The 48358-nt window shown below is 65.6% G+C and carries 40 protein-coding genes and 1 tRNA gene; 14 read left to right on the top strand and 27 right to left on the bottom strand.

The window, feature by feature from the left end:
• The 6 genes from NZU74_18320 to NZU74_18295 form a co-directional block, all read right to left on the bottom strand.
• The coding region (locus tag NZU74_18320; protein MCS6883292.1) for a cadherin domain-containing protein at nt 1–1647 on the bottom strand (1647 nt) is incomplete at its 3' end.
• Nucleotides 1648–2113: 466 nt separating this feature from the next.
• The gene (locus tag NZU74_18315; protein MCS6883291.1) at nt 2114–4108 is read right to left on the bottom strand and encodes a protein kinase; all 1995 of its coding nucleotides are present in this window, start codon (nt 4106–4108) and stop codon (nt 2114–2116) included.
• A 166-nt stretch (nt 4109–4274) separates the two neighbouring features.
• Nucleotides 4275–5273 (bottom strand): UDP-glucose 4-epimerase GalE, encoded by a 999-nt coding sequence (galE, locus tag NZU74_18310; GenBank protein ID MCS6883290.1) that lies wholly within the window; start codon nt 5271–5273, stop codon nt 4275–4277.
• A gap of 137 nt (nt 5274–5410) precedes the next feature.
• Nucleotides 5411–6016, bottom strand: a complete 606-nt coding sequence (locus tag NZU74_18305; protein MCS6883289.1) for a hypothetical protein — start codon at nt 6014–6016, stop codon at nt 5411–5413.
• Nucleotides 6013–7311, bottom strand: a complete 1299-nt coding sequence (aroA, locus tag NZU74_18300; protein MCS6883288.1) for a 3-phosphoshikimate 1-carboxyvinyltransferase — start codon at nt 7309–7311, stop codon at nt 6013–6015. Before aroA ends, NZU74_18305 begins: the two co-directional genes overlap by 4 nt.
• A 3-nt stretch (nt 7312–7314) precedes the next feature.
• Complete coding sequence (locus NZU74_18295) at nt 7315–7968, bottom strand: winged helix-turn-helix domain-containing protein (GenBank protein ID MCS6883287.1); 654 nt, start codon at nt 7966–7968, stop codon at nt 7315–7317.
• 260 nt (nt 7969–8228) lie between these two features.
• Here NZU74_18295 and NZU74_18290 point away from each other — a divergent pair, with 260 nt between their 5' ends.
• Nucleotides 8229–9851: a serine/threonine protein kinase gene (locus tag NZU74_18290; GenBank protein ID MCS6883286.1), complete on the top strand. Its 1623-nt coding sequence runs from the start codon at nt 8229–8231 to the stop codon at nt 9849–9851.
• A gap of 84 nt (nt 9852–9935) precedes the next feature.
• Entirely contained in the window at nt 9936–11393 is a 1458-nt protein-coding gene (locus NZU74_18285) for a DUF1957 domain-containing protein (protein MCS6883285.1), read from the top strand.
• A gap of 32 nt (nt 11394–11425) precedes the next feature.
• Here NZU74_18285 and trxA read toward each other — a convergent pair whose 3' ends face one another.
• The 7 genes from trxA to NZU74_18250 form a co-directional block, all read right to left on the bottom strand.
• Complete coding sequence (trxA, locus tag NZU74_18280; GenBank protein ID MCS6883284.1) at nt 11426–12280, bottom strand: thioredoxin; 855 nt, start codon at nt 12278–12280, stop codon at nt 11426–11428.
• Between the two features lie 193 nt (nt 12281–12473).
• On the bottom strand, nt 12474–13223 hold the full coding sequence (locus NZU74_18275; protein ID MCS6883283.1) for an SURF1 family protein: 750 nt from the start codon (nt 13221–13223) through the stop codon (nt 12474–12476).
• Between the two features lie 113 nt (nt 13224–13336).
• Nucleotides 13337–14392 (bottom strand): MaoC family dehydratase, encoded by a 1056-nt coding sequence (locus NZU74_18270; GenBank protein MCS6883282.1) that lies wholly within the window; start codon nt 14390–14392, stop codon nt 13337–13339.
• Between the two features lie 142 nt (nt 14393–14534).
• Nucleotides 14535–15578, bottom strand: coding sequence for a CoA ester lyase (locus tag NZU74_18265; protein ID MCS6883281.1), 1044 nt, complete (start codon nt 15576–15578; stop codon nt 14535–14537).
• A gap of 14 nt (nt 15579–15592) precedes the next feature.
• The gene (locus tag NZU74_18260; GenBank protein ID MCS6883280.1) at nt 15593–16816 is read right to left on the bottom strand and encodes a 2-methylfumaryl-CoA isomerase; all 1224 of its coding nucleotides are present in this window, start codon (nt 16814–16816) and stop codon (nt 15593–15595) included.
• On the bottom strand, nt 16816–18039 hold the full coding sequence (locus tag NZU74_18255; protein ID MCS6883279.1) for a CoA transferase: 1224 nt from the start codon (nt 18037–18039) through the stop codon (nt 16816–16818). The genes NZU74_18260 and NZU74_18255 overlap by 1 nt, the downstream gene beginning before the upstream one ends.
• Nucleotides 18040–18111: 72 nt before the next feature.
• The gene (locus NZU74_18250; protein ID MCS6883278.1) at nt 18112–19350 is read right to left on the bottom strand and encodes a CoA transferase; all 1239 of its coding nucleotides are present in this window, start codon (nt 19348–19350) and stop codon (nt 18112–18114) included.
• A gap of 390 nt (nt 19351–19740) precedes the next feature.
• On the opposite strand from NZU74_18250, the gene NZU74_18245 reads away from it, so the two are divergent.
• Both NZU74_18245 and NZU74_18240 read left to right on the top strand, forming a co-directional pair.
• Complete coding sequence (locus NZU74_18245) at nt 19741–20589, top strand: acyl-CoA dehydrogenase (GenBank protein MCS6883277.1); 849 nt, start codon at nt 19741–19743, stop codon at nt 20587–20589.
• 328 nt (nt 20590–20917) lie between these two features.
• Entirely contained in the window at nt 20918–21496 is a 579-nt protein-coding gene (locus NZU74_18240) for a DJ-1/PfpI family protein (GenBank protein ID MCS6883276.1), read from the top strand.
• A 74-nt stretch (nt 21497–21570) separates the two neighbouring features.
• Here the strand turns inward: NZU74_18240 and NZU74_18235 are convergent, their stop codons facing one another.
• Complete coding sequence (locus NZU74_18235; protein ID MCS6883275.1) at nt 21571–22578, bottom strand: sodium:calcium antiporter; 1008 nt, start codon at nt 22576–22578, stop codon at nt 21571–21573.
• Between the two features lie 419 nt (nt 22579–22997).
• Between NZU74_18235 and NZU74_18230 the strand changes: the two genes are divergently transcribed.
• From NZU74_18230 to NZU74_18220, 3 genes are all read left to right on the top strand, one after another.
• Nucleotides 22998–23963: a CAP domain-containing protein gene (locus NZU74_18230; GenBank protein ID MCS6883274.1), complete on the top strand. Its 966-nt coding sequence runs from the start codon at nt 22998–23000 to the stop codon at nt 23961–23963.
• 108 nt (nt 23964–24071) lie between these two features.
• Entirely contained in the window at nt 24072–24434 is a 363-nt protein-coding gene (locus NZU74_18225) for a Rieske (2Fe-2S) protein (protein ID MCS6883273.1), read from the top strand.
• Between the two features lie 324 nt (nt 24435–24758).
• Nucleotides 24759–25142, top strand: coding sequence for a NifB/NifX family molybdenum-iron cluster-binding protein (locus NZU74_18220; GenBank protein MCS6883272.1), 384 nt, complete (start codon nt 24759–24761; stop codon nt 25140–25142).
• Between the two features lie 52 nt (nt 25143–25194).
• On the opposite strand, the gene NZU74_18215 is transcribed toward NZU74_18220, so the two are convergent.
• Nucleotides 25195–26403: a hypothetical protein gene (locus NZU74_18215; protein ID MCS6883271.1), complete on the bottom strand. Its 1209-nt coding sequence runs from the start codon at nt 26401–26403 to the stop codon at nt 25195–25197.
• 777 nt (nt 26404–27180) lie between these two features.
• On the opposite strand from NZU74_18215, the gene NZU74_18210 reads away from it, so the two are divergent.
• The 3 genes from NZU74_18210 (at nt 27181) to NZU74_18200 (ending at nt 29880) form a co-directional block, all read left to right on the top strand.
• Nucleotides 27181–27684 (top strand): hypothetical protein, encoded by a 504-nt coding sequence (locus NZU74_18210; GenBank protein ID MCS6883270.1) that lies wholly within the window; start codon nt 27181–27183, stop codon nt 27682–27684.
• A gap of 90 nt (nt 27685–27774) precedes the next feature.
• Nucleotides 27775–28752, top strand: a complete 978-nt coding sequence (locus tag NZU74_18205) for an STAS domain-containing protein (GenBank protein MCS6883269.1) — start codon at nt 27775–27777, stop codon at nt 28750–28752.
• Between the two features lie 192 nt (nt 28753–28944).
• Nucleotides 28945–29880 carry an STAS domain-containing protein gene (locus NZU74_18200; GenBank protein ID MCS6883268.1) on the top strand — a complete coding sequence of 312 codons (936 nt, stop codon included), beginning with the start codon at nt 28945–28947 and terminating at the stop codon, nt 29878–29880.
• Nucleotides 29881–29986: 106 nt separating this feature from the next.
• Here the strand turns inward: NZU74_18200 and NZU74_18195 are convergent, their stop codons facing one another.
• The 8 genes from NZU74_18195 to NZU74_18160 all read right to left on the bottom strand — a co-directional run bounded on the left by NZU74_18195 (nt 29987) and on the right by NZU74_18160 (nt 40027).
• On the bottom strand, nt 29987–31297 hold the full coding sequence (locus tag NZU74_18195; protein ID MCS6883267.1) for an NAD(P)H-dependent oxidoreductase: 1311 nt from the start codon (nt 31295–31297) through the stop codon (nt 29987–29989).
• Nucleotides 31298–31626: 329 nt separating this feature from the next.
• Complete coding sequence (locus tag NZU74_18190; protein MCS6883266.1) at nt 31627–33723, bottom strand: MASE1 domain-containing protein; 2097 nt, start codon at nt 33721–33723, stop codon at nt 31627–31629.
• Nucleotides 33724–34064: 341 nt separating this feature from the next.
• The gene (locus NZU74_18185) at nt 34065–36122 is read right to left on the bottom strand and encodes a biotin/lipoyl-binding protein (protein ID MCS6883265.1); all 2058 of its coding nucleotides are present in this window, start codon (nt 36120–36122) and stop codon (nt 34065–34067) included.
• A gap of 8 nt (nt 36123–36130) precedes the next feature.
• Entirely contained in the window at nt 36131–37585 is a 1455-nt protein-coding gene (locus NZU74_18180) for an ATP-grasp domain-containing protein (GenBank protein ID MCS6883264.1), read from the bottom strand.
• A gap of 410 nt (nt 37586–37995) precedes the next feature.
• Nucleotides 37996–38229 (bottom strand): hypothetical protein, encoded by a 234-nt coding sequence (locus NZU74_18175; GenBank protein ID MCS6883263.1) that lies wholly within the window; start codon nt 38227–38229, stop codon nt 37996–37998.
• Between the two features lie 126 nt (nt 38230–38355).
• On the bottom strand, nt 38356–39027 hold the full coding sequence (locus tag NZU74_18170) for a TMEM175 family protein (GenBank protein MCS6883262.1): 672 nt from the start codon (nt 39025–39027) through the stop codon (nt 38356–38358).
• A complete protein-coding gene (locus NZU74_18165; protein ID MCS6883261.1) occupies nt 39027–39794 on the bottom strand; it encodes a CPBP family intramembrane metalloprotease in 768 nt (255 codons plus the stop codon). The genes NZU74_18170 and NZU74_18165 overlap by 1 nt, the downstream gene beginning before the upstream one ends.
• Nucleotides 39791–40027: a hypothetical protein gene (locus NZU74_18160; GenBank protein ID MCS6883260.1), complete on the bottom strand. Its 237-nt coding sequence runs from the start codon at nt 40025–40027 to the stop codon at nt 39791–39793. Before NZU74_18160 ends, NZU74_18165 begins: the two co-directional genes overlap by 4 nt.
• A 711-nt stretch (nt 40028–40738) precedes the next feature.
• Here NZU74_18160 and NZU74_18155 point away from each other — a divergent pair.
• Genes NZU74_18155 through NZU74_18140 form a run of 4 tightly spaced genes read left to right on the top strand, consistent with a single transcriptional unit; the run spans nt 40739 to nt 44481 of the window.
• On the top strand, nt 40739–43528 hold the full coding sequence (locus NZU74_18155; GenBank protein ID MCS6883259.1) for a LuxR C-terminal-related transcriptional regulator: 2790 nt from the start codon (nt 40739–40741) through the stop codon (nt 43526–43528).
• A 14-nt stretch (nt 43529–43542) separates the two neighbouring features.
• Entirely contained in the window at nt 43543–44055 is a 513-nt protein-coding gene (locus NZU74_18150) for an ASCH domain-containing protein (protein MCS6883258.1), read from the top strand.
• 43 nt (nt 44056–44098) lie between these two features.
• Entirely contained in the window at nt 44099–44359 is a 261-nt protein-coding gene (locus NZU74_18145; protein ID MCS6883257.1) for a YihY/virulence factor BrkB family protein, read from the top strand.
• Nucleotides 44359–44481, top strand: a complete 123-nt coding sequence (locus tag NZU74_18140) for a hypothetical protein (GenBank protein MCS6883256.1) — start codon at nt 44359–44361, stop codon at nt 44479–44481. The genes NZU74_18145 and NZU74_18140 overlap by 1 nt, the downstream gene beginning before the upstream one ends.
• Before the next feature lie 275 nt (nt 44482–44756).
• Here NZU74_18140 and NZU74_18135 read toward each other — a convergent pair whose 3' ends face one another.
• The 4 genes from NZU74_18135 to gatB all read right to left on the bottom strand — a co-directional run bounded on the left by NZU74_18135 (nt 44757) and on the right by gatB (nt 48138).
• On the bottom strand, nt 44757–45071 hold the full coding sequence (locus NZU74_18135; GenBank protein MCS6883255.1) for a hypothetical protein: 315 nt from the start codon (nt 45069–45071) through the stop codon (nt 44757–44759).
• A gap of 147 nt (nt 45072–45218) precedes the next feature.
• Nucleotides 45219–45304, bottom strand: a tRNA-Leu gene (locus tag NZU74_18130).
• Between the two features lie 170 nt (nt 45305–45474).
• Entirely contained in the window at nt 45475–46599 is a 1125-nt protein-coding gene (locus NZU74_18125) for a ligand-binding protein SH3 (protein MCS6883254.1), read from the bottom strand.
• A 78-nt stretch (nt 46600–46677) separates the two neighbouring features.
• Nucleotides 46678–48138 (bottom strand): Asp-tRNA(Asn)/Glu-tRNA(Gln) amidotransferase subunit GatB, encoded by a 1461-nt coding sequence (gene gatB, locus NZU74_18120; GenBank protein ID MCS6883253.1) that lies wholly within the window; start codon nt 48136–48138, stop codon nt 46678–46680.
• Nucleotides 48139–48358 lie beyond the last annotated feature (220 nt).

Here is a 48358-nt window from a genome sequence, read left to right as displayed (position 1 = left end):
GGTGATGCTGTAGGTCAGCGTCTGCGGCGGCAGGTCCGGGTCGGTCGCCGTCACCGTTCCCACCGCCGTGCCCGCCGGGCTGTTCTCCGCGATGCTGAAGGTCGCTCCCGTCACCGTCGGCGCCTCGTTCACGTCGGTCACGTTGATCGTCACCGTGCCCGTGCCGCACTGGCTGGGCGTGCCAGTATCACAGACCTGCACCGTCAGGGCGTAGCTGGGCGTCGTTTCGAAATCCAGCGCCCCGGCCACCGTGATCTGCCCCGTGCCGGCGTTGATGGCGAAGGCGCCCCCCGTGTTCCCCGCGGTGATGCTGTAGGTCAGCGTCTGCGGCGGCAGGTCCGGGTCGGTCGCCGTCACCGTTCCCACCGCCGTGCCCGCCGGGCTGTTCTCGGCGATGCTGAAGGTCGCTCCCGTCACCGTCGGCGGGTCGTTCACATCATTGATATTGATCGTCACCGTTCCGCTTGCGCAACGGTTGGGCGTACCGCCATCGCAGACCTGCACCGTCAGAGTATAGCTGGTGGGCGGGGTCTCAAAGTTGAAGACCTGGTTCGTAGAAATGGCCCCGGTTGCGGCATTTACGTTGAACAGGCCCTGGCCGGTGCCGCCGGTCACCGTGAAGGTGGTTCCGGGACCGTCGGGGTCATTGACCGTAATCTGGCCCGGCGCCGGATTGACCACCGTGCCAACCGGACTGTTCTCATTCACATTGAAGGTCTGCCCGGCGGGTATCGCCGGCGCCGCGTTCGAGTCCTGGATCGTACCGGTGGCGGTAGTCTGCTGGAAGGGAAGATTCACGCTAAAGGAATTCAGCGGATCCAGCACGAGGGTCATCGTCTCGGTGCCAGGAGGCTCCGGGATCGCATCATCGCAGACCTGGATGGCGATCGTGCCCGTCTGCTGGCCCGCGGGGATCACCAGCGTTCCATTCGCGACGCCGACATAATCCTGAGTTGCGTCACCAACGGCAGGACAAGCAGTGGTCGCTGTCGCCGTATCACCGCCGGCGCCGGTCGAATAGGCGATCACGACATTCTCGATTGGCACGGCGCTCAGGGTCACCACAAAGTTCAGCGGGCCGGCATGCTCCAGCGCCGTAGGTGCGCTGATGCTCTGGACAGTCGGATTATCATCATCAGTAATAATTGCAACAACCTGGGTGGATTGGCCCACTGGCGGCTGGACCGTGCCCACGGTCGAACTCTGCACGGTAACGCGCACAATGAACGACTCGTTGAGCTCGTCAACGGTATCGCCACAGATAGTCACCGCGAAGGTCTGGGAAACATCGCCGGGATTGAAGGTCAGGGTAGCCAAGTTGCTCACATAATCAACCCCGGGGCCGCAACTGGCGCCCGCCGTGGCCTGGTTGGAGGGACCGGCATCGGTCGTCACTCCCAGGACAATCTGCTGTCCGGAGCCAAGGGCCTGGGAGAGGTTCACGGTGAAGGTGGCAGTCGAGGTCCCGCTGTTCCCCTCCGGGATACTTGCGCCCTGCAACTGCACCGTCACGATGGGGTTGGCGAGAAGCGCGCTGGCCCCTGCGATCCCCAGGAGTAACGCTACGAGGGCCAGCAGGCCCCCGAACAGCCTCGGTCTTCGCGTCAAGACATGCAGGTGGCGTGATTGTCCGTGTGCGTGGTCCATGCCCTACGCTCCTTGCTGATAGCTTCGCCTGCCAGGCCCTGTGGGGCTTCGCGGCCCAACCATGGAATGAAAAAGAGCTATGCTGGGAGGGCTGCGCCCTTCCAGACTTTCCCGATAATTCAGAGCGACGCGTCGCGGGAACTTTTCCAGGCATCGGTAATATGTAGCCTGGCGCTGAGAGATACGATATACTGTCGGGATTACCAGGATGTTTCCAGTAAAAGGACTCTTTCAAGCCCGATCTGGTGATCTTCAGAGAGGTTTTTTTCCAGAGGAGCTATGGCTGCTCAAAGCGCCCAAGAAAAAGGCCCTTCGAGGGCGCAGGCGCGGGGAACCCGCGGTCGCTCGGCGAAGCAGGGAGGCGAGGAAAGCCGGTTTGCGCCTCCCCCGTCTCGCTGCGCTCGACGCCCCCTCTCTCTGCCGCAGGTGGAGGGAGAGGAGACCGGGGGGAGGGTGAAGACCACAGCTAGGTTACCGCAAACACACCCAGGATCAGCGCCACTACCACGAGAAACACAATGATCCAGACAAAGATCACCCGTTCCCAGTTGAGGAAGCGCCAGTCGGGGGGAATACGATTGTCGAAGCCGTAGATGGTCAGACGGTACAACCCGGCGTCACCGGGCTGGCCGAGGTCGAAGACCACATCCGTGACGGGCACGAAGCTCACAGTAACCTCGGCGAGTGCGATGCGCGTCTCATCGTTCTCGGCGGCGCGAGCTTCGGCGAGCAGGGCGGCGAGGGGCGGCACGAGCGACCATTCGGGGCGCGGAGCGCCAGCCTGCGCCTGGCAGTAGACCACCTCGGGGGCGCAGGTGCGCAGCAACCACTGCACATCGAGGGCCGGATGCTCGTCCTGGCCCTCGAAGGCGCGCGCCTGACGGCTCCAGCGGAAGGCCTGGCGCTGGACGAGGCGCCCCGTGCCGGCGCAGCGGTTACAGGCGTTGCCGCCACGCCCATCACAGGCCGGGCAGGGCACGAGGATCGCTCCCGCCGCGCCGCCAGCCGACAAGGGCACGGGCGGGCGCCGGTCAGCCGCTGGCGGTTCCGGCCGCGTATCGCTCCCGCCCGCAGACCCGACGGCCAGTGAGGCGGCGGGGCGGGACGCGTACACCCGTCGCCGGCCCTCACACTGCGCGCAGACGATCACCCCCGCGCCGGCGCACGTGTCGCATGTCACCACCCTGGCAGAACCGGGGACAAACACCCGCCCGCCGGCCTGATCGGCAAACTCGCGCACCGGCGGCAATGGTACAGCCCAGCGCTCCATCGGCGCCTTAAGGGGGTAATCAGCCGCCTTGCGATCCGGCTCTTCGTCGGTTTCAAGCTGGCTCCGGCGCTCGTAGAGCACGCGCAGCCGGTAAAAAAACACGTTGCGGCTGGCCACCTTGTGGAAGCGGGCCAGCCGTCCGAGCCACTTCCGGCGCAGACCAAAACGCCCCTCGGCGGCATATGCATTCAGAATGTCGCAGAGGGTCGCCGGATCGCGCAGCCGGGCAGCTCGCTGCGCGGCGCGGCGCAGTGGCTCAGGGGCCAGCTCGGGCCCCAGCACCACCTCGACCGGGGCCGGTTCCGCGTCCGCGGTTTCCAGTTCGACCGGGCGGGCAGAGGCCTGGACGCCGGTGTCGAGCACCTGGGTAGGCTGGTCATGGCGCTGAAAGAGCAGATCGAGGGCCTCGACCGCCGCCCCGGCGGAAGGGAAGCGATGCGCGGGGTCAAGGGCGAGCAGGCGGGTGAACACGCCATCAATCGTGGCCGGCACACCGGCCACTCTGTGGGAACTGAGCGGCGCGGGCGGGCCAAAGGGCGGCCCATCTGGCAGGCCGGGCGGTTCGGGCCAGGGCAGCGCGCCGGCGAGCATATGGTAGAACACCACCCCCAGGCAGTAGATGTCGGACAGATGGGTGACACTGGCAGCCGGGTTGGTATGCTCTGGAGAGAGATAGCCTGGCGTGCCCATCACTACGAGCTGCCCGGCCACGGGCGCGTCGCCGTCGCGGGCGACGCCGAAATCGGTCAGTACTGCCCGGTTGCCCTGGCGGGTGATAAGAATGTTCGCCGGTGAGACATCACAGTGAACGATATTGAGGCTATGGGCATAGTCGAGGGCCTGCGCGATTTGCCGGAAGATTGCCAGCGCCTCGGGCAACGGCAGGCGCCCCTGCCGCGCGAGACGTTCGCGCAGCGATACGCCGTCAATGTATTCCAGAACGGCGTAGTGAAACGGCGGAAGGGACCCGTAATCGTAGATCTGGACGATGTGGGGATGCCGCAGCCGCGCGGCGATGGCCGCCTCGCGCTGAAAGCGTCGCACTGCCTCCGGAGCCTGGTTCATCAGCACCTTGACGGCCGCCACATGGTCGCGGAGTTCGTGATGGCGCGCCAGCCAGACCTGGCTGGACGCGCCGCGACCCAGCGGATGCTCCAGCATGTAGTTGCCGATCCGGCGCGGAACGTTCATAGAGGTCAAGCGGCTTCGCCGCACCAATGAAGGCACGATCAGGGGAAACCGGGTTTGTCCGCGCCCCTGCCTGCGGGAGCAAGCCAGGCGCAACCCGTTGGGTTGCGCCCGGGGCCTTTGCCGTGAGAGGAGACAGGCGCAACGGACCCTCATTGTACCAGATTCGTCACCTCCCCGCGCCCTTCCGCGGATAGCCGTGGGGATAATTGCGGTGCCACTCCCAGGCGCTGGCAACGATAGTTTCGATGTCCGGGAAGCGTGGCCGCCAGCCCAGCTCGGCGCGGATGGCCTCAGAGGAGGCGATCAGCACCGCCGGATCGCCGGGGCGCCGCGGGCCAATCACGTGGGGAATGGGGTGGCCGGTCACTTTGCGGGCGGCCTCAATCACCTCGAGCACGCTGAAGCCATTCCCATTGCCCAGGTTGTACTTGCGCGAGCCGAGACGGTCCAGGGCCTCCATCGCCAGGATGTGCGCCTGGGCGAGATCCACCACGTGAATGTAGTCCCGAATGCAGGTGCCGTCGGGGGTGGGATAATCATCGCCAAAGACAGTAATGTGAGGGCGATGGCCGAGGGCCACCTGGAGCACCAGGGGGATCAGGTGGGTCTCAGGATCGTGATCCTCGCCACGGTGCGGGGTATCGCCAGCGGCGTTAAAGTAGCGCAGACACGCGTACTTCAGACCATAAATGCGCTCGCACCAGTGCAGCATGCGCTCAATGAAAAACTTTGACTCGCCATATGGTGAACCGGGGACAATTTTGTTATCGGCTTTGATCGGCATCTTCTCCGGCTCATCGAAGAGATTAGCAGTAGAAGAGAGAATGAAGCGCCGCACCCCGGCTTCAAGCGCCACTTCGAGCAGATTGCCCGCGGTGACGATGTTGTCGCGCAGGTAGCGCAGCGGTTTCTCCATACTCTCGCCAACCAGCGTATAGGACGCGAAGTGCATGATCCCGTCAATGTCGGGATGGGCGGCGAAGACGGCGCGCACGCTGGCGATATCGGACAGGTCGCCCTCGATCAATTCCGCTTCCGGCGGAACGGCGGCGGCGTGGCCCTGGTAGAAGTTGTCGAAGACGATGGCCCGATGTCCGGCGGCGATCAGTTCGGCAGTGGTAATGGAGCCAATATATCCAGCTCCACCGGTGACAAGGATTTTCATTGGTAAGGCTCCTTGGAACAAACGGCGGCAAGAAGGGCCTGCCACCCTCACTGTACCAGCGGAGTCATACCAGACATGGATGAAGATTGACTAAACAAATCTCCAGGAGGGGCAACCTTCCAGCTTGCCCCCGGCAATCAACCCTGAGGCGGCTCAGCTGCGGCGGGAGAGGGAGGGGTCGGAACGACGGGAGGCGCGAATGCTTCGGGGTTCGGCGCGGGCAGGGGACCATGGGCAATCTCCGCGCCGATGGCATAGAGCGCCTGCACCCGGCGCCGGTTGAGGCAGACGGACTCGCGATGAAAGGGCGCGCCGCCCTGCAAGGGGTAGATCGTCACCGCGCTGAGGGGAACGAACTCATCGGTCATTTCGCTGAGCATGACGATCAGTTCCACATCGCCACGCTTGAAGAAATCCGCGCGCAGGGCGAACTGTGAGGTAAAAAACATCATTGTCTGGGTATCGCGCGGAGGGTTGGGAACGTGGAAATCGGGGGGCGGCGGCGGCTCGGCAATCGTGGCGACGAGCAGGGCGCCGCTCCAGTCTACCAGGATCTGGGGAACGCGCCGGGCCTGTTGAAGGCGCCCAGGGGGAGCTACGCTGGCGTCGCGCAGGGTAATGAAGCGGTGCAAACCACTGTTGAGCGCGTCGCTCACCCGGCGGTAGAGCGGCAGATCGTAGCTCCCGGCGACCACCAGCGCGTCGGTATAGACTTCGACGGTAAACGTGTATTGTTCGCTCATTGCAGCTCCGCGAGCGTCTCCCAGAACCCTGGATAGCTAACGGCCACTGCTTCAGGATCGTGGATCACCGTTGTGCCAGAGGCGACGAGAGCGGCGATAGCCCAGGCCATGGCGAGCCGGTGGTCCCCGTGGCTGTGCAACTCGGCCCCCGCCAGGGCAGGGCCGCCACGGCCCACGATGCCCATGCCATCCGCAGTGGGCTCAACGGCGACCCCCAGGGCGGCGAGGCCAGCGGCGACAGTAGCGATACGGTCGGTCTCTTTGGCGCGCAGTTCCTGCGCGTCGCGGATGAGCGTATCGCCTTTGGCGCAGGCGGCGGCAACGGCCAGGACGGGGATCTCATCAATCAGGCGGGGGATGAGATCCCCGCCGATGGTGGCGCCACGCAACGCCGAGGAACGCACGGTGACATTGCCCACCGGCTCGCTCCCCTCAAAGCGTTCATCGGTGATCTCGATCGCCGCGCCCATCGCCCGCAGCGCGTCGAGCGCCCCGGTACGAGTGGGATTGAGGCAAACGCCGACCGTCGTCAACTCGGCGTCGGGATGAATGGCGGCGGCGACCCACCAGAACGCCGCAGAGGAGGGATCGCCCGGCACGCGCAGCGAGAGCGGAAAGGGTCGAAGCGGATCGGTTGGCGGATTCAGGACGAGCTGCTCGGCGCTCACCTGGAGGTCCACCCCCATGGCCTGGAGCATACGCTCGGTATGGTCACGGCTAGCGATCTGGCCAGTGAGCGTGAGCGGCCCTTCACCAGCGAGCGCAGCGAGGAGCAGGGCCGACTTGACCTGGGCCGAGGCGATGGGCAGGGCGTAATCGCCGCCCTTGAGGCGGACGCCGCGCACGGCGAGCGGGGCGCGGTCGCCGTGGTCGCGCCCGTCGAGCCAGGCGCCGAGGGCCCGCAGCGGGGCCACGATGCGGCGCTGCGGGCGGGAGCGCAGCGAGGCATCGCCGGTCAGCACGGCGAAGAGGGGGGCGCCGGCGACCAGGCCGGCGAGCAGGCGCAGCGTGGTGCCGGAATTGCCGCAGTCAAGCACATCGGCGGGTTCGCGCAGCCCGTGGAGGCCCACACCGTGCACCTGCACCTCGGCGCCCTCGCGTTCAACCGTAACTCCCAGGGCGCGCACACAGGCGATGGTGGAGAGGCAATCCGCGCCAGCGAGGAAATTGGTGATGCGGGCCGGCCCCGCGGCGACGGCGTTCAGGATCACCGCGCGATGGGAAATCGACTTGTCGCCCGGAACCTGCACAACGCCACGCAGCCGCCGGGGAGCACTCAGGGAAATGCTGGTCATGGATTAGCCTTCGGGCGTGGTCACCAGCTTGTATCCGAAACCTCGCTGGGTAATCAGGTAGCGCGGATTGCTGTGATCGGGCTCGATGCGTTGCCGCAAGCGGTAGACCAGCGCGTCAATCGCGTTGTAGTCAAAAACCTCGTAATCCCACACTTTGCGGGCAATCTCATCTTTGCTCACCACCTGTCCCCGGCGCTCATAGAGCAACTCCAGCAGTTGGAACTCTTTGACCGTCAGCGGCGGCCTGAGCAACTGGCCCTTGATATACACTTCTTTAGCGCGGCTATCCACCCGCAACTCTTCCCGCACCGCGCGCAGCACCTCGGGCGGCAGGGCGCCTTTGACGGTGGCCTCGGGATCGTGGAAGACGATCACCGTATCGGCGATAATGATCTGGTCCTGATTATGGAGCACATAAAGCCCGGCGATCCGCTCCTGGTTGACGAAGGTGCCGTTCGTGCTATCAAGGTCGCGCACCGCGAAGCCGTCCTCCGTGCGTTCGAGACGGGCATGGCGTCGCGACGCCTGCGGATGGTCAATAATCACATCGTTTGACCCATCGCGCCCGATGGTGATCACATCGGCGGTCCACTCCAGTTCGCGCAACTGACCACCCTGGCGCTTTATGACGAGTTTGGGAGCGGGAACAGCGTGCATGCCGCGTTCCTCCGGACGGGGTTAGAAAATTGCTTAACTACGTATTATCCTGACAAACTTACAGCATACTTTGGCTGATTATACCATTAGCATCGCCTAAACTCAATCCGCGCTTTCGGCGCGCCCGTTCAGGCACACCGTGGAGGGCGCAGAGGATGGACCACTTGAAACCCTCCGCATCCTCTACGGTTCCTGATCGTGTATACTGTATTGCAACGGCAAAAACGCCACCGCGCCTGCTGCCGCAAGGAGAGCGCCGTGTGACCAGCCTGATCGGACGCCGCCTGGGGCGCTACGAGATCCGCGCCGAGCTTGGTCGCGGGGGCATGGCCCGCGTGTACCGCGCAGTGGACACGCAGCTTCAGCGGCCCGTGGCAATCAAGATCCTGGCGGCGCAACTGAGCCTTGACCCCGAATACATCCGGCGCTTTGAACGCGAGGCGACCACTGCGGCCAATCTGCACCACCCCGCGATTGTGACGATCTACGATGTGGGTGAGGAAGACGGGCTGCACTACATCGCCATGGAGTATATCTCCGGGCGCAGCCTGTATGCCGTGCTCGAGGAGCGCACTACTCTGGGCCTGGGCTATGCGGTGAGCATCCTCGACCCGGTGGCCCGCGCCCTGGATTACGCTCACGCCCTGGGCGCGGTGCATCGCGACATCAAGCCCCACAACATTCTCATAGACCACGATGGCCGGGTGCTGCTGACGGACTTCGGCATCGCCCAGACGCCCGACTCCGACGGCGAGCGGCTCACGCGCACCGGGCTGTTCATGGGCACGCCGGAGTACATTTCGCCCGAACAGGCCGAGGCGCGACGAGTGGACGGGCGCAGCGATCTCTACGCCCTGGCGGTGGTGGCGTATGAGATCATCACCGGGCGGGCGCCTTTTACCGGCACGGCGCCGCAACTAATCGTCGCCCACGCCCAACTCCCTCCGCCGCCGCCATCGAGCATCCTGCCGCACCTGCCGAAGGAACTTGACGATGTTCTGGCGAAAGGGTTGGCGAAGCGGCCCGAAGAGCGCTTTGCAAGCGGCCTGGATCTGGTAGAGGCCCTGCGTGCCGTAGCCGCACGCCACGGGATGCCGCTGGCTACTCGCGAGCAACTGGCGGCTCTGGCTAATCCCGTGGGGGTAACACCCCGCCCTCCGATACCACAGGCCATTCCCGCGCCGCCGCCGCGCGGGCGGCCCCCGGTCGGGTCGCTGCCGTCCGCCGTCGCCGCGCCGCAACCGGCGCCCGTCGCGACCGGCAACGCGCCGACCACGCCTGCCACACGCTTCCCTGCCACTCCGCCGGCCCCTCGCCCGCCGACGTCCGACGGGCTGTCGCGCCCCGGAGAGCCTGGTCGTCCCAGGCAGGCCGGCGACGGAAGCGCACTGCCCTTGCTGCTGCTTGGAGCGGTGCTGGTAATGGTGACGGCGGCGTTCATCTTCATCGTGGCGCGCGGCATGGCGAGTGTTCCCCCGCTTCAACCGCCACCGGAGATTCCAACGCCCAGCCCGGCCCCGCCCAGCCCCGCGCCGCCAACAGCGGCGCCCGCCACGCCGACCATCCCCGACGGTACGGTTGCCCCACCGGCGCCGACCCTCGGCTCACCGACCCTGCCGCCACCACCGGTTACCGTGCCGCCGCCACCGCCTACCGCGCCGCTGCCAGCGACCATCCCGCCCACTGCGCCGCCGCCGCCAACCACTACGCCGGAAGAAGCAACGGCCACTGCAACCAGTACACCCGAGCCTACGCCAACGCCCACGGTGGCAACCAGCACGCCTACCGCCACCGCAACAGCCTCGCCGACGCCTACGCCAACCGATGAGCCGCCGATCCTCGGTTCGCCCACGGTGGTGACGCCGGTGATCCCCTCGCCGTAGGGCGCGGACGGGGCAGGGGTAGGGGGAAAGCCGGTTTCCCCCCTGCACGCAACCTGGAAGGTTGCGCTACTGTAACTGCAACCTATGCACGTCGCCTTTCTGGTGCTGGCCCATGTGCCATATGTGCGCCGAGCGGGGCGGCGCCCCCTCGGCGAAGAGGCCCTGCACACGCTGGCGGCCCAGGGTTTGCTGCCGCTGCTGGAATTGCTGGGCGATCTGCACAGCAGCGGCCTGCGTCCGCGGATCGCTCTGGCGTGCTCGCCGCTCCTGGCGGATCAACTGGCCGACCCGGTGGTTCAGAAACACTTCGTGCTCTGGATGCACGATGTGCTGGCCCGCCGCGAAGCGGAACTGGCCGTCGCTGAGCGCAATGGCGACCATCACGCCGCGTATCTGGAGCGGTTCTATCTGGAATGGGGCTGGCAGCGGCTGCGCAGCTTTGAGCAGCGCTTCCAGCGTAACCTGGCGCGGGCCATCCGCGAACTGACCACGGCACGGGTGATCGAGCCGCTGGCCGTGCCAGCGACCCACGCCTATCTTCCTCTCCTGGGGCGAGAGGAGTCAGTGCGGGCGCAGATCGAGCAGGGCGTGCTCCAGATCAGCCGCCACCTCGGACGCCCCGAGGGCCTCTGGCTGCCTGGCGCCGGCTGGCGCCCCGGCGTTGAGGGCATAGCCGCCGACGCCGGGCTACGCTACCTGGTGGCCGACCCGAGTTCGCTCCCGCCCACGCTGGCGCCACAACCCTTCTGGCTGGCCGGACGCCGCGTAGCCGCCGTCTTTCCCGATGAGGATCTGGCGCGGCATGTCTGGTCGGAGGAGCTGGGGTATCCCGGCGATCCTGTGTACCGTGATCCCGCCGATGCGCGGGGCATTCTCTCCCGCAGCGGCGCACCCTACGATCCCTATCACGCCTTGCGGCGCGCGCAGGAGCATGCCAACCACTTCACCACGGCCCTGGTCATCGAGGCGCGCCGTCGCGGGACGCGCGATCTGGCCCTGGTGTTGCTCCATGCCGGCCAGATCGGCCCGACCTGGGTCGAGGGCGGCACCTGGCTCCAGGCCGTGCTGACCCACTGCGCCACCCATGGCGCTCTGACCCTCACCACGCCAGGGGCCTATCTGCGCGCGCATCGTCCGGACATCGAGGTCGCCCTGCGTGAAGGCTCGTGGTCAGTGGGAGGGCATGCCGGCTGGCAGGGGGGCGCCGCTGAAGCGTACTGGCGGGCGCTCCACGCCGCTGAGGAGCGCATGGTGCAACTCGCCGGGGCCTACCCCGGCGCCGAGGGTGACCGCGAGCGGGTCCTCAACCAGGCCGCCCGCGAGCTCATGCTTGCCCAGACAGGCGACTGGGCGGGGCGGCTGAGCGCGGGAGCAACGGACGAATGGACTGGACGCTGGCGCGTGTACCTCGACCGTTTTGAACAGCTTGCCGCGATGGCGCAACAGGAACGGGCCAGCCCTGGCGATCTGTTTCTGTTGGAGCAATTAGAGGAACTTGATGGAGTTTTTCCGAATCTGAACTTTCGTATTTTTGCGCCGTAGCGCAACCCGGAAGGTTGCGCCACGGCCCTAGCTCAGAACAGCGTGTTCGCCAGGCGACGGCGGGCGCCGGGCACCAGGGGATGCTCATCGCCGAGGGCGGCGAACAATGCCAGCAGGGCCTTGCGCGCGCCATCGTCGCGATAGGTCCGATTACGGGCGACGATCGCGAGCAACTCATCAATCGCCTGGGCGTAGTCGCCGCCGGCGACCGCGTGGGCCGCCTGGCGATAGCGCCGGTCGAGCTCGCCTTCGGCGGAGGCATCGCGCGCCGCGAGCAGTTCGACCAGCGGCAGGGCAGCCTGGGCGCGGGCGAAGAGTGGCGAACTGGCGGGCACCTGCTTGAGGGTCGCCGCCCCCTCCGAGTCGCCGCGCAGCAACAACAGGCGCCCCAGGGCGAACAGCGCCTCGGCGTTCTCCGGATCTTCACCGAGGAGCAGCCGGTAGCGGGCGATAGCCCCTTCGGGGTCGCGGGCTTCGAGCGCCTTCGCAGCCTCGAGGAGCGACGATGAGGGTTCGGGAACAAAGCGCTTGAGCCAGGCCCGCACCTGCGACTCAGGCAAGGCCCCCACAAACTGATCCACAATCTTGCCTTGATGCACCGCCATCACCGCGGGGATGCTCTGCACCCGAAAAGCCTGGGCCAGGCGCGGATTCTCATCAACATTGACCTTGGCCAGGATCCAGGCGCCGCGGGCCTCGGCGGCCAGCCGTTCGAGCAGCGGCCCCAGCGTGCGGCAGGGCCCGCACCAGGGCGCCCAGAAGTCAATCACGACCGGGACGCTCTGTGAGCGCGCGAGCACTTCCTGATCGAAGTTCCGCTCATGAACCTCGATGACACCGGCCTTCGCGGTCGGCGTCCCGCTTGATTTCACTTCACCGATCATCATTACAACCTTTCCTGGAACGACGTATTAGCGGAGCGCAGCGTCCGATACCCTGCCCCAGTATAGCAGACTTCCGCCGGACCGTCTGCAAGAGAGTTGTTAGACCCTGCGCGGCTGTCCTGCACACCGGGGCGATGCACGAGGATCTTTCCGGGAAGGAGCAGCCGTTCCCCGTCTTCCGACGCGAGACTCGCGTTCACTTTCCGGCCTCCCGTACCTGCTGGCGCAGGAGCGCGGCGTAGACCACCGCCAGGATAGCCGTGAAGGCGAACCACTGGATAGCGTAGCTCAGGTGCGGGCCTTCGTCGAGTTGCCGCGGGTCACGCGGGCGGGGCAGGGTGGCGCCGTTCCCGGAGGGGAACTGCTCGATGTATAGCGGCAGCAACGGCGCGGCCACCTGACGTTGCAAGCGAGCGACATCCACGCGCACCCAGGCGTTGATCCGCTCCTGGCCGGGCAGCGGCAGGTCACGCGGAGCCAGGGGCGAGTTGGGGCGGGCCTGAGGGGCGCGGGCCAGGCCCTCGACCATCACCTCGCGGGTCACGGCATAGGCGGCGAGATCCGCCGCTTCGGGTCGCGGGGCGGGGATCCAGCCGCGGTCAACGATGACTGCCGCCTCACTCCCGGCGATGCGCAGGGGCGTGAGCAGGTGCGCGCCTTGCACGCCGCTGTCGGAGCGCTGGCCGCGCAACACGACGCTGGCCTCGTTGAGATAGGTCCCCGTCACGCGCACCTTGCGCCCGATCAGGGCCGCCAGATCAGGTTCGCGCCCGGTGAGGGCGACTGGATTGTCATCCAGCACCGCCAGCCGGGCGGCGTTGAGGGCGCGGCGCTCCTCCAGACGGGCCAGTTGCCAGAAGCCCAGGCTGATAAAGCTGAGAAAGATGGCCAGCGCAAAGAGGTGCTTCAGGATCCAGCCTCTGCTGAGGAGGGGATGAGGAGACATAGGTGTATTACCTGAGGGTTTCGCCTCCTGGCCATCCTGTAGGCCGGAATATGGAAAACCCGCTTTCCCCACCCGCACCCCAGACCGGCTGCCGGGCGCCTCGAGACGCTTTCTCAGCGCCGCGGCATCAGCACGGTGTAGTCGAAGTCGAGCACCACTGATGGCGGGTAGCTTCCATCGTCCGACTTATCGGGGAAATCGGCGCATTGCCGATCCTTGGTCGCCACCGTGCGTACCCGCAGCGCCCCGATATCATCGCGACCGGGAAGTTCCATACGGTCGAGGATGGTGGACCAGGCATAGATGGTGTCGCCGGCAAAGCTGGGATTGGTATGGCGCCCGCCGTTGATCGCGGCGATGCTCAGGGCATTGGCCAGGCCGTTGAAGGATAGCGCCCGCGCCAGGCTGATAATGTGCCCGCCGTAGACGATCCGCCGCCCGAAGCGCCCCTCCCGTTCCACGTGCTGGTTAAAGTGCACACGCGCGGTGTTCTGGTACAGGCGCGTCGCCAGCATATGGTCGGCCTCTTCGATGGTCATGCCATCAACATGGTCAATCCGCTCGCCTGGCTCGTAATCGTCCCACAGGAAGGGACTGCCGGCGCGCGCGGTATCGTAGCTCCCGCGGTCAACGCGGTAGGGGACCACCAGTTCACTCACCGGAACCGCCTCTGGCAGATCGGGCACCACCGTTTCGGGGGCGGGCGCGTCTGGATCGCCCTTCCGCACCATGACCCAGCGAATGTAGTCTACCACCATTTCGCCGCGCTGGTTGGTTCCAATGGAGCGCACGTAGACCACACCGCTCTTGCCATCCTTGTTCTGACGCAGGCCGATGACGGTCGAGGTGGTGCTGAGGGTATCGCCGGGAAACACCGGCTGGCCGAAGCGCCCGGCGGCATAGCCGAGGTTGGCGATGGCGTTGAGAGAGATGTCCGGCACAGTTTTGCCGAAGACAATGTGGAACACGAGCATGCTATCCAGAGGGGCCTGAGGCAACCCCAGGCTGGCGGCGAAGGGCGCCGACGAGTTCAGGGCGAAGCGCGACCCGTACAGAGCGGTGTACAGGGCCACGTCACCCTCGGTAACCGTGCGGGGCGTGGCATGGATCAATTCCTGACCCAGGCGGAAATCCTCAAAGAAGTTTCCGCGGGTGGTTTTTGAAGCCATTGTTTACTCCTGTAAACTGAGGTGTCTTTGGGGAAGCCGTGTTGTCCCATCCCTTTGACCGGCAGATAGCATCTTCATTGATGTGTGGAGCAACCTGGAGGGTTGCTCCACATGGAATGGAGACCAGACTTCCTTACAGGGGTTAGAGACCATAGAGCTGGGCCAGTTCAGGATCTTTCTTTGCCACCATCCGGGCCAGATCAACGATCACTTTGGCCTGCTTCCAAGTGGCATCGTCCTGCATCTTACCGTCAATCATCGCCACGCCGCTGCCGTCGGGCATGGCTTCGAGGATGCGCTTGGCAAAGAGCACCTCGTTAACGTCGGGGCTGAAGACGCGACGGGCGATGGGGATCTGGTTGGGCGCCAGGGTCCAGGCCCCGGTGCAGCCCATGAGGAAGGCGTTGCGGAACTGGGCCTCGCAGGCGGCTTCGTCCTTCAGGTCGCCAAACGGCCCGTAGAAGGCGCGCAGACCGTGAGAGACGCAGGCGTCAACCATGCGCGCGACGGTGTAGTGCCACAGGTCTTGCTGGAAGAAGGCCCGTTCGGTGCTGCCCTCCTGGGGATCGGCGAGCACGCCGTAGAAAGGATGGCCGCCGCCGACGCGGGTGGTCTTCATACCGCGCGAGGCGGCCAGATCGGCGGGGCCGAGGCTCAAGCCGTGCATGCGCGGGCTGGCGCCGCAAATCGCCTCGACATTCATCACGCCCTGGGCGGTTTCGAGCAGAGCGTGAATGAGTATGGGCTTTTGCACCCTGTACCTGGCTTCGAGGAGAGCGAGGTACTGGTCAACGAAGTGAATGTCCCACGGTCCTTCGACCTTGGGGATCATAATCACGTCGAGGCGATTGCCAACCGCCTCGATGATGGCGGTCATATCATCGAGGAACCAGGGGCTGTTGAGGGCGTTGACGCGGACCCAGAGAGCGGTATCGCCGAAATCATTGGACTGCACCGCCTCGATAAAGCCGGCGCGGGCGGCCTCTTTGGCGTCAATGGGGATGGCGTCTTCGAGGTTGCCGCAGAGCACGTCCACCTGGCGGGCGATTTCAGGCAGACGGGCGCGGATCTTCTCAACATGGGGCGGGAAGAAGTGGATCATGCGTTCGGGGCGCACAGGAATCTCACGCAGAGGTTCAGGCGCGCCAATGGCCAGGGGCCGATAAAAATTGTAGGGCAGTTTCATAGCGGTTCCTCCCGTCAGGCTGCTGGTCCGGCAACAACGCCTTCGTCGTGGAGCCGGGCAATTTCACCATCGCTCAGCCCCAACTCGGCCAGAATCTCGTCGGTATGCTCGCCGAGGCGCGGCGCGGGCTGAGCCGGCAGGCGTTCCACCTGGCTGAAGGATAGCGGCGTGGCCGGGGCCAGGTAGGCGCCGATGCCAGGCTGTTGAAGCATGGAAAACATCGGATTGGCGGTTGAGCAATCGGGATCGCCGGCGATCAACTCACGCACGGTCTGGTACGGTCCCCAGGTCACGCGGTGCTCTTCAAAAGCGCGGCGCACTTCGTCGAAGGTGCGGGCGTGGAACCACGGCTCGAGGAGCTGGGCGATCGCGCGACGGGCGCGGAAGCGGTCGCCTTCCTGATTAAGGTCGAGGCCCATGCGGTTGCCAAGATCGGCAAAGGCCCCGGCCAGCCCCGTGGCGTTGCACAGACAGCGCCACTGCAGGTCGGTCAGCCCCACCACCATGACCCGTTTGCCGTCGAGGGTCACAAAGTCGCGTCCGAAGGCCCCGTAGAGGTAGTTGCCCTGCCGCGGGCGATCCTCGTTGTTGATCATCACCTCGGCGAGCATGCCAAAGTTGCCGAGCATGGCCAGGCCCACGTCTTTAAGCGAGAGCTGCACCAGTTGCCCTTCGCCGGTGAGACGCCGGTGGCGCTCGGCGGCGAGCAGACCCACGACAATCAGATGCCCGGAGATAAAATCCCAGGCCGGGAAGACGTGGTTGACCGGGTCGGCAATGCCTTCGGGACCGGTCATAAAGGGCAGGCCAAGCTGGGGGTTGACAGTGTAATCCACCTCCGAGCCGCCATCGCGACGCCCCAGGAAGTTGACCATAATCAGATCGGCGCGGTGGGCGCGCAGGGCCTCATAGCTGAGCCAGCCGCGGGCGGGAAAGTTGGTGATGAACAGCCCCGCGCCGTCGCCGGGGGCGCAGATCAGGCGCGTGAGCAACTCCTGGCCGTGGGGATGGCGAATATCCACGGCGATGGAGCGCTTGCCCTTGTTCAGGCCGGCCCAGAACAAGCTGTGGTGACCGTCGCGGGTGACGGGCCAGCGTTTGTAATCCAGGCCGCCGCCGATGGGGTCGAAGCGGATCACATCGGCGCCGAGTTGCGCCAGGGTCATGCCGCTGAGGGGCGCGGCGACGAAGGCCGAACCTTCGACGACCCGGAGACCGGAGAGCAGTCCTTGTGTCATCAGATCACCCGTTTCTCGCGTAGCGACGCGATCTCTTCATTGCTGAGACCGAGCACGTCGCGCAGTACTTCGTCGGTATGCTCGCCGAGGCGCGGGCCGAGATGCTTGATCCGGCCGGGGGTGGCCGAGAGTTTGGGGATCACTGTGGGGATAATCACCGTCTCGCCAGTCTCCGGCACGTCCATCGCCACCAGGTTGCGGCGGGCGTGGAACTGCCGGTCGCCGAAGATGTCGGCGATGTTGTTGAGGGGCGCGGCGGGCGTGCCGGTGGCGTAGCAGCGCTCAAGCACCTCCTCGCGGGTCAACGAGCCGCACCAGTCGCGCACGATCTCGTTCACGTCATTGCAGTGCTCCAGGCGCACCTTCTGCTCGCCGTAGATGCTGGAGGAGGCCAGTTCGGGACGGTTCATGGCCCGGGCCAGCCGCGCGAAGAGCTTGTCGGTGGCGCACGAAATGGCGACCCACTTGCCGTCGCGGGTGGGGAAATGGCCGTGGGGACAGGCGAAATCGTTGTGATGGGGGCCATGGCGCTCGCGCACGATGCCGTACATGCCGTAGGCCGGAGCCAGTTCATCGGTGCAGCGGAAGATCGACTCGTAGAGCGCGGCGTCAATGTACTGGCCGCAGCCGGTCTGGTCGCGGTAGCGCAGGGCCATGAGCACGCCAATGGCGCCGTAGATGCCGGTCATGTAATCGCCAAGGGTGGTCGAGCCGGGGGTAACCGGCGTGCCCTTGGGCATGCCGGCGAGATAGGCGATGCCGCCGACGGCATGAGCGATGCGGGCAAAACCAGGACGATCAGCGTAGGGGCCGGTCTGACCATAGCCGGTCACGCGCAGCATGATCAAGCGGGGATTAATTTCGTGGAGCACATTCCAGCCCAGCCCCCACTTTTCGAGGGTGCCGGTGCGAAAGTTCTCGCAGAGCACGTCGGAGCGGGCCACGAGTTGCTTGAAAATCTCCTTGCCCTCGGGACGCTGCAAATCAAGGGTGAGCGATTTCTTGTTGCGCGACTCGCTCAGCCAGGTCAGGGTATCGCCGCGTTCCGTCGGGGTGCCAAAGCGCCGCAGCGCATCACCGCCGAGGGGATGCTCCACCTTGATCACCTCGGCTCCGAACTCGCCCAGGATGGTCGCGCAGTATGGCGCGGCGATGACTGTCGCGGCGTCAATAACCTTAATGCCCGCAAGGGGCAATTTGTCCTCGTCCGGTTGGTGGGTCACGTTTCTCTCCTCTTCAGGCTGCCGGGCAACCCGGAGGGTTGCCCTACAGGTTCGGTTGCACCTCTGCTATGTTTAGATGATCTTCCGCTGGCGAAGGTACTTGATGTCATCGGGCGTGAGGCCGAGCATTTCGCGCATCACCTCGTAGGTGGCATTGCCCAGGGGCGGTCCCAGGTTGGTGATACGGCCGGGGGTTTCAGAGAGCGTCGGCACCACGCCGGGCACCACCACTTCGCCGACCCCTTCCTCGTAGATGCGGGCCAGGTTGCCGCGGGCCTGAAAGTGTTCGTCCTCGAAAATGTCGGCGATGCTGTTGAGTTTGCCGATGGGCACCTCTTTCGCCAGGCAGATGGCCATCACCTCATCGCGGGTGAGCGAGCCGACCCAGTCAATGACGATCTTGTTAACCTTGTCGCGGGCGGCCAGGCGCTTGCGTTGCTCGCCGTACAGCTCGGTGGAGGCCAGTTCGGGCTGCCCCATGGCCTCGGCCAGGCGCTCGAACATCTTGTCAGTGGTGCAGGCGATTGCCACCCATTTGTCATCGCGGGTGCGGAAGTGGCCATGGGGCACGGCCACGAAGCTGCCGGCCCCCTCGCGCTCGCGGATCTTGCCGAACAGGCCATAGGCCGCGGCGATCTCGTCGAGCTGGCGGAAGACGGCCTCGTAGATGCCAATGTCAATCACCTGGCCCTCGCCAGTGCGCTCGGCGTGGCGCAGGGCGATCAGCACGCCCACCGCCCCGTAGAGACTGGCGATGTAGTCCCCCAGGGGCACATTCCCTGGCAGCACGGGAGTTTCGTTGGGAAAACCAGCTAGATAGGACAGCCCGCCAAAAGCATGGGCGATATGGGCAAAGCCCGACCGCCGGCGGTAGGGGCCTGTCTGCCCATAGCCCGAAACGCGCAGCATCACCAGGCGCGGGTTCGCTTCCCGCACCTGGTTCCAGCCCAGGCCCCATTCCTCCATCGTGCCGGGGCGGAAGTTCTCGATGAGCACATCGGAGCGCTCGACCAGCTTCAGGAAGAGTCGCACCCCCTCGGGCTGCCGCAGGTCAATCGTTACCGACTTGCGGTTGCGGGCCTCGCTCAACCAGGCCAGACTGGCATCGTGGCGCTTGGTAGGCGTACCGAAGCGGCGCATGGGATCCCCGGCAATCGGGTGCTCGACCTTGAGCACCTCGGCCCCAAACTCGCCCAGGATCGAGGCAGCGTAGGGACCGGCCAGGAAGTTGCCCACGTCAATCACCCGCACACCGCTCAGCGGCAGGCGCTCGCGGTCGGGTTCGCGTCCACGCAGATCGGACTGGAGCACAGGCGTAACGTCCTCATATGAGGGACGCTCGCTTCCCTCGGGTTGGGGCTGCGCCTCAGCCTGCCCGGCATCGTTGGCGGCGTCGTGAGGGGCGACCTGTTCAGTTGCACTCGCACGGGATCGTCTTGTCACAGTCTGGCCTCCGGTGCACAGCTTCTCCATCTCCGTACACCCTATCGAGCCGGCCTGGTCATACAGGGGAGGAAGCGGGGGAGATGACGTCTCCCGGCAACGATCCGCAATATTAACCAGGTTGGCAGGCTACGACAGATTTCGGAGCAGTGATGATTCACACAATTCTGGGAGCGAGTCAATTGTATAATAGTGCCGGAGTATTTGTAAAGTTTGTTATACGATGCGCAAAAAACCCGAGCAGACCAGGAGGCAGCTATGGAGGAGCCAGGCAACGCCTACGCCGCGTGGATCGGTCGAACGGAACAGGTCACTGACGAACTGTGTGTTGGTCCGGCCCTGGCCGCCGCCGCAACTCTCGACGACGCGCACACACCCCTGGGCGCTGGCGCGGGGCTGCCCCTGCTCTGGCACTGGTTCTACTTCCTGCCGCGCGCGCCGCAGTCGCGCCTGGATACGGACGGACATCCGCAGCGGGGCGACTTCTTGCCGCCGATCCCCTACCCGCGGCGGATGTTTGCCGGCGCGCGGCTACGGCTGCACCGCCCGCTCACCCTTGGCCAGCCGGCCCGCCGCGAGGGCGAGATCCGCAATGTCACCGCCAAGACCGGGCGCAGCGGATCGCTGGCCTTCGTTACCGTGAACTACCGTTTTTATCAAAACGACACGCTCTGCCTGGAAGAAGAGCAGGACATCGTCTACCGCGAACCGGGGCCGCCGGTTCCGGCCCCGACGCCGATCGAGCTGCCCCCGCCCCCCGACGGCGCCTGGACGCGCACCATCGTTCCCGACACACGACTCCTGTTTCGCTTCTCGGCGCTCACCTTCAATGCCCATCGCATTCACTACGACCGGCCCTACGCGCGCGACGAGGAGGGCTATCCGGGACTGGTGGTGCACGGGCCGCTCACAGCGATTTTGCTGCTCGACCTGGTGCGCCGCAACACCAACCGCCCTGTCGTGGGCTTCAGTTTTCGCGGCCAGGCGCCGTTGTTCGATCTGGCGCCGTTCCGGCTGATCGGCGTGCCCAACGGCGACCGGGTAAGCCTGGAGGCCCAGGGCCCCGATGGCAAAACGGCTATGAGCGCCGAGGCCGAACTGGGGTGAATAGATCGTGGTCCTCGCCCCTACCCCCTTCCGCTCCACCTTCAGCGGAGGGTGGGAAATGCGCCCGGCTCGGCGAGGCAGAGGAGGGTGAAAAGTATCGAAGGTTCTTTACATCCTCGCCAGGAGGATGGTCCGGAAGGGCGCAGCCCTTCCAGGTGCGTCCTGATGTTCATCTTGCGCTGCGCGCGACACGGGGAACGCCATGCTCTCCTCCTTTTCCTGAGGGGAAGGTTCGGGAAGACCGCGCCCTCCCAGGAAAACCGTTTTTCATCCCGGCAGTGCGCGCAGCCCATGACTAACCGAATAACAGTGCCAAAGGAGGACAGCTATGCCCAGGAAGATCCTGCAACTCGTCGGCGATTACGCGGAAGACTACGAAGTCATGGTGCCCTTCCAGACGCTGCAGGCCGTCGGGCACACGGTGCACGCGGTATGCCCCGACAAGAAGGCCGGCGAGACCGTGCGCACGGCCATTCACGATTTTGAGGGCGACCAGACCTACAGCGAGAAGCCCGGCCACAACTTTGCGCTGAACGCCACCTTCGCGACGATCAACCCCGAAGAGTACGACGCGCTGGTGATTTCGGGCGGGCGCGCGCCGGAGTACCTGCGGCTCAACCCGCGCGTGCTGGAGATTGTGCGCCACTTCTTCGACGCCAACAAGCCCGTGGCCGCGATCTGCCACGGCGCGCAGATCCTCACCGCGGCAGGCGTGGTGAAGGGCCGCAAGGTCTCGGCCTACCCCGCCGTCGGCCCTGAAGTGGAACTGGCCGGCGGCGAGTATGCCGGGATCCCCATGCACGCCGCGGTCACCGACGGCAACCTGGTCACCGCGCCGGCCTGGCCGGCCCATCCGGCGTGGCTGGCCCAGTTCCTGGCCGTGCTCGGAACGAAGATCGAGGCCTGAGCGCTTGTTGATGCGCGGTGAACCCGCCCTTGCCTCGCTTACCTGCGGCGGGTAGCGTAACTCTCCGGGTTGCGTTACCCGCCGCGGGTGTTGTACAGCAACGCCGTCGTTACTACGTAGATCGCAATGATCCCCAGCGAGTCCCGCGCGACCAGGAACGCTTTCCGTTCCAGGCGATAGACCAGGCCCACCACCGCCACCGCTGTCATCGCGATGGCGCCGATGGCGGCGAGCATATGGCTCGTAGAGACCCCGGCCAGCAGCGGGCCGGGGGTGTACAACAGATCGTCGAGGGCCAGGATTAGCCCGACATTGAACAGATTGCTGCCGAAGATATTCCCCACGGCCATATCCACGGCGTTCATCCGCAGGGCGGCGACTGCGACGACCACTTCGGGCAGCGACGTGATCAGGGCGACAAAAATGGCGCCGAAGAAGGTCTGACCCAGACCGGTGATGGCCGCCAGTTCCGCGCTGAGACCGGGCAGATAGGTGGCGGCGATGATCACCAGCGCCCCGTTGAGGCTGAAGCGCGTCACGGCATAGCGGAAGGTGACGTGCTCGTAGTTGACCGCCTCGGCCACTTCTTCAACGAAGGCCGCGATGCGGCGCTGCTCGTAGATGAAAATGGTGCGCATTGCAAAGAGATAAATGACGAAGAAGGCCACGCTGGCCACGCTGAGCCAGCCGATGGCCGGGATGCTCCCGGCAGCCACGATGCTGATGCACACCAGTGCCAGTGCTAGAATGCCGAAGGCCGCAGTCAAGATCTGGCCCTGGTAGACCCGCGCGGTGATCGGCGCCGCGCCGCCAAGGGCGTCGAGAAGCGCGATGATCAAAATGTTGAACATGCAACTGCCGAGGATGTCGCCCACGGCGATGTCGGGAACCCGGTAGACCGCCACGGCGCTGAACCCGGTGAAGAGTTCGGGCAACGAGGTCACCGAGGCCAGCAGGATCACCCCGATCCAGGTCCGACCCATGCCGGTCTTCTCCGCGATAATGTCGCCGTATTTCGAGAGTTGCACCCCGCCGACGAGTACAGCCGCGCTACAGAGAATGAACAGTAGCCAGGTGAGCATGACGAACCTTTCAGTGTGGTGCAACCGTCATAAATCCGAGGACGCGTTCGGCATTGGTGGCGCACCCGTTCGGCCCCGCAGGCCCACCCGCCCATCGGCGGGGTCATTCCGTCCGTCGGGGGGGCCAACCCGCCCATCGGCGGGGTCATTTCGCCCATCGGGGGGGCCAACCCGCCCATCGGCGGGGTCATTTCGCCCATCGGCGCGGTAGAGACGGCCCGGCGGGCCGTCTCTACCGCCCCCCCGCCGCCCCGTCATCTACCCCCCGCGTATCTCGGCCGCTCGTGGGCGCGACCGGCGCCCGTGGGTCACATACACAAGGACGCCGCGTGGAAAATTATCCTCTCGTTGCATTGCGACTCATCAACAGGAACGCTATACTTGCCAGCGACCCATTCTCTCACACCCAGGGAGGGCCAATGCAGCGGTTCAGGCAATCAATTGTCGTTGTGACCGGGTGGTTCCTTGCTCTGCTTGCCCTGCTTCTGCTCCTGCCAGGCGGCGCTGTCTTCGGCACGGAACAACCCTCGTCTGCAAGCTTCGTGCATCTGCCGCTGGTAATCCGCCACCCGTTGCGGGGAAGTTGGCTCGATTATGTTAATTATCATCGAGCCACAGCCAGACTGCCCCCGGTTACCGAGAATCCAAGTTGGAGCTATGGCAATACCCTGCACGCCCGTTATACGGTTAAGAACGATCTCGTCGAACACACCGAAGATCCGGGCAACCCCTGGTACACCCCCGAAGGTCTGGCCGCCGCCCAATCCAGCAATCTTGTGGCTCATTCTGATATCAACGCAACGGATGCGTGGGCCATTGACAGGTGGATGCAGGGCCCCTTTCATGCCATCGGCATCATTGACCCCGAATTGCTGCAGTCCGGTTATGGGAGTTATCGCGAGGCCGATGGCGGCCTGCAAATGGGAGCGGGACTAGACGTGATCCGCGGGCTGGGCAGGCGTCCTTCTTCAGTAACCTTTCCCGTGCAATGGCCGGCTGATGGCGCGATTGTCCCGCTGACTGCACATCAAGGCGAGTACCCCGATCCGCTCGCCAGTTGTCCGGGCTACAGCCTTCCAAGCGGCCTGCCGATAATCCTGCAACTCGGCCCTGGAGATCGGACGCCTGCAGTTGCCGCTTCGGCGTTTCTGCAGGGCACTACGCCGCTTCCACATTGCGTGTTCGACGAAACGAGCTATGTGAACGCTGATTCTGCGCAGCAGGCCCTGGGTCGGGTCATTCTCGACGCCCGCGATGCTGTCATCGTGATTCCCCGCAGCCCGCTTACGCCCGGCATGAGCTACACGGTTTCGGTTACTGCAAACGGGCAAACGCACACCTGGTCGTTTACGGTCTCAAGCAGCGCCACGACGGTTTCGGAGTAGCATCCTCTGGCCTGGAAGACACAACAATGCAGGTTCCCCTCTGGAACCAACCATCTGGGCTGGTCCCACATAAATACAGCATAAGCATCAACAGATAGGAGGCACGCTATGCGCGTCAAAATAGGCACATCGGCCGATTTTCCTGAGGCCACTCTGGTCGAGGTAACCGGCCAGAACATCAACCTGGTGGCGGCCCGGATCAATGGCAAGATCTATGCGGCCCACGGGCTGTGCCCGCACCTCAACCTGCCGCTAAACCGCAGCCATCTCGAGGGCAGTACCCTGACATGCTCCTGGCATGGTTCGCAGTTCGATATGACCACTGGCAAGAACCTGGACTGGGTGCGCGGGCTTGGCGGCATGCGCCTCCCTGGCTGGTCGCGCGCGCTGATCGCCCTGGGCAAGGAGCCAACCCCTCTGACCACCTATCCGGTCACCGAGGAGCAGGGCGAAGTGTTTGTGGATCTGTAGCCTGTAGACCGCACAGGTCTGATAGACGTCGGGCAAGAATCGCCTCTCAATTCAGGGGGGCGCGCCAGGTCTCGAGCGAAGTTCTCGGGGCAAGCCCCAAACCTTCGGGTGGTTCTGGCGGCTGCGCCGTCAGGTCCACCCGAAGAGCAACCCCTGGAACAGATACATCGCCTTACACCTGACCGCAGGAAATGGACGATACATCAGTCGTGACAAGTAGTCCATCCGGCGCGTGTCTGGACGGGAAGGTGTAGGAGAGCCGCACCTTCCACGAAACCCTCTTTCTCGGTCTGGCGACCGGATGTTCTGTGTATGGAGGAGTGAATGAACATCGCCCTGGTGAGCAACGACGGAACCCGGATAAGCCGTCACTTCGGGCGCGCGCAGAGCTACGTGGTGGTAACCATCGCGGAGGGGCGCGAGGTGGCCCGCGAAATTCGCGCCAAACCTGCGCGCCACGGCCACAGCCAGCATGTGCTCGGCCTCGACGAGGTTGGCGAGCGCCAGCATGGTCACGACCATGATGCTATACTGGCGCCTATCGCCGACTGCGCGGTCGTCATCGCCAACGGCATCGGCGCGCCGATGAGCCAGCGCGTGCGCCAGGCCGGGCTGCAACTCATCTGCACCCCCATCCTCAGCGTGGACGAGGCCATCGCCGCCTTCCTGGCAGGGACGCTGGACGACCATCCGGAATTGGTGCATTAATAGAACTATGCAGGGCAACCCCGAGGGTTGCCCTGCCGGGCTGCCCCGGCCATCAGGCCGATTCCAACCCTGTGCCAACCGGAACAACGGTATCGGCAGGCGCCGCCCCCGGGCGCAGGATGGCTGCGCAACCCTCGTCGCCTGGCACCTCGCCGGCAGGCGCCGCATGCACCGTTGCACCGCACTGCATGGATAGCACCGCGGCCAGGTTGAGCAGATCATCGTCGCCGATCTCCTGCTTTGCGTGGAACGCCATTTCGCCCGTCTGCGGATCGTACCGCCCCCACTGCTCGCGATCGAGGGCCACGAGCAGCGTATCCACCTGACCGGCGACGGCTGCCGGCAGAACGAGGCGCAGGGTCGCGGCGACACGGTGATTGTTGCGCGCCGCGAGGGCTTCGTAGCGTTCGCGCGCTGCGCGCCGCTCTTCCGTTGGATCGGGACGCACGATCTCCCACGCCCGCGCCCCTAATTCGGTGAGAGTCAGCCGGGCCGGGCTGCCGACAATCGCGTTGTCGCAAATTGCCGGATAACGGCTGACGGCGCGGTAGATTGCCAGCACATAGGCCGTGCCGCAGAGGACCAGCGGCGTGCGCGTCTCGGGCACGGTGCGCAGGAGCGCACGGTCAATCTGCTGGCAGTAGCGCTGGATCTGCGACTTGAGCTCATCGGCCGCATCGCCGTGCCCGTGGAACACCGGCCCCCGTTCGCCGCCCGCGCCGGGTACGCCCGGGTGCAACTGGCGCTGCGGTTCGAAATCGTCATACTGCAGCAATTCATCAAGCCCGGACGGCGCGCCGGGAAGTTCGCGCGGCTCCAGCGCGGCGCCGTTGCCGGCAAAGAGTTGCACGCCTGCCTTGCCCAGGCTGAGCACATAGTACGCGGCGCGATCCGTGACCAGCGGCGCCAGCGGTTTCAGATGGGGCCACTGGCCCAGCACCACCAGCTCCGGCACGGGGCCAGGGACGCGATACGTGACCGAGCGATCAGGCCAGGCGAACAGGACGCAGGCCGCGTGATTGTTGGTCTGGCGCGCCAGCTCCTCTACCAGCTCCCGCGCCGCGCGTAAGTGGTTGGCCACCATCGCCGGAGCGCCGCTGCGGGCATCGAGATGTTCCTCAAATCCACGCAGGATCTGCCGCAGACGACTGGCCGCGGCCCGCCCGCCCGCGTCGCCTACCGGCAGATAGATCGAGAGGCACCCTTCTGCTGCCGGCCTGGCGAGATCCAGGAACATATCGCGCGTCAGATACTCCAGCATCAGGCCCTCCTTTCGTTTCACACCACCTTGCGGCCGCCGCGCCGAACAGGCCCGCAGTGGCCACCGCCCGCCGCGCGGCCAGTTGTGGAAACCCAGAGGCGCACAAACAGGCTGCCTCCCCTTCCGCAAGGCAGCCAGCGAGCCGTCTTTCTGACGGTGTCATGCTAGTATAGCAGAAAAGAAGTCCGAATAGCGTAATGTTTTCGCCACGCTCCGTAAGGAGATCGAGACCGCGCCGATCTGGCTCTCGAGAGCGGGTCGCAGGGCAACTGCGCCTTCCTGCACCCCTCCAGGAGAGTGACATGGGTGCGAATCATATCCAGGGTCACGGCCTGGTACACCCTCAGGCATATACTATCTGAGCGGCAAATCGATTCAGAAGTCTTTGAATAGCAGGGGCATGGAGGCTTCGAGGGGCTTTGCCCGTCCGAAAGCTCCGGTTCGGTACGGTGCGGCCGCACCGCGCCGTACTGAACGGGAAAACCGTGCCAGGGGCGGCAGACTCTCGCCTCGCCGCCGAGACGCAGTCTCGTCATGTTTTACATTCCACGCTACCGTTGGCGGGGAGGCTCCGCCTCTCCACAACCGCCGTTCTGCCCGCGGCAGACGCGCGCCCGGCGAAACCACGAGGAGTCTGCCGCGGGCGGAACCAACGGAGCACGAAGGCTGCGGCCTCTGTGCCTACCCCAACGGGTATGCAACAGGCTGCGCAGCGAACTCATGTCCAGACGACACGACCAGATACACTGCTCACGCGACAACGCGCAACTACAAACTATGGCCTCATCATTTATCACAGGAAGTTTCTCCTGGAAAAACATTCTCCACCGCAGCCTGTACACCTGGGAAGGCCGGGTTATGCTGGCTGCATTTGTATGGTCCGGAATCCATCTGCACTGGCTTGCCTTCCGCTGGGGCAACCCCGCCTTTCACGAAGTGATCAGCACGGTGTTTTTCGTTCCTCTAGCCCTGGCTGTTGTCGGGCTCGCGCTGCGCACTGGCGTTTCTCAACGGTTCGATCCACACGCACGGCGGACCTGGCTGCTGTTGAGTTGCGCCTATGGCGCGAGCCTGCTGGGTGAAATACTGTCCACTGGCTACACCCTTGCCATCGGAGAAGTGCCCTCACCATCGCTGGCCGACGCAGCGTATCTGAGCTTCTACCCGTTTGCGCTCGCCGCGCTCCTGACCTTTCCCGGCGCCGCGCAGCAACGTGACGCACGCATCGCATTCTGGCTAGATGTTGCGCTGGTGACGCTCAGCAGCGCTATGGGATTGTAGTATTTCGTCCTGGAACCGCAACTGATCCAGGGTGGCGAAAACTGGCAGTTACTCGTCCTGGCCCTGGCTTACCCTCTAGGCGATCTTGCCGTGATCTTCGGCCTGGCCGTTGCAGCATTGCGTGGTGCAACCGGCGGTGGTCAGCTTACCCTGCGGATCTTGATTATCGCTTTTGTCGCCTCGGTTATTGCCTCCATAGGCTACGCATCGCTTCTGCTCCGGGAACTCTACGACTACACTTCCTGGCCCAACGCGCTCTGGTCACTGAGCTACTGCACCGTGATCGCAGGCGCGTGCTATCACTCCTGGTACGCTGCTGAGCCAGGGGCCGTGACCGCATCGGTATCGAACACGTCACACGATATGTTGGCGTGGCTGCCGTACCTGACCATTGCCTTTGGGTTCGGCGTCTTTTTCGTCTCTGCGGTTGCAGACTGGGAGATCGGACACAGTCCGTTGATCATCATCGCTACAGTTCTCACCGGTGTACTGGTTGTACGCCAGGAACGGGCCCTCCGCGCCGAACGACTCGCCAGACAGGAGAGTATGCAGGCGCAACGGATGCTGGAGCAGATCAATCACGAGTTGGAACGGCGCGTCAACCAGCGCACCGCCGAACTCGCCCTGGCGCTGGAAGATGTCAAACGACACGCCGCCGATCAGGCGGCATTGCTCAACGCCATCGAGCAGCAACGCGACATAATTCGCGAGATGAGCGTGCCGGTTCTGCCGGTTGGTAACGACACCCTGGTTATGCCACTGGTCGGAGTCCTTGATAGCGCCCGCCTGGTGCAGGTCCAGGAGCATGCCCTCAAGCGGATCGAAGCGAGCCGTGCCCGCCGACTGTTGCTCGACATTACCGGGGTGCCGAGCGTGGACGCGCAGGTAGCCCAGGGGCTGGTTCGCGTGGTGCAGGCGGCGCGTCTGCTTGGCGCCAGTACGACTCTGGTCGGTGTCCGCCCTGAGGTCGCGCAATCGATCGTCAACCTCGGGCTCGACCTCAGCCACATCCACACCGAAAGCGATTTGCAGAGCGCATTAGCACTCCAGCGACACGTATCCTTGTAGGAGAGCCACGCAGAGGCTGCGCCCCTTCGTCCCCGCGGAGACGACGTGCCATTGCAGCATTCGTGGCGCATTCGGCAAGTTCTTGAATGGGAGGATCTGGGAGAACTGCGCCCTTTCAGAAACCCTCTTCCCCGACCATTCGTGTCCAGGAACCTGCTGGATGCTCCTGGTAGCGAGTACGGGAGGACAAGCATGTTCCAACTCACCCAGCGCCAGATCAATTACGGCGTGTTCGGGCTGACTACCGCGCTGTCAGCCATAACGCTAGTGTTTGTTTCCCTGTTCTATCCTCACTGGGAAGTGCTCGCGCAGGCCCTCGTGGCGCTTGCGCTCAGTGGCGGTCTCTGGTTTGCTTACTGGCGCGGTTGGGATCAGGCCCGCTACGCGCTGCTAGTTTTCATGACTGTGGTTGTCGCCGTCGGAACAGATGATGAGTTTTTGCGTGACGGCTTTAACCACGTGATCTACGCCGTTCCCGCAATGGCACTGGTGCTTGCCGGCCCCCTCTGGGTGCTGGGGAGCGCGCTGGCGGTGCTGGCTGCCTTTGTCTATCGCATAGGCGCGCTCTACCTTGACCCGCTTGATCTCATCACCTTTTTGTTCATTATCGGCGGGATGACCTTCAGTCGCCTGGCGGTTGACAACGCATGGCGTCTGGAAGCGGCAAAGCGCGAAGCGGAGGAGGCCCGCGCGCAGGCTGAACAGCGTGAACGTGACCTGGTTGCCCAGGCTGCCGAACTGGCGCGGCGCAACGCGGAGCAACAACGTCTGCTCGAACTGGTCGCCACCCTGGAGACCCCCGTGATCCGGCTGGCCGAGGGCATTTTGCTGGCGCCGCTCGTCGGCGCGCTCGACGAACGCCGCGCCCAGGCGCTTACCACGCGCCTGCTCCAGGAGGTCAGCGCGCAACGGGCGCGCCGGGTGATCCTCGATATTAGCGGGGTTCCCCAGGTGGACGACCAGGTGGCCCTGGCGCTGGGCAATACCACCCGCGCCCTGGAACTGCTCGGTTGTCAGGTCGTGCTTACCGGCGTCTCGGCCAGCGTGGCGCTTACCCTGACCCACCTGGGCATCACCCTTGAGGGGGTGACGATTGCGCGCTCGCCGCAGGAGGCGCTGGGGAGGTGATAGTGGAACGGGCAGGATCCCGTTCCTTCCCCCTCGTCCCATGCCTCATCGCTATAGGGAAGCCAGGTTTCCCCACGCCCCTCCACACCTCCACACCCCCACAGCTCTACTCCTCCGCCTGGTAGGGCCGGCGTTTCAGGTGCTTGTGCGCGCCCCAGCGTCTGGCTGCCTGCCGCCAGCCGAACGTGCCAACTAGCCGGTAGGCCCAGGGGGGGATGAGCGGCCTGCTGATCAGTTTCCGGGCTTCCGGGGGGATGGATCGCCCCCGCGCCAGAGCCTCGGCGGCCAGAGCGAGCGCCTTTTTCAGGGGCCTGGCGCGCCCGTCCAGTTCGGTCAGCGGCGTACCGTGTACTACCCCTTCACCTCCACCGAGGGCCAGACCGCCCAGCCAGGCGAAGCCGGCGCTGCGCGCGAACTCGGCGCAGACGGCGAGGGCATTGGCGTTGTGCTGCGGTTCGGGGAAGCCGCAGTTGACCAGGGCGGCAAAGCCGGCGGCCGGGGCCGGATGCGCCGCGCGGTGAGCGGCGAGCCGCTCCAGGAGCAGGATGACGGGCGCGGGCAGGGTGTCGAAATAGAGAGGGAAAGCGGGCACCGTAAGGTCGGCGCGCTCGATCTGGCCGAGCAGATGTTGCATCTTGTGCGGGTTGTTGAGCGTCGTGTAGATGTGGGTGATTTCAGTTTGTACGCCACGCGCCTCGAGTTGCTGCATGAGGTAGTCGCCAATAGCGTGCGAGGTGCTGGTGCTGGTGCGCGGGCTGCCAACGAGCAGCAGCGCGCTGCGGGGAGCAGCGCGACCCTGATCCGGGTCGAGTTGATTGATTGGCAAGGTTGGGCGAGGATCGGATTCGCCGCGCGCCATTATGTCCAGGGCGAAGGCGATCTGCAAGGCGAGCGCCGCTTCCGTAGGATCGCCGCTCACAATCTCGCAATGCCAGGTCCGGGCATACAGATTGAGACTGTTGCGCCAGACCAGGTGGCGGAAGATGGCCGCGGCGGCGGGGTTGCGCTCGGGCTGCCAGCCAATGACGAGGAGGTCGGCGTAGCGGGCGTAGCGTCTGGCGTGGTGGGTCTCGCCGCTGAGGGTAACAAAGAAGGGCGAGATATTCTGGATCTGGTGGTCAACGGCCTTTTTAAGGGTAGAGCTGTACCCGCCGAAGGTTATGGGGGTGAGGTAGATGAGCAGGTCGGCATTGGCGACGGCGGCGGCGATCTCACGGTTGTCATCGGCGACCATGCACTGACCGGGGCTGCGCACCCAGCAGAAGAAATCGCCAGCGCAATTGCCAATTTTGTTGTCGCGCAGGGTAAAGGTTCGCACGCTGTGGTCCTGCGATGCCAGGTGCGCAAGCACGGCGCGTTCGACTCGTGCGCCGAGGGAGTCATCGGCAGCGGCGCCGTTTAAGATCACGACGCGCATTGCAGTTCTCCTTCTCCAGAAACGATGAACTGGCGTTTGATGTTCTCCAGCTCGCACTCGTAGAGCGCGGCCCCATCCGGCCCCAGGGGCGGAAGTGATTGCTGATTTCGAGCGAAACCATCCCGTGCACGCGCGCCCAGATCAGCACCGCGACCGGCAGGCTTTGTTCGTCGTAAGTGTGCCATAGACTTTCCACCGCTCAGATGGCCCGCACCCCGACCGGCAGCACCTGGTCGAGGGGCGCCGCGTAGGCGGGAATGGGCGTGCCGAAGATGAACTGATACCGCTCCGGGCAGAGGCTGGTTGGCTCGCGCGGCGGCGTGCGTTGTTCAACCGGTTTTGTCCTCAGCCGGTAATTCGGGCAGGTAGATCACAAACTCCGCGCCACGCCCCACCTCTGACTGGAGCGTAATCGTCCCCCGCATCTGCCTGATCAGGCTGTAGCTGATCGTCAGACCCAGACCAGCGCCCTTGCCGGGACCCTTGGTGGTAAAGTACGGCTCGAAAATGCGCGCCGCGACCTCGGGAGCGATCCCGCTGCCGGTATCGCGAACCGTCAGTTGCACGTACCTTCCTGGCGCCAGCTCAGGTACATCAGGATCCTGCCAGACAATCTCGCAACGGCCCGTGCTGATCGTAATCCGCCCGCCTGACGGCATCGCGTCGCGGGCATTTTTGACCAGGTTGACCAGGACGCGCTCGAACTGAACTGGTTCAACCTGGCACAGGAGCGCATCCGGCGCCAGACGGTAAATTAGCTCCACATCCTTCCCCAGCAAGGGTCGCAACAACAGATCGGTCTGCCGAACCAGTTCATTCAGGTCACGGCGCTGCATCGCCACCTCGCCACGCTGGCCGATGATCTGCAGTTCGCGCACCAGGTCCTTCCCCCGTTTCAGCACTGACCGGATGGCATCGAGATCGGCCCGCGCCGGGTGGTCGCCTTCCAGACTATCCAGCGCCAGTTCGCTGTGTCCTTCGATAACCGTGAGCAGGTTGTTGAAGTCGTGGGCGATGCCGCTTGCCAGTTGACCCAGGGCCTCAAAGCGGTTCAGACGCGCCAGCTCGGTAGATAATCGAGCTGTGACGAGGGCCTGAGTCAGCCGCTCGGCAAGTTCCTGTACCGCTTCCAGATCAAGGCGCCGGTAGATCCCCGCCGGGTGATTGCTGAACAGCAACAACGCGCCAAGGGGTTGATCGCGGGCGATCAGCGGCGCGGCGATGAGCATGGTTGGCCGTATGGCCGACCATAGCGCCCGGCGCGCCCCGCCGGGCGTAATCCGGACGGCCAGATCCTGATCCGGGTCGGCGAGCATAAGGGGCCGGCGTTCCTGGATCACTCGAGTGAGCAGGTACGGTTCAGCCGGGTCAGCAACGATCTGGCGCAGCGCGGTAAGGTGTGGTTTGCAGCCCGGGTCGAGGCAGGCCGCGGCAACGGTCTGCAGCCGTCCATCGCGCTCAAGGAGATCGATGCAACAACCATCAACCCAGGCGGCAATATGCCTCGCGGCGGTGTCCAGCATCTGCGCCTCGTCGGCGCGCTTCGTCAGAACGCCGCCAACATCGGCCAGAAGCCGCGTGGCGCGCAACCGGCGCTCCCGCTCGGCGACCAGGGCGCTCATGATCAGCCCGGTTACAACCAGCACGGCCAGGAAAGTCTGCAAAAAAAAGAGGCCGTTGTCGAAGGCCGCAACGACGAAGGGCCCGTTCCCCAGCCTGGTCAGCCCGATTGTCAGGATAGAAATGACGCCAATCGCGACAGCGGCGCCGTGAGGTCCGAACCGCAGGGCGGCCCAGATGACGAAGACGAAGAGCACGTAGGCGTAGTTTAACTCGAAACGCATTACGACGCCCGTGACTGTGATGAGCAGGCCATACAGCACGGCCACCTCGACGATGCGGTTCCAGCGCAGGTAGCGAATCCCCGGCCGTTGCAACGCAACGAGCGCCGGCGCAACCGTCAGCACGCCCATCACGTCGCCGATCCACCAGGTGCGCCAGAAGCGCCAGGCTTCGGCGCCAGGAATCCCCTGGCTCAGTATAAACAACGCGCTCGCCCCGGTGGCGGCGAGCGGAACGCTGATCAGCATCGTGACGGCGATGAACGCCAGCACCTCTTTGAGCGCGTCGAGTTCGAACGAGGGACCAAGTAGCGGCCGGAGCAATGCCACGCCAATGACCGCCTCCAGGGTGGAACATACCGCGATTCCAATCTCGATTGGAACCGGAATGCCTATCCATATTCCGGTGATCATTTCACCGACGAATACCCCTGGCCAGAGCCACAGGCCTCCCTGGAACAGGGCCAGGAAGACAACTCCGGACAGGGGCCACACCGGTGAGAATGGATTCGGCGCCGTGGCAAAGAGCAGCCCGAGCGACGCTACGACCACATAGACTCCGCAGAGGAGCGCATTGAGGATCACCAACCGAACCGGGTTTGTATGAAGCAGGCGGCTGATGGCTGGCACGGGCTTGCCTGGTCTGGCGGGCTCGTCATTCCCTGATTATGCAGGACTGCGGCCAGCGGCGGCTCTCCTGCCGGCGCCTTCGCTCCGCTGCTATTCCCTACGTATGCGGGCCTGCGATCGCGCGGTCGGACAGCGGCCAGGGCACGGCAGGCGCGATGAACTGCGAATGCGTCGCACTTTGTCCTCTCCTGGAAGATAGAGGGAGGATCGAATGGCAATAGCCACGGTATTGTAGCACACGGCAGCGCAGGGCCGAAGCAGTGGCTACGCCACTGCTTCGGCCCTGCCGTACCGCATCAGGCTTCCTTCTCCAGCACGAACAGCAACTGCCCTTCCTTCACCACGTCGTTCAGCTTGATGCAGACCTCGGCAATACGGCCGGTGAAGGGGGCGAGAATGGCGTTTTCCATCTTCATTGCCTCGAGGTTTGCCACCTCCTCGCCTTTGTGCACAACATCGCCGACATGGATCGGGCCGCGCTGCGGGTTGCCGATGCGCCATACGTTGCCGTTGATTGGAGCGCCGATTTCATTGGGGCCCTTTGCCATCCGTATCTCCGCCTTCCTGGCCCGCGGCGTCGTCACCGGGTAGACTCGGGTCACATTGTTGACCTTCAGCACCACGTGGATGACACCCTCGTGTTCGGCGCCGACTGATACGAGCTCGATACAGCATGGCTTGCCATCAAGCTCGAAATCAACCTTATCGCCACTGCGCCGCAGGCCGTTGCGCCAGACATCCGTCGGCAGCACCAGGGGCGCCATGCCGTAGCGCTCGCGGAACTCGATGAAGCTGAGGGCATCTTTGGGATGCATCAGGTAGAGAATGAACTCCTCCTCCGTCGGCGCGCGCCCGATGGCCTCGCTCAAGGTCTGGCGGAGCTTGTCGAGATTGTCGTCCTTGAGCGTATCGAGGGGCGAGAGGTCGGTGCGCGCCTGGATCTTCGCCTGCCACTCGTCGCCGAAGGCGCTCTGGTACACCCAGTCGGCCGGCCAGCCGACTGGCAGCCTGCCGTAGCCACCCACAAGCAGGTTCTTGAAATCCCCGGAAGCGTTGCGGAACAGTTGCAGGAGCTCCTCGCGCTCCTCCTCGCTCATGGCCTCCATATCCTGCCCCTGCTCCTCGACGAACTTGCTGAGCAGCGCGATGAGCCGCCGGACGCCGGCCTCGCCCTGCTCCTTCGCATAGCGGTTGACGATCCCGCTGCACGTCACCCAGGTGATCTGCGAGCCCGGAGTCACGTCGAAGTAGCGCACGATCTGGTTATAGAGGGACATGACGCGCAGGATCGCCGGCATGAGGTGCAGGAACCCCCCTTTCTCGGCCTGCTCAAATGAGCTGGGAAAGGCCCCGCCGGGCATACGGTGTCGGGTCACGCCGTGATCGTAACCCTTGAACGGCGACTCGGCCCACTCGTAGTGCCCGATCCACTCGCGCACCTGCTGGTTGGCTTGCTCCGCAGCCGACCGGTTGAGATGCACGTGGATGCCGCCCTCCTCGAAGTAGGCCTGCACCCCGAGGATGGGCGAGTGGCCGTAGAAACGCACCAGGGCGTCCTCCTGGACATCAACGATCTTGGCCCCGGCCTGGGCGGCGGCGAACAGCGCCGGCACAGCCAGCCCGTCGGTGACGTGGCGGTGGTAGTGGACCAGCAACTCGGGGTAGTGCTCCTTGATTGTCGTCACCAGCTGGCCGATGCGCACCGGGTTGCCGACGCCGGCCATATCCTTGATGCAGAGGATAATCTCATCAACGCCCCCGGCAAGGGCGACGATCTCGCGGACCACACCCAGATAGTACGCATCGGTGGCCCAGTCGGCCACCGTAAACGAGATCGCCGGCTCGAACAGCCGTCCGCGCTTCATCACCACTTCGGCTACCGCGCGCATATTGCGCACATCGTTGAGGAACGAAAAACAGCGCCAGACATCAATATCCACCTGTGAGACGGCGTACTCGATAACGTTCCGGGGGTAAGGCCGGTAGCCCCACAGGTTCGTCTCGCGGACCAGGGTCTGGAGCAGGACGTTGGGCATCAACTGGCGCAGGATCTGGATCTCCTCAAACGGGCTCTCGCGGCGGTTCATGATCCCGACGTGCCAGCGTGCGCCGCCGTGACACTCGGCGCTGAAGAGGCCCATCTGGTTGTACATCGGGGCCAGGGTCTTCAGATCGTAGATCCGGTGGCGATTCTTGAAGTCGGACTGCCCGGAGTCGCGCATGCTCACCGACGTCAGGCAGACGCCCTGCAGATTGCGCACCGCCTGGACGATCTCGCGGGCGGTCATGCCTGGCCGCACAAAAACGTAATCTTCCTGAACGGCGGCCGGCGGGGAGACAGTGATGGTTGCCATGGTTCACCTCACATCCAGCTCTGCGGGCCCAGGGCGGAGATCTCGGCCACGTACTGGGCGACCCGGAGCATCTCGTCCTCGCTGGTGCGCTCGCGGAAGCCGGAGACAAGCTCCGGCAGGTGCTGCTCGATGAACTTGGTCGAGAAGTCGCCAGCGATGAACTTGGGGTGCCTGATGATGCTCAGCAGCAGGGGCGCGAGGGTCTTGATGCCCTCAATGCGCAGGTCGCCGGTGAGCGCCCGGTCCATCACCCGCAGCGCGTCGGCCCGGTCGGCGCCCGAAGTCATCAGAAGCATGAAGAGCGAGTCGTAGTACGGCGGAATGTCCTCGCCCTCCGCCGCGCCGAGCAGGACGCGCACATTAGGGCCGAGGGGCGTGCGCAGACGGGTAATCTTGCCGAACGAAGGGCCGAAGGTCTTGGGGTCCTCGGCGTTCAGGCGCACCTCGAGCGCGCAGCGGTTGGGGACGACATCAAGTTGCTTGATCGGCAGGGGCTTGCCCTCGGCGACATCAAGCATGATGCTGACGATGTCCAGGCCGGTGATGAGCTCGGTGATGCCGTGCTCGACCTGGAGCCGGGTGTTGACCTCGAGGAAGTAGAAACTCTGGGTGGCGGGGTCGAAGATGAACTCCACGGTGCCGGCCGAAGTATAGCCGATCCGGCGCATCAGGCGCGCCGCAGTGACGCAGATCTCCTGGCGCAGGTCATTTTCCAGGGTCGAAGGCGCTTCCTCGATAATCTTCTGGTTGCGGCGCTGAAGGGTGCACTCGCGCTCAAAGAGGTGGACGACGTGCCGGTACTCGTCGGCCACCACCTGCACCTCGATGTGCCGGCCATGCTCGATATACTTTTCTACGAGGACCGTATCGTCGCCAAAGGATTTCCTGGCCTCGGAACGGGCCTGGGCCAGCGCGCCGGGGATCTGCTCGGGCGTGTCAACGCGAACCATGCCCTTCCCGCCGCCGCCGGAGGCAGCTTTGATCATGATCGGAAAGGCGATGTCCTGCTCGCACATCCATTCGGTTATCTGCTCGGGGCGGGTGACGTTTTCGATTCCGGGGATGGTCGGCACATTCGAGCGCCGGGCAATCTCCTTGGCCTGGATCTTGTCGCCCATCATGCGGATGACCTCCGGCCTGGGGCCGATCCAGATCAGACCGGCGTCAATGACCTTCTGGGCAAAGTCGGCATTTTCCGCCAGAAACCCCCAGCCAGGATGGATGGCGTTCGAGCCGCTGGCCAGAGCGGCCTCGATGATCCGATCCCCGTTCAGATACGAATTAATCGGCGGCGCATCGCCGATATGAATGGCCGTGTCGGCCATAAAGACGTGATAGGCCAGCCGATCAGGCGTGCTGTACACCGCGGTCGTGGGGATCTTCCGGTCACGGCAGGTATGCATGATCCTCACCGCCGGAACGCCGCGGTTCGCCACAAGCACTTTGTGGATGGTGCGTTGCATACGGACCTCGCCTCTGGCATTCAGTAGTGCCGAGCCATGGTTTCGCTACGCGGCCTTGTGAGGTGACAGTCGGGGGAGGCACGGAGGGCTGCAGCCTCTGCCTGTTCGGCCCGCGGCGGCAGACACGCCCGCGTTTCGACCGGACGCGCACCTGCCGCGCGCGGAAGGGGGAATGCGGGGAGGCTGCACCTTCGTCTCCTCCAGCCGCTACGCGGGTATGAACCATGTCCAGGTTTAAAATGTGGGGGCAAGTATAGCACAGAAACGCCGGGCGTAGCTTCGCGAGATCGCAAATGCGCGGCCCCGGACCGCCTCTGCACCTCTCCGCATCATCTGCGTCTCTGCGGTAAATGCCAGACCAGGCAGTCCCGACAACGCAGTCTGGCCGCGCCCGTCCTTCATCGCCGCGTTCACCTCGCTCTCCTCGTCGGCCGGCGGCTCATCAGGGTTTGCGCCTCCGCGAGGGGCACGGAGCGGGTCATGTCATCGAAGCCGGTGAGCAGAGGCGGCGTCAAGGCGAGCGGATCGTCCGCGGCCTGGAAGCGGGGTTGCCATTCGCGCGCCAGCGTGGCAGGCTGTTCCTCCTCGGCGTCATCGAGCATCATCAGCCGGTAGGCCGGCGAGAGGTGGAAGTTGTAAGCCATGGAGGGAAGGTACGGTGCAACAATCGCTGGGTGAGATGACGCAAAGACCTGACCGGCAGGCGCGCAGGCCATCTGTGTTCACACCACGGGGCCGCGGGCCTGCCGGTCAGGTCTCATATGGCAGCGTCAGTCACCGGCCACGGGCGCCCCGGCGCCACGCAACGCTTCGTCCCGACCGGGCGCCTGGACCAGCAACCCCACCGCGATCAGCAGCCAGGAGAACCGGGCCAGGTCGCTGCTCCACCAGGCGATAGGCACGGAGAGCAGAAAGACCCCCGGCGGCGTCAGGGCCCGCCAGCGGGATGCCCGCAGGGCATGCGGCGCCATCGGCGCCTTGAGCAGCCGCCCGCGGTTGCTGGCGTACCACCACAGACCGGCGCTCAACAGCCCCGTCGCCGCCATGGTCAGGGCGTAGAAGCTCGTCGCCACCACGCTGTCCGACTCGCCCAGCACGGCCGTGGGGAAAGGGACAAAGGCGATGCCGAGCAACAGCGCCAGGTTCAGCCCGAGCAGGCGCCGGTCGTAGCGAACGATGTGGCGAAACATACGGTGGTGGGCCAGCCAGAAACTGCCGATCACCAAAAAGCTGACGCCATAGCTCAGGTAGCGCGGCCAGAGGCTGATCAGGGCGTTTAGCAGGGCCGCGTTATCGCCATACTCGCCGGCCGGGAGCCGGATCTCGATGGCGAGCAAGGTGATCGCAATCGCAAACACCGCGTCGCTGAAGAAGATCAGCCGCTCCAACCCGATGTGATCCGTCAACGGCGCCGTCGCGCCCCGTGCGTCGTGGGCCGCCATCACGCTTCCTCCTGATCCTCTACGCTCCAACCGCGGAGCAGCCATGCTCCATAGATCACCAGCGTCACGCCGCGGATCACCTGGATAGGGATGACCGGCAGATGGCTGTAGTGGAGCGTGAGATCCTCAAACGCATGCAGGACGATCAGCGGCCAGAGGGTGTTGGTGCGCAGTCGCAGGGCGGCGTAGCCAAAGCCAGTGGTCATTGCCCCTACCACCTGGGCCAGCACCAGCCCTGGGCTCTCGCGAAAGAACAGGTTCGCGAGGTGGGTGAGCCCGAACAGAACGCTGGTGAGTGTGGCCGCGCCCATCGGCCCCAGGCGCTCAAGCGCCCGCAGCACGACGCCACGGAACAGCGCCTCCTCCCGTAACCCGACCAGCAGGTAGGCCACGGCGAACACGCCGGCCATGGGCAATTCGGTGCTGCGGAAGCCGGCCACGAACGGCAGGACGAAGGTCAGCGCTGCCGGCAGCCAGAGCAAGCCGGGTGAGCGCCAGGCCGCGGGCCGGTTGAAGCCCGCCGGGCCCCACCAGCCGAGCAAGGCGATCAGCCCGAGCGTCAGCCCCGTCAGGATGACGAGGGTAACCAGTTCGGCCCAGCGCGGGCCGAGCAGGGCCTGCACCCCCAGTTGCAGGGCCACGCGGATAAGGACATCACCCGCCGCGATCGTCAGGGCCGCGGGGACCGGGCGCCGCGCCAGGGCCGTCGTGAGAATGGCGCGCCAGGTGCGGGTCCGCCCGATGGCGCCGGTCATGGAGTTGTTCATTGTCTTCCTCCGTAGCACTCGTCTACTGTCGTCTCGCCAGCGCGTTCGACGGCGAGCAGCGGGAGATTCAGATCGCGGATCTTCGTCAGCACGCCGAAGAGCGCGCTCTGATCCGGCAGGGCGCCGGAGAGCGTCGTCGTGCCGTCGGCCTCATGGCGCAACTCCATGCCAGCCAGCCAGACTGACCAGCGGGCCGCCAGGTGTCCGCCCACGCGGATGATGTAATGAGCCATCGCCACGGTATCCTTGCTCAGATGCGGCCGCCTTCTCCACGGGGCCGTGCCGCTGCTTATTGCCGACAGTATCGCTCGCCGGCGGGGCAAAGCGCCTCTATCGCGCGATAGAGCCCGCGGTAGAGCCGGGCCGGGAACCTCGCGCCGCGTGGCCTCCACCTGGGGATAGAACCCGAGTAGTGGCGCACAACCACCCAACGGGTATGCTGGCGAGGGGGTCGCGCAAAACACGACGCCACCGGGTTGCGCCGCCTCTCCGCGCGCCGTATAATGCCTGCCTTGAGTATGAATGGCAGGCATGGCGCATTCCGGCGTTGCCGTTGGGAGAGGCAAACCCGTCCGAACACCCCGGGTGTCCTATAGGGTTCCGGGGGCTACGCCCTCTCGGACCCGCCCCTCGGGCCGTTCTCAGGTGTAGGGTTTTCCGACACATCCTCGCGTCGCATTCGCCATCCGGGGCATTGGGACGCCCAACTCCCCCCTCTCCACCGTAGGTGGAGAGGGGGGCAGGGGGGTGAGGACCGTAAGCGCATTGGAATGCCGAAAACCCCTGCTCGCCCCAAAAACCCTACACCTGAGAGGTGGGTCCCCCCGGGTTCCCCATCCTCCCAACGAGCGGAGCAAGCGTTTTCCTGGTAGGGCAAAGCCCGCCCGGACGCGCCCGAAGGGGCCATCCGTACAGGCTCGTAGCAGGCGAACGACGGAAACCTTATGGCGGCGGAAGAACAGGCGGAGGCCGGGCGGCGGCCACCCGATACGCTCCTCGCGACCAGGCTGCTCAGCCCGCCGCGGCGACAACAGATCATCACCCGTGAACGGCTGGTCGCGAAGCTGCGCCAGGGGCAGCAGGGTCCGCTGACCCTGATTTCCGCGCCCGCAGGCGCCGGCAAGACGACGGCCGTGAGCACGTGGCTGCTGGAAGCGCGACCGGCGGACCCGCAATCGCTCGAACGCTTCGCCTGGCTCTCCCTCGACGCCGAAGACAACGACCCGGCGCTGTTCTGGAGCTATGTCTGCGCCGCCTGCGAGCGGCTGGCGCCCGGGGCGGGCGCGGCGGCCCTCTCGCTCGCGCGGGCGCCCCAGCCCGCCCCGCTCCCGGTCATCGTGGCGACGCTGATCAACAGCCTGGCCGCCCTGCCCCCCGTCACCGGTCCCGAGCGGCCCTACGCGCTGGTGCTCGACGACTATCACCTCATCGAGAATCCGGATATTCACGCCTCGCTCATCCAACTGATCGAGCGGCTGCCGCCCCAGGTCCATCTGGCGATCACCGCTCGCGCCGACCCGCCCCTGCCGCTGGCCCGGCTCCGCGCCCGCGGGCTGCTGACGGAACTGCGCGCCGCGGATCTGCGCTTTACCACTGCCGAGGCGCGCGAACTCATTGCCGCCGCGACCGGTCTCCGTCTGGACGAGGCCGCCATCGAGGCGCTGGAGGCGCGCACCGAGGGCTGGGCCGCCGGCCTGCAACTGGCTGCCCTGGCCCTCAGCGATCAGCCCGACCCAAACAGATTTGTCGCCGCGTTTGCCGGGAGTCACCGCTACATCATTGACTACCTGGCCGACGAGGTGCTCGCGCAGCAGCCGCTCCACATCCGGGAGTTTCTCCTCCGAACCGCGATCCTCGATGAGCTCTGCGGCTCGCTCTGCGACGCAGTCCTCGGTATCGCGGCGGAAAGCCGGGCGCCAGGCGCCTCCGCCGGCGATTCCGGCGCCAGCTTCAGCCAGCACCTTCTTCGGGAGTTAGAGCGCAAGAACCTTTTCCTGGTTCCGCTTGACGACCAGCGACGCTGGTACCGCTACCACCATCTGTTTGCCGAGGTCCTGCGGGCGCGGCTGTATGAACTGGCGCCGGAGGCGGCCCCAACGCTCCACCGCCGCGCAGCAGCCTGGTACGCCCGCGCGGTGGCGGTGGACGGCCCCGCGCGGCTCGATGCGGCGGTGCGCCACGCGCTCGCCGGCGGCGACGACGAGCGGGCCGCCGGTCTCATCGAGGATTCGGGCGAGACGCTGCTGCGCCACGGCGCCTTCGCGCGGCTTGCCACCCTGATCCAGGCCCTGCCGCCGGGGCGGGTGGAGGCGTCGCCGGCGCTCGCCATCCTGCTGGCCCGGGCGCGCTTCGGCCGCGCCGAGCCGGACGCCGTGCCGCCCCTTCTCGACGCGGCGGCGGCGGCCCTCCCCGCGGCGGACCTTGCGGAGGACGAGCGCCGCGCGCTGCGGGCCTGGATCGTTGCGCTTGACAGCCACATGCTTCGCGTTCGCGGCCAGTACGCCGAGGCGATCGCGCGGGCGCGCGAGGCCCGCGCGCTCATCAGCGCCGGCGAACCGACCCTGCGCGGCTTCGCGACGATGGGCCTGGCGCTCGCGCTGCACATGGGCGGTGAGCTTGCCGCGGCCGTCGAACCCTACCGCGAGGCGCTGCACCTGCTCGACGCCGATGACCGCCACACCGCGATCACCACGCGGTGCCTGGCCGGGCTGCTCTACCAGAGCCTCGGGCGCTGGGAGGACGCGAGCGCGGCCTACGACGAGGCGCTGGCCCGCGCGCGGCCCGCCGCAGGCGCCTCCGTCGCGCTCCTGCCCGTCGCGGGCTGGGCGATGATCGGCCTGGGCACGCTGGCATACGAGCGCGATGAACTGGCGGAGGCCACCCGGCGCCTCGAGGCCGGGATCGCCCTGGCGGAGCAGGGCGAGGTGCGCGACGCCCTCCCGTTCGGCTACGCGGCGCTGGCATTGCTGCGCCAGGCCGAGGGCCGGCCCGCCGAGGCCCGGGCCGTCAGCGATCGGTTTCTGCGCTTCGCCGCCGAGAGCCTCAAGCTCCCCCTGGTGGCAACCTACGCCCGGGCGGTCGCCGCGCGGCTGGCCCTGCTCCAGGGCGACCTGGCGGCGGCGGAGCAATGGGCGCGACGCTACACGCCTCCGGCTGGCCCCCTGTTTCTATCGGAAGCGTTCGTGTTCGCCACCTGGCTGCAGGTGGGGATTGCCGCGGGGCGCGCCGAGGAGGCGCTGGGTTGGATCATCGCGCGGCTGCCACAGGCCGCGGCGAGCGGAGACGCGCGGCTCATGCTTGAACTGTCCGTCCTGCGGGCGCAGGCGGAGCACACCCTCGGGCGACCCACGGCGGCGGGCGCCCTCGACGAAGCGCGCCGCATCGCGGCGCCTATGTGCGCCCGGCGCATCTTCCTCGACGCCGCGGCCGCGCTTTCAAAGGCGCGGCCCGGCCCGGCTCCGCACGCCCCCGTCGATCTCCCGGCGACATACGGCGCGTCCGTACCGCCCCCCGACACCACGCCACTCGAACCTCTGCAGGAGCCATTAACCGCCCGCGAGCAGGAGATCCTGCATCTGATCGCCGAGGGTCGCTCCAACCAGGAGATCGCCGACCTGCTGGTCGTCGGCGTCGGCACGGTAAAGACCCACCTGCACCACCTGTACGGCAAACTCGCCGCCCGCGACCGGACCCACGCCGTTGCCCGCGCCCGCGCCCTCGGTCTTCTCGCATGAAGATGGCGCCCGGCATGCCTCTCCCTTACCTTGAGCCAGAGACCTTGCGCGCCGCGGTCGCGGACGATCCCTTCTGGAGCGCCAGCCTGGACGCCGTGCTGGCCGCCGATCCGGCGCCGCGCGCCCTGCACCTCGCCATTCTCGTCGAACCCTACATGGGATTGATCCTCGCCGGGCAGAAGCGCATCGAGGCGCGCTTCTCCGTTCACCGCCGCGCGCCGTTTGAACAGGTGCACCCCGACGATGTGCTCCTGCTGAAACGTTCCAGCGGACCAATCCTTGGCATCGGACGGGTTGACCGGGTCCGTTGTTTGGCGCTTGCTCCGGAGGATCTGGACGACCTGCGGACCCGGTACGCCAACGAGCTCTGCGTTGACGATCCCCGCTTCTGGCGCCAGCGGGCCACGGCCCGCTACGCGACGCTCATCTGGGTAAGCCAGGTCAGCCCGATCGCGCCGCTATGGGTCCCCAAACGTGATCGCCGCGCCTGGGTGGTGCTGCGCGCCCGGGGGGCGCTGCGCGAGTAGATGACTGGATAGCTTCTCAGTACGTGCGGGGATCTACATTCTCCTGCTCTGGGCGCTGCCGCCGGTGCGCCTGAGCTGGAGCGCGATCTGGTTCCCCGGCCTGGTCTGCGCCGTGGCCGTGCTGCTCACGACCTACGGCCTCGGCCTCTACATCCGCTTCTTCAGCGCGCGCAACCTGTACGGCGCCATCGGAACGCTCTTGGCGCTCCAGCTCTGGACCTGCGCCAACGCGGTGGCGCTCTTCGGGTGCGCCGAGCTCAGCAAGCAGATGGTCAGTGCGCGTCTATCTCACGAAGAGGATTGATGACCGCGAAGGTGACGCTGCTGTGGGCGGAGACAGGGCGGCGAAGGAGCGCCGTCGCACCGCGCCGGGATGCCGAAAACCCGTTCTTGGTTGAAGAACTCTCCACCAGAGAGGAGGAGTGAGGAGGTGACAGTTAATTGCCGAAACACTTCATTCACAGACGATAGAAGTCTGTGAACTACGTTTCCTGGCATTTCCGCCGCCTTCCCAGCCTCCCCCTGTTGGAGGGAGACGCCGGGCTCCTTCCCCAGCGGGGGAGGGTTAGGGAGGGGCGGCGGTTCAGCGAAAGACTTTGTTTTCAGACTACTAATAGCGTTTCTCGAAAAGATTGACCCGAAATGATAGCGGCGCGAGTGCGACGAGCCACACGGCTCAGTGTCCACAGTGGATATTTCGGTCAGCACTCTAATAACGCCCTGGCCAGGCACGCGGGGCAGCCGTGTGGCCTCATCGCAGCGCCCCGGGTGAGCCTCGCAAAGAGCACCGGATGAACCGCGGCAAGCTCGCGATGGATTGCCCACAGCGCGGGCAAGCCGCGCCTGAACAGGAACGCCAGCGCCGCGCCCGCCAGGGTGAACGGGGCGAGCAGCGCCAGACGCGACCAGTAGCTCAGCGCCGCCACCCCGACCACCAGCGCCTGGAGCAGACGGCTGCCGGTATGGGCGCTTAAATCAGTGGCAAAACTCTTTGCGCCCTGGCACCTTTGCGTCATCCATTCTAATCTAACCACTGCTTCCGGCTCACCTCGATTTCAGGAGCCACAAGACGCCGCCACACCATTTCGTCATTCGTGACGAAATGGTGTGGCGGACAACAAGCCGCTCAAGGAGTGAGATCACGCGGTCCTGTGCATTCTACCTGGTGCCGGAGACGGGACTCGAACCCGTAAGGGGTTGCCCCCAGCGGTTTTTAAGACCGCAGCGTTTGCCATTTCGCCACTCCGGCCCATTTCCGCGCAGAGCGCTGTGGTGCCGTAGAGATGTGGAGGTGTGGAGATGTAGAGCTGTGGAGATGTAAAAATACCGCCGATAATCGAATTCACAAAATGTTCAAGACATCAACCGGACACACCTCCACACCTCCACACCTCCACACCTCCACACCTCCACACGCCCCTACCGCGCCTCCAGATACTGCCCCGCGCACCAGCCCTCGCCCAGCGGGCTGCGTACCTGCCACCAGGTGTAACCGTCCGCCTCGACAGGGCCGCTCAGCACCTCGACCGCCGTTCCCGGCCCCAGGCCAAAGATGACCACATTGTCGGCGGCGGCGCCCGGGTTGGCCCGCACACTCAACACCTCCACGTCCCCGCGCACGTACACCGTCTGGCCCGGGGCGAACGGAGGCAGCACCGCCACGGTCGGCGGCGCCTCGTCTGCCGCGCCGCCCTCCTCCCCCGGCGCCGGGACGGCCACGGGCGAACGTGCCAGGCTGCCTGGCAGGCCCGCTGTCGGCGCCAGGACCGCCGTGGGCATCGGCGGGGCCGCGCTGCGCTGCTGCAGGCCGATGGAGATCACCGCCCCCACCAGGAAGATGCTGAGCACGATCAGCGTCGGCAAGAGCCAGACCGGCGCGCCGTTCCACATAGCCTCCGGCCCACGGTTGAGCTGCCGCGCCAGGGGCAACTCGCTCGTGGCGCGACTCGGCCGCACCCGCCCCACGTAGCGCGCCAGCTCCGCGTCGGGGTACACGGTGCGCTCCCGGCGCGGCCCGCTGTCCACTGTCGCCACGCGCGCGTCGCGCGGCCCGCGCCGCAGCATCACCTCGGCCCGCCCCCTCGTCGCCTCACGCTCCTCCACATGGGCACTCCCCGCCAGCAGCGTCGCCCCCGGTTCCTCGTCCGGCGGGGTGACCATGACCCCGTAGCGCGGCAACAGCCGCGCCGCCAGGCGCCGGTAGGCGTCAATCGTCTCGGCAGCCACCACCACCTGCTCGCCGTGGGCGATGCGCCCGCGCAGGCGGTGCATGCGCCGCACCCCCTCGGCCTCGGCGAGGCTCAACGGCCCCAGCGTCACTTGCGTTAACGCCTCGAGCAGGTCAGGAAACGGCTCACGGGCCGCGGGCAGGTTCAGGCGCAGCCCGTGGGCGCGCAGGGCGTCCTCCACGCTGCCGTGGAAGCTCAGCAACGCCAGTTCCAGATAGCCCCGCCGAAGGCGCCCCAGGGCCGCGGTATACTTCGTCCGCGCCGATTCGATCAACTCGATGGGGCCGGGGGTTCGATTGTCGTCGGCTGTGCTCATTGCTTGTATGGTCAGGTTTCCCCGGTGCGCAACCTGGAAGGCGCGCAACCTGGAAGGCGCGCAACCTGGAAGGTTGCGCTACTGCTCCGCCGCCAGTTCCGCCTCCAGCAGCTCGCGGGCCAGTTGCGGGTTGGCCTGCCCGCGGGTGGCGCGCATCATCTGGCCGACCAGGTACTGGAGGGCGCTGGTTTTGCCGCCCCGGTACTCGGCGACCACTTTGGGGTTGGCGGCGATCACCTCGCGCGCCACCGCCGCCAGGGCCGCGCTGTCGCTGATCTGCGTCAGCCCCCGCTCGGCCACGAGACGCGCCGGGTCGGCCCCGCTGTCAAAGCTGGCCTCGAAGACCTGCTTGGCCACATTGCGATTGATGCTGCCCTTCGCCACCAGGTCAATCAAAGCGGCCAGGTGGGCCACCGGCATGCGCTCCACCAGGCGCAGGGCCGGCTCGTTGCGTTCTTTCAGCAGCCGGAAGCCCTCGTTCAACACCCAGTTCGCCACGTCCTTCGGCGTGCCGCCCACTTCCCGCGCCGCCGCCACCGCCGCCTCAAAGTAGTCGGCGATCGGGCGCTCCAGGGTGAGCAGGTCGGCATCCTGGAAGCTCAGCCCATACCCGCTTTCAAAGCGCGCCCGGCGCGCGTCGGGCAGTTCCGGCAACTCGGCGCGCCGCGCCGCGATCCACTCGGCGCTCAACACCAGCGGCGGAATGTCCGGCTCGGGGAAGTAGCGGTAGTCGTGGGCGTACTCCTTTGAGCGTTGCCCTACGGTCTCACCGCGAAACTCGTCCCACCCGCGGGTTTCCTGGGTCACCACGCCGCCGGCCTCCAGCACCGCGATCTGCCGCTGGATCTCGAAGGCCAGCGCCCGCTCCACGAAGCGGAACGAGTTGATGTTCTTGATCTCCACCTTTGCCCCGTAGGCCGCCTGGTCTGCCGGACGAACGCTCACGTTGGCGTCGCAGCGCAGGGCGCCTTCCTCCAGGTTGCCGCTGTTCACCCCGATCCACACCAGGATCTGGCGGATCTTCTCGAAGGTCAGCCGCGCCTCCTCGGGGGTGGCGATGTCGGGGCGGGTGACGATCTCCATCAGCGGCACGCCGCTGCGGTTGTAGTCAATCAGCGAGGAGCCGTCGTCGGCGTGGATCAGGCGCCCGGTGTCCTCCTCGATGTGCAGCCGCTCGATCCCTATGCGTTTGGTGGCCCCCGAAGCCAGGCGGATCTCGATCCAGCCGTCCGAACACAATGGCTCGTCGTACTGGGTGATCTGGAACCCCTTCGGCAGATCGGGGTAGGGATAGGACTTGCGGCTGAAGATCGACCGCTGGTTGACCGTGCAATTCAGCGCCAGCCCCGAGAGGGCGGCGTACTCGATGGCTTTAGCGTTGACCACCGGCAGCGCCCCGGGCAACCCCAGGCTCACCACCGACACGCGGCTGTTCGGCGCGCTGCCGGCGTAGTCGGCGCTACACCCGTCGAACATCTTCGAGGCCGTCCGCACCTGGGCGTGGATCTCCAGGCCAATCGTGGCGATGTACTCCGGCATAAGCTCCCTGCGATGCGTTGCTTTCGCTTATTGTAGCACGGTTCCAGAGGCAGGGTTTGCCTCTCCTGAACATCGGGGAAACCGGGTTTCCCCACGCCCCTGCCCGCGGGCGGCGCCAGCGACCCCAACGCCGGTTGGGGGTACGGGGAAACCGGGTTTCCCCACGCCCCTGCCCGCGGGCGGCGCCAGCGACCCCAACGCCGGTTGGGGGTACGGGGAA

The sequence above is a fragment of the Chloroflexaceae bacterium genome (assembly GCA_025057155.1).
GTDB lineage: Bacteria > Chloroflexota > Chloroflexia > Chloroflexales > Chloroflexaceae > JACAEO01.
Note: the sequence above shows the minus strand (reverse complement) of the source record. Positions and strands in the feature narration are given on the sequence as shown.

Coding starts and splice junctions, on each gene's coding strand:
- NZU74_18210 (MCS6883270.1), top strand. CDS start 27,181: ATGGCCTCATCATTTATCACAGGAAGTTTCTCCTGGAAAAACATTCTC.
- NZU74_18175 (MCS6883263.1), bottom strand. CDS start 38,229: ATGGCTTACAACTTCCACCTCTCGCCGGCCTACCGGCTGATGATGCTC.
- NZU74_18235 (MCS6883275.1), bottom strand. CDS start 22,578: ATGCTCACCTGGCTACTGTTCATTCTCTGTAGCGCGGCTGTACTCGTC.
- NZU74_18180 (MCS6883264.1), bottom strand. CDS start 37,585: ATGCAACGCACCATCCACAAAGTGCTTGTGGCGAACCGCGGCGTTCCG.
- NZU74_18165 (MCS6883261.1), bottom strand. CDS start 39,794: ATGAACAACTCCATGACCGGCGCCATCGGGCGGACCCGCACCTGGCGC.
- NZU74_18295 (MCS6883287.1), bottom strand. CDS start 7,968: ATGCACGCTGTTCCCGCTCCCAAACTCGTCATAAAGCGCCAGGGTGGT.
- gatB (MCS6883253.1), bottom strand. CDS start 48,138: ATGCCGGAGTACATCGCCACGATTGGCCTGGAGATCCACGCCCAGGTG.
- NZU74_18315 (MCS6883291.1), bottom strand. CDS start 4,108: ATGAACGTTCCGCGCCGGATCGGCAACTACATGCTGGAGCATCCGCTG.
- NZU74_18215 (MCS6883271.1), bottom strand. CDS start 26,403: ATGCTGGAGTATCTGACGCGCGATATGTTCCTGGATCTCGCCAGGCCG.
- NZU74_18125 (MCS6883254.1), bottom strand. CDS start 46,599: ATGAGCACAGCCGACGACAATCGAACCCCCGGCCCCATCGAGTTGATC.
- NZU74_18270 (MCS6883282.1), bottom strand. CDS start 14,392: ATGGCTTCAAAAACCACCCGCGGAAACTTCTTTGAGGATTTCCGCCTG.
- NZU74_18160 (MCS6883260.1), bottom strand. CDS start 40,027: ATGGCTCATTACATCATCCGCGTGGGCGGACACCTGGCGGCCCGCTGG.
- aroA (MCS6883288.1), bottom strand. CDS start 7,311: ATGACCAGCATTTCCCTGAGTGCTCCCCGGCGGCTGCGTGGCGTTGTG.
- galE (MCS6883290.1), bottom strand. CDS start 5,273: ATGAAAATCCTTGTCACCGGTGGAGCTGGATATATTGGCTCCATTACC.
- NZU74_18245 (MCS6883277.1), top strand. CDS start 19,741: ATGGAGGAGCCAGGCAACGCCTACGCCGCGTGGATCGGTCGAACGGAA.
- NZU74_18230 (MCS6883274.1), top strand. CDS start 22,998: ATGCAGCGGTTCAGGCAATCAATTGTCGTTGTGACCGGGTGGTTCCTT.
- trxA (MCS6883284.1), bottom strand. CDS start 12,280: ATGATGATCGGTGAAGTGAAATCAAGCGGGACGCCGACCGCGAAGGCC.
- NZU74_18170 (MCS6883262.1), bottom strand. CDS start 39,027: ATGGCGGCCCACGACGCACGGGGCGCGACGGCGCCGTTGACGGATCAC.
- NZU74_18150 (MCS6883258.1), top strand. CDS start 43,543: ATGCCTCTCCCTTACCTTGAGCCAGAGACCTTGCGCGCCGCGGTCGCG.
- NZU74_18140 (MCS6883256.1), top strand. CDS start 44,359: ATGACCGCGAAGGTGACGCTGCTGTGGGCGGAGACAGGGCGGCGAAGG.
- NZU74_18155 (MCS6883259.1), top strand. CDS start 40,739: ATGGCGGCGGAAGAACAGGCGGAGGCCGGGCGGCGGCCACCCGATACG.
- NZU74_18305 (MCS6883289.1), bottom strand. CDS start 6,016: ATGAGCGAACAATACACGTTTACCGTCGAAGTCTATACCGACGCGCTG.
- NZU74_18225 (MCS6883273.1), top strand. CDS start 24,072: ATGCGCGTCAAAATAGGCACATCGGCCGATTTTCCTGAGGCCACTCTG.
- NZU74_18240 (MCS6883276.1), top strand. CDS start 20,918: ATGCCCAGGAAGATCCTGCAACTCGTCGGCGATTACGCGGAAGACTAC.
- NZU74_18260 (MCS6883280.1), bottom strand. CDS start 16,816: ATGACACAAGGACTGCTCTCCGGTCTCCGGGTCGTCGAAGGTTCGGCC.
- NZU74_18220 (MCS6883272.1), top strand. CDS start 24,759: ATGAACATCGCCCTGGTGAGCAACGACGGAACCCGGATAAGCCGTCAC.
- NZU74_18195 (MCS6883267.1), bottom strand. CDS start 31,297: ATGCGCGTCGTGATCTTAAACGGCGCCGCTGCCGATGACTCCCTCGGC.
- NZU74_18200 (MCS6883268.1), top strand. CDS start 28,945: ATGTTCCAACTCACCCAGCGCCAGATCAATTACGGCGTGTTCGGGCTG.
- NZU74_18185 (MCS6883265.1), bottom strand. CDS start 36,122: ATGGCAACCATCACTGTCTCCCCGCCGGCCGCCGTTCAGGAAGATTAC.
- NZU74_18265 (MCS6883281.1), bottom strand. CDS start 15,578: ATGAAACTGCCCTACAATTTTTATCGGCCCCTGGCCATTGGCGCGCCT.
- NZU74_18135 (MCS6883255.1), bottom strand. CDS start 45,071: ATGACGCAAAGGTGCCAGGGCGCAAAGAGTTTTGCCACTGATTTAAGC.
- NZU74_18285 (MCS6883285.1), top strand. CDS start 9,936: ATGCACGTCGCCTTTCTGGTGCTGGCCCATGTGCCATATGTGCGCCGA.
- NZU74_18275 (MCS6883283.1), bottom strand. CDS start 13,223: ATGTCTCCTCATCCCCTCCTCAGCAGAGGCTGGATCCTGAAGCACCTC.